This is a genomic window from Streptomyces sp. NPDC046887 (assembly GCF_040644755.1).
GTDB lineage: Bacteria > Actinomycetota > Actinomycetes > Streptomycetales > Streptomycetaceae > Streptomyces > Streptomyces lichenis.
Map to the genome: position 1 here is coordinate 1 of NZ_JBEYXH010000037.1, position 55,118 is coordinate 55,118.

The 55,118-nt window shown below is 73.1% G+C and carries 53 protein-coding genes and 4 pseudogenes (1 of these 57 running past the window's edge); 24 read left to right on the plus strand and 33 right to left on the minus strand.

Going from position 1 to position 55,118, the window contains the following annotated elements; genetic code table 11:
* Positions 1–120 precede the first annotated feature (120 nt).
* From ABZ945_RS26590 to ABZ945_RS26620, 7 genes and pseudogenes are all read right to left on the minus strand, one after another.
* Positions 121–1,833 (minus strand): annotated as a pseudogene (locus ABZ945_RS26590) (DoxX family protein); the annotation flags it as partial.
* 103 nt (positions 1,834–1,936) lie between these two features.
* Positions 1,937–2,887 carry a 23S rRNA (guanosine(2251)-2'-O)-methyltransferase RlmB gene (gene rlmB, locus ABZ945_RS26595; protein WP_248636373.1) on the minus strand — a complete coding sequence of 317 codons (951 nt, stop codon included), beginning with the start codon at positions 2,885–2,887 and terminating at the stop codon, positions 1,937–1,939.
* Positions 2,888–3,036: 149 nt separating this feature from the next.
* A complete protein-coding gene (gene cysS, locus ABZ945_RS26600) occupies positions 3,037–4,446 on the minus strand; it encodes a cysteine--tRNA ligase (RefSeq protein ID WP_361274334.1) in 1,410 nt (469 codons plus the stop codon).
* A gap of 171 nt (positions 4,447–4,617) precedes the next feature.
* Entirely contained in the window at positions 4,618–5,025 is a 408-nt protein-coding gene (locus ABZ945_RS26605; RefSeq protein WP_361274484.1) for a PPOX class F420-dependent oxidoreductase, read from the minus strand.
* Positions 5,026–5,176: 151 nt separating this feature from the next.
* Positions 5,177–5,677, minus strand: coding sequence for a 2-C-methyl-D-erythritol 2,4-cyclodiphosphate synthase (ispF, locus tag ABZ945_RS26610; RefSeq protein ID WP_361274336.1), 501 nt, complete (start codon positions 5,675–5,677; stop codon positions 5,177–5,179).
* Positions 5,667–6,404, minus strand: coding sequence for a 2-C-methyl-D-erythritol 4-phosphate cytidylyltransferase (gene ispD / locus ABZ945_RS26615; protein ID WP_361274338.1), 738 nt, complete (start codon positions 6,402–6,404; stop codon positions 5,667–5,669). The genes ispF and ispD overlap by 11 nt, the downstream gene beginning before the upstream one ends.
* A gap of 469 nt (positions 6,405–6,873) precedes the next feature.
* Positions 6,874–7,356: a CarD family transcriptional regulator gene (locus ABZ945_RS26620; RefSeq protein ID WP_003953493.1), complete on the minus strand. Its 483-nt coding sequence runs from the start codon at positions 7,354–7,356 to the stop codon at positions 6,874–6,876.
* 738 nt (positions 7,357–8,094) lie between these two features.
* On the opposite strand from ABZ945_RS26620, the gene ABZ945_RS26625 reads away from it, so the two are divergent.
* Positions 8,095–8,808: a DUF461 domain-containing protein gene (locus tag ABZ945_RS26625; protein WP_361274340.1), complete on the plus strand. Its 714-nt coding sequence runs from the start codon at positions 8,095–8,097 to the stop codon at positions 8,806–8,808.
* Positions 8,809–9,023: 215 nt separating this feature from the next.
* Here the strand turns inward: ABZ945_RS26625 and ABZ945_RS26630 are convergent, their stop codons facing one another.
* Both ABZ945_RS26630 and ABZ945_RS26635 read right to left on the minus strand, forming a co-directional pair.
* Entirely contained in the window at positions 9,024–9,704 is a 681-nt protein-coding gene (locus ABZ945_RS26630) for a response regulator transcription factor (RefSeq protein WP_018847140.1), read from the minus strand.
* Positions 9,701–11,062 (minus strand): ATP-binding protein, encoded by a 1,362-nt coding sequence (locus tag ABZ945_RS26635; RefSeq protein WP_361274343.1) that lies wholly within the window; start codon positions 11,060–11,062, stop codon positions 9,701–9,703. The genes ABZ945_RS26630 and ABZ945_RS26635 overlap by 4 nt, the downstream gene beginning before the upstream one ends.
* A gap of 236 nt (positions 11,063–11,298) precedes the next feature.
* Between ABZ945_RS26635 and phoU the strand changes: the two genes are divergently transcribed.
* Both phoU and ABZ945_RS26645 read left to right on the plus strand, forming a co-directional pair.
* The gene (gene phoU, locus ABZ945_RS26640; RefSeq protein WP_361274346.1) at positions 11,299–12,015 is read left to right on the plus strand and encodes a phosphate signaling complex protein PhoU; all 717 of its coding nucleotides are present in this window, start codon (positions 11,299–11,301) and stop codon (positions 12,013–12,015) included.
* Positions 12,016–12,175: 160 nt separating this feature from the next.
* On the plus strand, positions 12,176–12,325 hold the full coding sequence (locus tag ABZ945_RS26645) for a hypothetical protein (protein WP_248636365.1): 150 nt from the start codon (positions 12,176–12,178) through the stop codon (positions 12,323–12,325).
* Between the two features lie 120 nt (positions 12,326–12,445).
* Here the strand turns inward: ABZ945_RS26645 and ABZ945_RS26650 are convergent, their stop codons facing one another.
* Positions 12,446–12,853: a hypothetical protein gene (locus tag ABZ945_RS26650; protein WP_361274349.1), complete on the minus strand. Its 408-nt coding sequence runs from the start codon at positions 12,851–12,853 to the stop codon at positions 12,446–12,448.
* A 629-nt stretch (positions 12,854–13,482) separates the two neighbouring features.
* Here ABZ945_RS26650 and ABZ945_RS26655 point away from each other — a divergent pair.
* On the plus strand, positions 13,483–14,445 hold the full coding sequence (locus tag ABZ945_RS26655) for a YihY/virulence factor BrkB family protein (RefSeq protein WP_361274351.1): 963 nt from the start codon (positions 13,483–13,485) through the stop codon (positions 14,443–14,445).
* 197 nt (positions 14,446–14,642) lie between these two features.
* On the opposite strand, the gene ABZ945_RS26660 is transcribed toward ABZ945_RS26655, so the two are convergent.
* The gene (locus ABZ945_RS26660) at positions 14,643–15,404 is read right to left on the minus strand and encodes a phosphoglyceromutase (protein ID WP_248636362.1); all 762 of its coding nucleotides are present in this window, start codon (positions 15,402–15,404) and stop codon (positions 14,643–14,645) included.
* Positions 15,405–15,634: 230 nt separating this feature from the next.
* On the opposite strand from ABZ945_RS26660, the gene ABZ945_RS26665 reads away from it, so the two are divergent.
* From ABZ945_RS26665 to ABZ945_RS26675, 3 genes are all read left to right on the plus strand, one after another.
* Positions 15,635–17,020, plus strand: coding sequence for an MFS transporter (locus ABZ945_RS26665; RefSeq protein WP_361274354.1), 1,386 nt, complete (start codon positions 15,635–15,637; stop codon positions 17,018–17,020).
* 177 nt (positions 17,021–17,197) lie between these two features.
* Positions 17,198–18,364, plus strand: a complete 1,167-nt coding sequence (locus tag ABZ945_RS26670) for a C40 family peptidase (RefSeq protein WP_361274356.1) — start codon at positions 17,198–17,200, stop codon at positions 18,362–18,364.
* A gap of 692 nt (positions 18,365–19,056) precedes the next feature.
* Complete coding sequence (locus ABZ945_RS26675) at positions 19,057–20,319, plus strand: SpoIIE family protein phosphatase (RefSeq protein ID WP_361274359.1); 1,263 nt, start codon at positions 19,057–19,059, stop codon at positions 20,317–20,319.
* Positions 20,320–20,360: 41 nt separating this feature from the next.
* Here the strand turns inward: ABZ945_RS26675 and ABZ945_RS26680 are convergent, their stop codons facing one another.
* The 5 genes from ABZ945_RS26680 to ABZ945_RS26700 form a co-directional block, all read right to left on the minus strand.
* On the minus strand, positions 20,361–20,705 hold the full coding sequence (locus tag ABZ945_RS26680) for a DUF2516 family protein (protein ID WP_248636427.1): 345 nt from the start codon (positions 20,703–20,705) through the stop codon (positions 20,361–20,363).
* Positions 20,706–20,858: 153 nt separating this feature from the next.
* Positions 20,859–21,458: a hypothetical protein gene (locus ABZ945_RS26685; RefSeq protein WP_361274361.1), complete on the minus strand. Its 600-nt coding sequence runs from the start codon at positions 21,456–21,458 to the stop codon at positions 20,859–20,861.
* Positions 21,459–21,561: 103 nt separating this feature from the next.
* Positions 21,562–21,990, minus strand: coding sequence for a helix-turn-helix transcriptional regulator (locus tag ABZ945_RS26690; RefSeq protein WP_361274363.1), 429 nt, complete (start codon positions 21,988–21,990; stop codon positions 21,562–21,564).
* A 317-nt stretch (positions 21,991–22,307) separates the two neighbouring features.
* Entirely contained in the window at positions 22,308–22,649 is a 342-nt protein-coding gene (locus ABZ945_RS26695) for a hypothetical protein (protein WP_361274366.1), read from the minus strand.
* Between the two features lie 101 nt (positions 22,650–22,750).
* Positions 22,751–23,599: a hypothetical protein gene (locus ABZ945_RS26700; RefSeq protein ID WP_361274369.1), complete on the minus strand. Its 849-nt coding sequence runs from the start codon at positions 23,597–23,599 to the stop codon at positions 22,751–22,753.
* A gap of 220 nt (positions 23,600–23,819) precedes the next feature.
* Here ABZ945_RS26700 and ABZ945_RS26705 point away from each other — a divergent pair, with 220 nt between their 5' ends.
* The 5 genes and pseudogenes from ABZ945_RS26705 to ABZ945_RS26725 all read left to right on the plus strand — a co-directional run bounded on the left by ABZ945_RS26705 (position 23,820) and on the right by ABZ945_RS26725 (position 28,093).
* Complete coding sequence (locus ABZ945_RS26705; protein WP_361274372.1) at positions 23,820–24,131, plus strand: hypothetical protein; 312 nt, start codon at positions 23,820–23,822, stop codon at positions 24,129–24,131.
* 45 nt (positions 24,132–24,176) lie between these two features.
* A pseudogene (locus ABZ945_RS26710) lies at positions 24,177–24,479 on the plus strand (ATP-binding protein); the annotation flags it as partial.
* Between the two features lie 272 nt (positions 24,480–24,751).
* Complete coding sequence (locus tag ABZ945_RS26715) at positions 24,752–25,927, plus strand: glycosyltransferase (protein WP_361274375.1); 1,176 nt, start codon at positions 24,752–24,754, stop codon at positions 25,925–25,927.
* On the plus strand, positions 25,924–26,841 hold the full coding sequence (locus ABZ945_RS26720) for a GNAT family N-acetyltransferase (protein WP_361274378.1): 918 nt from the start codon (positions 25,924–25,926) through the stop codon (positions 26,839–26,841). Before ABZ945_RS26715 ends, ABZ945_RS26720 begins: the two co-directional genes overlap by 4 nt.
* An 88-nt stretch (positions 26,842–26,929) precedes the next feature.
* Positions 26,930–28,093, plus strand: a complete 1,164-nt coding sequence (locus tag ABZ945_RS26725; protein WP_361274381.1) for a MerR family transcriptional regulator — start codon at positions 26,930–26,932, stop codon at positions 28,091–28,093.
* Between the two features lie 45 nt (positions 28,094–28,138).
* Here the strand turns inward: ABZ945_RS26725 and ABZ945_RS26730 are convergent, their stop codons facing one another.
* From ABZ945_RS26730 to ABZ945_RS26740, 3 genes are all read right to left on the minus strand, one after another.
* Positions 28,139–29,389, minus strand: coding sequence for a GNAT family N-acetyltransferase (locus ABZ945_RS26730; RefSeq protein WP_361274384.1), 1,251 nt, complete (start codon positions 29,387–29,389; stop codon positions 28,139–28,141).
* Between the two features lie 68 nt (positions 29,390–29,457).
* Complete coding sequence (locus ABZ945_RS26735) at positions 29,458–30,435, minus strand: asparaginase (protein WP_361274387.1); 978 nt, start codon at positions 30,433–30,435, stop codon at positions 29,458–29,460.
* Positions 30,436–30,474: 39 nt separating this feature from the next.
* Positions 30,475–30,972: an ABC transporter substrate-binding protein gene (locus ABZ945_RS26740; RefSeq protein ID WP_361274389.1), complete on the minus strand. Its 498-nt coding sequence runs from the start codon at positions 30,970–30,972 to the stop codon at positions 30,475–30,477.
* 473 nt (positions 30,973–31,445) lie between these two features.
* Between ABZ945_RS26740 and dtd the strand changes: the two genes are divergently transcribed.
* The gene (dtd, locus tag ABZ945_RS26745) at positions 31,446–31,871 is read left to right on the plus strand and encodes a D-aminoacyl-tRNA deacylase (RefSeq protein ID WP_361274392.1); all 426 of its coding nucleotides are present in this window, start codon (positions 31,446–31,448) and stop codon (positions 31,869–31,871) included.
* Between the two features lie 55 nt (positions 31,872–31,926).
* Here dtd and ABZ945_RS26750 read toward each other — a convergent pair whose 3' ends face one another.
* From ABZ945_RS26750 to ABZ945_RS26760, 3 genes are all read right to left on the minus strand, one after another.
* Entirely contained in the window at positions 31,927–32,907 is a 981-nt protein-coding gene (locus tag ABZ945_RS26750) for a folate-binding protein (RefSeq protein ID WP_361274395.1), read from the minus strand.
* 9 nt (positions 32,908–32,916) lie between these two features.
* Positions 32,917–33,441, minus strand: coding sequence for a transcriptional repressor (locus ABZ945_RS26755; protein ID WP_361274398.1), 525 nt, complete (start codon positions 33,439–33,441; stop codon positions 32,917–32,919).
* Between the two features lie 107 nt (positions 33,442–33,548).
* Positions 33,549–34,121: an FABP family protein gene (locus ABZ945_RS26760; protein ID WP_248636345.1), complete on the minus strand. Its 573-nt coding sequence runs from the start codon at positions 34,119–34,121 to the stop codon at positions 33,549–33,551.
* A 327-nt stretch (positions 34,122–34,448) separates the two neighbouring features.
* On the opposite strand from ABZ945_RS26760, the gene ABZ945_RS26765 reads away from it, so the two are divergent.
* A complete protein-coding gene (locus ABZ945_RS26765; RefSeq protein ID WP_361274402.1) occupies positions 34,449–34,811 on the plus strand; it encodes a DsrE family protein in 363 nt (120 codons plus the stop codon).
* Positions 34,812–34,850: 39 nt separating this feature from the next.
* Here ABZ945_RS26765 and ABZ945_RS26770 read toward each other — a convergent pair whose 3' ends face one another.
* From ABZ945_RS26770 to ABZ945_RS26805, 8 genes and pseudogenes are all read right to left on the minus strand, one after another.
* The gene (locus ABZ945_RS26770; protein ID WP_361274405.1) at positions 34,851–35,126 is read right to left on the minus strand and encodes a DUF3099 domain-containing protein; all 276 of its coding nucleotides are present in this window, start codon (positions 35,124–35,126) and stop codon (positions 34,851–34,853) included.
* A 166-nt stretch (positions 35,127–35,292) separates the two neighbouring features.
* Positions 35,293–35,580, minus strand: a complete 288-nt coding sequence (locus tag ABZ945_RS26775; RefSeq protein WP_105870484.1) for a DUF1416 domain-containing protein — start codon at positions 35,578–35,580, stop codon at positions 35,293–35,295.
* Positions 35,581–35,632: 52 nt separating this feature from the next.
* Entirely contained in the window at positions 35,633–36,478 is an 846-nt protein-coding gene (locus ABZ945_RS26780) for a sulfurtransferase (RefSeq protein WP_361274408.1), read from the minus strand.
* A 412-nt stretch (positions 36,479–36,890) separates the two neighbouring features.
* On the minus strand, positions 36,891–36,974 hold the full coding sequence (locus ABZ945_RS26785) for a putative leader peptide (protein ID WP_361274487.1): 84 nt from the start codon (positions 36,972–36,974) through the stop codon (positions 36,891–36,893).
* Positions 36,975–37,182: 208 nt separating this feature from the next.
* Positions 37,183–37,875: a DUF2993 domain-containing protein gene (locus tag ABZ945_RS26790; RefSeq protein ID WP_361274410.1), complete on the minus strand. Its 693-nt coding sequence runs from the start codon at positions 37,873–37,875 to the stop codon at positions 37,183–37,185.
* 146 nt (positions 37,876–38,021) lie between these two features.
* Positions 38,022–39,755, minus strand: a complete 1,734-nt coding sequence (locus tag ABZ945_RS26795) for a hypothetical protein (RefSeq protein ID WP_361274413.1) — start codon at positions 39,753–39,755, stop codon at positions 38,022–38,024.
* 10 nt (positions 39,756–39,765) lie between these two features.
* Entirely contained in the window at positions 39,766–40,020 is a 255-nt protein-coding gene (locus tag ABZ945_RS26800; protein ID WP_361274415.1) for a MoaD/ThiS family protein, read from the minus strand.
* Between the two features lie 71 nt (positions 40,021–40,091).
* Positions 40,092–40,923 (minus strand): annotated as a pseudogene (locus tag ABZ945_RS26805) (alpha/beta fold hydrolase).
* 277 nt (positions 40,924–41,200) lie between these two features.
* Here ABZ945_RS26805 and ABZ945_RS26810 point away from each other — a divergent pair.
* From ABZ945_RS26810 to ABZ945_RS26830, 5 genes are all read left to right on the plus strand, one after another.
* A complete protein-coding gene (locus ABZ945_RS26810; RefSeq protein WP_361274417.1) occupies positions 41,201–42,034 on the plus strand; it encodes a response regulator transcription factor in 834 nt (277 codons plus the stop codon).
* Positions 42,035–42,069: 35 nt separating this feature from the next.
* On the plus strand, positions 42,070–43,098 hold the full coding sequence (locus tag ABZ945_RS26815) for a LacI family DNA-binding transcriptional regulator (RefSeq protein ID WP_361274420.1): 1,029 nt from the start codon (positions 42,070–42,072) through the stop codon (positions 43,096–43,098).
* Between the two features lie 108 nt (positions 43,099–43,206).
* Positions 43,207–44,217 (plus strand): trypsin-like peptidase domain-containing protein, encoded by a 1,011-nt coding sequence (locus tag ABZ945_RS26820; protein WP_361274423.1) that lies wholly within the window; start codon positions 43,207–43,209, stop codon positions 44,215–44,217.
* Between the two features lie 121 nt (positions 44,218–44,338).
* The gene (locus ABZ945_RS26825) at positions 44,339–45,055 is read left to right on the plus strand and encodes a response regulator transcription factor (RefSeq protein ID WP_361274427.1); all 717 of its coding nucleotides are present in this window, start codon (positions 44,339–44,341) and stop codon (positions 45,053–45,055) included.
* Between the two features lie 40 nt (positions 45,056–45,095).
* Positions 45,096–46,514: a HAMP domain-containing sensor histidine kinase gene (locus ABZ945_RS26830; RefSeq protein WP_361274429.1), complete on the plus strand. Its 1,419-nt coding sequence runs from the start codon at positions 45,096–45,098 to the stop codon at positions 46,512–46,514.
* Between the two features lie 10 nt (positions 46,515–46,524).
* Here ABZ945_RS26830 and ABZ945_RS26835 read toward each other — a convergent pair whose 3' ends face one another.
* The 3 genes from ABZ945_RS26835 to ABZ945_RS26845 form a co-directional block, all read right to left on the minus strand.
* Entirely contained in the window at positions 46,525–47,466 is a 942-nt protein-coding gene (locus ABZ945_RS26835; protein ID WP_361274432.1) for a phosphatidylinositol-specific phospholipase C, read from the minus strand.
* Positions 47,467–47,877: 411 nt separating this feature from the next.
* Complete coding sequence (locus ABZ945_RS26840) at positions 47,878–48,324, minus strand: helix-turn-helix domain-containing protein (protein ID WP_361274434.1); 447 nt, start codon at positions 48,322–48,324, stop codon at positions 47,878–47,880.
* 131 nt (positions 48,325–48,455) lie between these two features.
* Positions 48,456–50,267, minus strand: coding sequence for a bifunctional metallophosphatase/5'-nucleotidase (locus tag ABZ945_RS26845; protein WP_361274437.1), 1,812 nt, complete (start codon positions 50,265–50,267; stop codon positions 48,456–48,458).
* Positions 50,268–50,522: 255 nt separating this feature from the next.
* Between ABZ945_RS26845 and mshD the strand changes: the two genes are divergently transcribed.
* The 5 genes and pseudogenes from mshD to ABZ945_RS26870 all read left to right on the plus strand — a co-directional run.
* Complete coding sequence (mshD, locus tag ABZ945_RS26850; protein WP_361274440.1) at positions 50,523–51,461, plus strand: mycothiol synthase; 939 nt, start codon at positions 50,523–50,525, stop codon at positions 51,459–51,461.
* Between the two features lie 110 nt (positions 51,462–51,571).
* The gene (locus ABZ945_RS26855) at positions 51,572–51,994 is read left to right on the plus strand and encodes a GntR family transcriptional regulator (RefSeq protein ID WP_361274490.1); all 423 of its coding nucleotides are present in this window, start codon (positions 51,572–51,574) and stop codon (positions 51,992–51,994) included.
* Positions 51,991–52,929, plus strand: a pseudogene (locus ABZ945_RS26860) (ABC transporter ATP-binding protein). Before ABZ945_RS26855 ends, ABZ945_RS26860 begins: the two are co-directional and overlap by 4 nt.
* Complete coding sequence (locus tag ABZ945_RS26865; protein ID WP_361274442.1) at positions 52,926–53,927, plus strand: ABC transporter permease; 1,002 nt, start codon at positions 52,926–52,928, stop codon at positions 53,925–53,927. The pseudogene ABZ945_RS26860 and the gene ABZ945_RS26865 overlap by 4 nt, the downstream one beginning before the upstream one ends.
* Positions 53,928–54,223: 296 nt before the next feature.
* Positions 54,224–55,118: the 5' end (the start) of an RNA degradosome polyphosphate kinase gene (locus ABZ945_RS26870; protein WP_361274444.1), read on the plus strand. The gene runs 1,337 nt beyond the window's last position; only the first 895 of its 2,232 coding nucleotides appear in the window; it begins with the start codon at positions 54,224–54,226; the stop codon falls past the right edge of the window.

A 55,118-nucleotide genomic window follows, 5' to 3' on the forward strand; every position in this document is an offset into this window, starting at 1 on the left:
CGGAGCGCAGATAGCGGTCGAGGACACGCACCCCGAAGTGCAGGGCCTGGACCGGGACGCGCTCGTCCACGCCGTGGAACAGGGCCTGGTAGTCGTGGAGCCGCCGCTGGTGGAGGAGCCACCGGTGGAGGAGGAGCCGCCGTCGGTGCCGCCGCCGGTGGAGGAGGTGTTCTCCTCGCTGCCGCCGCTGCCGCCGGAGGAGCCGCCGTCGTAGGAGGGGGCCTCGTCGCTGCCGCCGCTGGAGCTGGGGCCGGCGCTGGAGGACGGGGGCGGGACCGGCTCGGACTGCTCGGGGGCCTCCTGGCCGGTGCCCTGGGTGGCGGTCGGCTGCTCGTCCACGCCCTGCTCGGCCTCGGGGGCGGCCTCCTCGGTCGGGGTGGCGGTGCGGTCCTCGGCCGAGGTGCCCGCGGGGCCGGCGGTGGAGGCGGACGGCTCGGGGCTGCGGGTGGCCGACTCGGGGGAGGTGGAGGAGGAGCGCTGCTGCTGGCGCTCGCGGGGCAGCACCTGGCCGGGCAGGTGGTTGATCGGGTCGCCGTCCGGGCCGGGCACGGTGACCATCTGGGTGGAGCGGACCGCGCCGCCGAGCACCGAGCCGACCAGCAGGGTGAGCCCGACGACCACGGCGGCGATGATCCCGCCCCGGCGCAGCACCCGGCGGCGCAGGTCGTGCAGGTCGGAGCGCGGGCCGAGGGTGCGCCAGGCCTCGCCGGCCAGCCGCCCGTCCAGCGAGTACACCGGGGCGCCCGCGATCAGCAGCGGCGACCAGGCGGCCAGGAAGATGAAGTCGGGGGCCTCGTAGACCGGCACCGACTTCCAGCTGACGGTCAGGATCAACGCGGCCGAGAGCAGGGCGCCGAAGACCGCGGCGACCCGCTGCCAGAGGCCGAGCACGGTGAGCACACCCACGATCACCTGCGCGAACGCCACGGTCAGCCCCGCGCCGACCGGGTGGGCCAGGGCGAAGTCCCGTAGCGGCTCGGCGAGCGGCCAGGGGTGCAGCGAGGTCAGCCAGGTGACCATGGAGCCGCGCTCGCCGCCGTCGAAGTAGACGGGGTCGCAGAGCTTGCCCATCCCGGCGTAGATGGAGATGAAGCCGAGGAAGACCCGGAGGGGGAGCAGGACCACCCCGAGGTTCATCCGGCGGCCGGGGTAGTAGGCGTGGCGGTGGGAGCCGGCCGGGAAGGCGCCGGTGGCGGGGCCGTCGAGGTCGGCGTCCTCGCGGACGCCGGCGGCGCGGTCGTCGTAGCCGTACCGGTCGTCGCCGTAACCGGAGGAAGCGCCGTAGCCGGAGGGATCGCCGGGGAAGGCGGTGGTCTCGGCGGGGCGCTCGTCGTAGGCGCCGACCGCCCGCCGCATCGGGGGCAGGATCGGCCCGTCGTCCGGGCTGCGGCGGGGGGCCACCACCGGGTTGGGCATGGTGTCGCCGGTGAGGTCCACCCGGGGGATCAGCTGGGTGGAGCCGGCGTCGACGGTGCTCACGGTGGAGACGGCTCCGGATTCCCGAAGAGCGCCGGCCGGGACGGCGGCGGTCCGGCGGACGGCCTGGAGGAGGCCGGTGGCGCCCGGGTCGCCGGGTGAGGACTTGCCGCTCCACACCACCGGCGCACGCCGGCGGGCGGGCGCCCCGGCCCGGGGCACGGGCTTGGCGCCCGCGCCGAAGGCGGGCACACGGGTGGTGTTCGCCGTGTACCGGGGCTGCTGCGCCGGGGCGAGCCTCACACGGAAGCTGGCGTGGTTCACGATGACCTGCGCGGGATCGCAATCCACCTTGACCATGCTCAGCGCAGGCTGGTCGTCGAACCCGGGCCGGGGCGTTCTGGTGTCCACACTCATCTAACCGAGTGATGCGGCGATAGGACACTGCTTGACGGCCGCGGAATGTCCGAGACCCGTCAAGATCATGTACGCCCGGCCGGGCTACGGGACGGGGGTGCCGTCAGACGCGGCGGCGGGCCGCCTCGTACAGCACCACACCGGCCGCGACACCGGCGTTGAGCGACTCGGCGCCGCCCGGCATCGGGATGCGGACCCGGATGTCGCAGGTCTCGCCGACCAGCCGGGACAGGCCCTTGCCCTCGCTGCCGACCACGATGACCACCGGGCCGCCCAGCGCCTCCAGGTCGCCGACCTCGGCCTCGCCGTCCGCGGCCAGGCCCACCACGGTCAGCCCGGCCTTCTGGTACGCCTCCAGGGCCCGGGTCAGATTGGTGGCGCGGGCCACCGGGGTGCGGGCGGCGGTGCCGGCGGAGGTCTTCCAGGCGCCCGCGGTCATCCCGGCGGCGCGCCGCTCGGGGACGACCACGCCATGGCCGCCGAAGGCCGACACGGAGCGGACGACGGCGCCGAGGTTGCGCGGGTCGGTGACCCCGTCCAGGGCGACGATCAGCGGGTCCTCGCCCTCGTCGAAGGCGGCCGCGGCCAGGTCCTCGGGGTGCGCGTACTCGTAGGCCGGGACGCTCAGCACCAGGCCCTGGTGGTTCAGCCCGTTGGTCATCCGGTCCAGCTCGGCGCGCGGGGCCTCCATCAGGTTGATGCCGCCGCGGTCCGCCGCGAGCTTGAGCGCGTCGCGCACCCGCTCGTCGTTGTCGATGAACTGCTGCACATAGAGGGTGGAGGCGGGCACGCCGTCGCGCAGCGCCTCGAAGACCGGGTTGCGGCCGACGACCATCTCGGACTGGCCCTTGCCGCCGCGCCGGACGACCGGGCGGCGCTGGGCCTGCTTGGCCTTGGCGTTGGCGGCGCGGTTCTTCACGTGGCCCTTGCGCGCGGAGGCGGGCGGCGTGGGGCCCTTGCCCTCCAGGCCCCGGCGACGCTGGCCACCGCTGCCGACCTGCGCGCCCTTCTTGTTGGACGTGCGGCGGTTCCTGCGCTGGCTGTTCCCGGCCATGACTTACCTGCTTCGTGACGTGGTGTGGCGTGTGGGGTACGCGAACGGGGTGCGGGCCCCGCGCGCGTACGGGTGCGGCGACGCGTGGGGACGCGGTGCCGCGTACGGACAAGTGTGCCGCGCCGCCGGGGCGGGCGGCGGCTGAGAAGTCAGCAGGCGGCGCCGCCAAGGGTCCAGCGGGGGCCTTCCGGGCTGTCCTCGATGGTCAGCCCGGACTGGCCGAGCTGGTCGCGCAGCGCGTCGGCGGTGGCCCAGTCCTTGCGGGCGCGGGCGGCCTCCCGCTGGTCCAGCACCATCCGGACCAGGGTGTCGACCACCCCGTGCAGATCCTCGCCGGCGCCCCCGGACTCGCCGGCCCAGTGCGGGTCGAGCGGGTCCAGGCCGAGCACCCCGAGCATGGCGCGCACCTCGGCGAGGCGGGCGGCGGCGCCCTCCTTGTCGTCGGCGGACAGCGCGCTGTTGCCCTGGCGGACGGTGGTGTGGATGACGGCGAGCGCCTGCGGCACGCCGAAGTCGTCGTCCATCGCCTCGGCGAAGGCGGGCGGCACCTCGGCGGCCGGCTCGATCACCCGGCCGGCCTTCTCCACCACCCGCTGGACGAAGCCCTCGATCCGGGCGAACGCCGACTCGGCCTCGGCCAGCGCCTCCGGGCTGTACTCGATCATGGAGCGGTAGTGCGGGGTGCCCAGGTAGTAGCGGAGCACGATGGGCCGCCACTGCTTGACCATCTCGGAGACCAGGACCGAGTTGCCGAGCGACTTGGACATCTTCTCGCCGCTCATGGTGACCCAGGCGTTGTGCACCCAGTACCGGGCGAACTCGTCCCCGAACGCCTTGGCCTGCGCGATCTCGTTCTCGTGGTGCGGGAAGATCAGGTCGAGCCCGCCGCCGTGGATGTCGAAGACGGGGCCCAGGTACTTGTGGGCCATCGCCGAGCACTCCAGGTGCCAGCCGGGGCGGCCGCGGCCCCAGGGGGTCTCCCAGGACGGCTCGCCGGGCTTGGCGGCCTTCCACAGGGCGAAGTCCCGCAGGTCGCGCTTGCCGGTCTCGCCGTCGGCGGAGGGCTGGCGCAGGTCGTCCAGGTCCTGCCGGGACAGCTCCAGATAGCCGGGGAAGGAGCGGACGTCGAAGTAGACGTTGCCCTCGGCCTCGTAGGCGTGGCCGCGCTCGATCAGCCCGCGCATCATCTCGACCATCTCGGTCATATGGCCGGTGGCGCGCGGCTCGTAGCTGGGCGGCAGGCAGCCGAGCGCGTCGTAGCCGTTGTTGAACGCGCGCTCGTTCTCGTAGCCGATGGCCCACCACGGGCGGCCCTGGTCGGCCGACTTCGTGATGATCTTGTCGTCGATGTCGGTGACGTTGCGGATGAAGGTGACGTCATAGCCGCGGTACGCGAACCAGCGGCGCATGATGTCGAAGTTCAGCCCCGAGCGGATGTGCCCGATGTGCGGTGCGGCCTGCACGGTGGCACCGCAGAGGTAGATCGAGACACAGCCCGGCGTGAGCGGGGCGAAGTCGCGGATCTGCCGGGCGCTGGTGTCGTACAGGCGAATAGTCACCCTCCCAGGGTAGTGGGCCCCCGGCAGTGCCCCGCCCCGCTTCCGCGGATCCGTGGTAACGGGTACGCGACGGGGGGCGGGGGGCCGAGGGCGCGGGGCCGGCGGCCCGGGCACCGGGCGAGAGGCGGGGGCCGAGGGTGCGACGGCCGGCGGCCCGGGGAGGGACAGGGGTCAGATCGAGCCGACGATCTTCTCCGGGGTGACGCGGACGGTCACCCGCTGGGCGTCCTCGGCGGAGGCGGGGTTGAACTCCGCGTACGGCTTCCCGGTGTACTTCAGCGACAGCTCGTCGATCAGCGCGTCGGCACCCTCGGTCTCCAGCTCGGCGGTGCCGCGGATCTCGGCGTAGCTGTAGGGCGCGTCGAAGGGCTGGAGCAGCACGGTGACCCGGGGGTCGCGGCGGAGGTTCTTCTCCTTGCGGCGGCCCGCGGTGGTGGAGATCAGCACCTGCTCGCCGTCGCGCTTGACCCACACCGGGGAGACCTGCGGACGGCCGTCCGGCTGGATGGTGGCGATGTTGACGAAGACGGCGCTGTCGAGCAGGGCCTTGAGGTGTTCGCTGAGCGAGGCGTGGGCCATCCGGGCTCCCCATCGGTTCACGGGCGCACGGTCGCGCCCGGCGGCCGGGTGCTCCATGGCGGGGCGGGGAAACACCCCCGCACCCGAACGGCCCCCACGGTCGCGACGACGGTCCCGACGGCGGGGGTTACGACGGTCCCGACGGCGGGGGTCAAGGAGCGCGGTACACCAGGGCGGTGGCGATGGCGGCCAGCCCCTCGGCGCGGCCGGTGAGGCCGAGTCCGTCGGTGGTGGTGCCGGAGACGGACACCGGGGCGCCCGCCGCCGCGCCGAGCGCCTTCTGCGCCTCCTCGCGCCGCTTGCCGACCTTGGGGCGGACCCCGATGACCTGCACGGCGATGTTGCCGATCTCGAAGCCCTCGGCGCGCACGATCCGGGCCGCCTCGGCGAGCAGGGTGGTGCCGGAGGCGCCGGACCACTCGGGGCGGGAGGTGCCGAAGTGGGCGCCGAGGTCGCCGACCCCGGCCGCGGAGAACAGCGCGTCGCAGGCGGCGTGCGCGGCCACGTCACCGTCGGAGTGGCCGGCCAGGCCGTACTCCTCGTCCTCCCAGCGCAGCCCGGCGCACCACAGCTCGCGGCCGCGTTCGAAGGCGTGGACGTCGGTGCCGACGCCGACCAGCGGGAAGACCGGGTTCCAGGGGTCAGAAGCCATCGTTGGCCCTCCTGCGGGCGAGTACGGCCTCGGCGAGTACGAGGTCCAGTGGACGAGTCACCTTGAACGCCTCCTCGTGCCCGGGCACCACCACCACGGGCTCGCCCAGCTGCTCGACCATGCTCGCGTCGTCGGTGACGTTGGCGGTGATCTCGACGTGCGCCCGGACCAGGGTGTCCCGGTCGAAGCCCTGCGGGGTCTGCACGGCGCGCAGCGCGGCCCGGTCGGGGGTGGCGAGCACCGGCTCCGGTTCGCCGTGGGCGCGCGGGGCGACCTGCTTGACGGTGTCGGCCAGCGGCACGGCGGGGACGACGGCGACCGCCCCGTCCCGTACCGCCTCGACCACGGCGTCCACGGTCTCCACCGGCACCAGCGGGCGGGCGGCGTCGTGCACCAGCACCGCGGAGACGCCCTCCGGCAGGGCCTCCAGGCCGAGCCGGACGGACTCCTGCCGGGTCTGGCCGCCGGGCACCACCAGGTAGTCGGTGCGCTCGGGCAGGGCGTGCGCGTCCAGCAGGTTCTTGACCTCGCCGGCGCCGTCCGGCGGGGCGACCACGACGACCAGCGAGACGGCCCGGGAGGCGGCCATGGCGCGGACGGCGTGGATGAGGATCGGGGTGCCGTTCAGCGCGCGCAGCGCCTTCGGGGCGCCCGGTCCCAGGCGTACCCCGCGGCCGGCCGCGGGGATGACCACGGCGGTGCGGACGGGCGTGCTTGCGTCAGTCATCGGATGCGCTCCGGCAGGTTTGTCGGCTCGGGAGTCGTGGGTATGGCCATGGGTGCGCCCTTGCCCGCAGGGTATCCGCGGAGTGAGGGAGCATCGGCGCGACGCCTCGACCGGCCCCTTCCGTGACGACCGGTGGAGCGCACCGCGCCGACCTCCCCGGGGTCCCGGGCTTCCGGGATCCCTGGAGCTCTCGGGAGTTTCCTCGGGGACTTCCGGGGGCTGACATGCCGCAGCGCCCGGCGACACGCTCCGGGCCACACGGGATGTGTGGCGGACGGCGGGTCAGCGGGCACCGCGGCATCACTGCTTCGGAGTCCTGGTCTGACGGGTGGTGCGTCAGGGTCCCGCTTACGACGGGCGCCGGCGGCGTCCGTTGCCTGTGAGGTCCGCCGGTGCGGGCGGGACGTTCATGGGCGACGAGCGGGGTGTGTCAGGGAACTCACAGGCCGTACGGGGTGCGTACCGGCTTTCAGGAGGCGAGGACCTCGTCGAGCAGCGCCTCGGCCTTGTCCTCGTTGGTGTTCTCGGCGAGCGCCAGCTCGCTCACCAGGATCTGGCGCGCCTTGGCCAGCATCCGCTTCTCGCCGGCGGACAGTCCGCGCTCACGCTCGCGGCGCCACAGGTCGCGGACGACCTCGGCGACCTTGATGACGTCGCCGGAGGCGAGCTTCTCCAGGTTCGCCTTGTAGCGGCGGGACCAGTTCGTGGGCTCCTCCGCGTACGGTGCGCGCAGCACCTCGAAGACCCGGTCCAGTCCGTCCTGACCGACCACATCGCGCACACCGACGAACTCCGCGTTGTCCGCGGGTACGCGCACCGTCAGGTCGCCCTGGGCGACCTTGAGCACCAAGTAGGTCTTGTCCACGCCTTTGATCTGACGAGTTTCGATAGCCTCGATCAGCGCGGCCCCGTGATGGGGATAGACCACGGTGTCGCCAACCTTGAACGTCATGTGACAGGTACCCCTTCCGTGGCTATCCAGGGTAACACGGATTCGGGTTCTTCTGAATGACGTTTTCGCAGGTCAGGGCATATCTCGGGGCTTGACAACAGCGACCGGGACGTGCTGCGACCGGCATGCGGAAGGGGGTATTCGCAGGTCGGAGCGGCTCTGCGGGCACAGGGAAACGCGTACGTTACACCCTTCGACGGATGGTTCGAAGGGGCCTTACGTCCGGTTTGCCGGGTTCCCCGGAGTGGACTTCCCGTACTCCGTTCGGCCTCCGCGCACCCGCCCGCACATCCGCCGGCACGGCGTCCCGGTGATTCTCGAAATGCCGCGTCCGATCAGCGGCGGACGGCCTCGGCAGGCTTTTCACCGGGGAAATCCCACTCATCGACAGAATTGATCAAGGACGGTCGGGGCCGCTTGTCCGAGGGTTGTCCGGCGGTTGTCGGGCGCTTGTCCGGCCGGTTGTCGGCGGCTTATGTGAACGCGGTACGAAGTCGGAGTGACGCGGCTCACCGCCGGCCGCGCGGACGGGGGCCGCACGGACGCCGCGCGGGGCACCGGACACCGGTGGCGGGGGGTCGGTGGGGCCTCGGGGCGGGTCGGATGCGGGTCGGTGACACGGGGTCGGTAACCTGAGCCCGCCGAACCGGCTGCCGTCGCCCCGTGCGATCCGTGCGACCGGCCCGGCAGTTGCCGTCCGTGCCCCGTAGTCCGTACGTCATAGGAGTTGCCGCCGCCGTGAGCCGCAGCCTTCGACGCGGCGCCCTCGCCGCCACCGCCATCGTGTTCTCGATCGCCTCGCTTTCCGCCTGCGGTGCGGGCAACGACGCGCAGACGCTGGGGGTCCGGCCGGACAACGCCGCGGCCACCGTCGGGGACATCCAGATCCAGAACGTCGCGGTCGTCACCCAGCCCGAGCGTGAGGCGGTGGGCCCCGCGGTCGTCACCGCGAAGATCTTCAACAACGGCTCCACGCCGCAGACCCTGGACCAGATCGCGCTGCCGGGCGCCGACGCGCCGGTGAAGCTGACCGCCGCGCGGGGCGGCGGCAAGATCACCGTTCCGGCGGGCGGCTCGGTGCTGCTCGGCGGCGAGGGCAACGCCTCCGCGGTGATCGCCCAGGGCCGTGAGGCGGCTCAGGACGGCAACGTCCAGGACATCGTCTTCTCGCTGAGCGAGACCGGCGAGGTGAAGATGAAGGCGTTCGTCACCCCGGCGCACAGCTACTTCACCGGCTTCGGCCCCTCGGAGATGCCGAAGGCCCCCTCCACGCAGCCGTCCGGCCCGGCCACCTCGCCGTCCCCGACGGCCTCCACCACCCGCGGCCCCGCCGTGGGCCAGGAGGGCACCGAGGGCGAGGGCCGGGAGGACGGTGCCCCGGGGCCGGAGGTCTCGGACTCGGCCTCCGCCTCGGTGGACGCCCAAGAGGGCCAGGCCGACGGCCAGGAGTGACGGCCGGCGGCCGGCGGTGACGGCCGGGAGCGACGGCCGGGAGCGGCCGTAGCGGCTCGGCGTGCTGAGAGCCGTGATGGCCGGAAACGAGGAGGGGCGCCCCACCGGCTGGTGGGGCGCCCCTCCTCGTACCGTCACCGCGCCGAGCGGCCCGGCAGCGTCACCGTGTGACGGCGGCACGGCCCGGCACCCGGGCGGTGCTTACGGCCTACGGCCTACGGCTCGAACTTGTAGCCCAGTCCGCGGACGGTGACCAGGTAGCGCGGGGCGCCCGGGTCGGGCTCGATCTTGGCGCGCAGCCGCTTCACATGGACGTCGAGGGTCTTGGTGTCGCCGACGTAGTCCGCGCCCCAGACCCGGTCGATCAGCTGCATCCGGGTCAGTACCCGGCCCGCGTTGCGCAGCAGCATCTCCAGCAGGTCGAACTCCTTCAGCGGCAGGTCGACCTTGCCGCCGGAGACGGTGACCACATGGCGGTCCACGTCCATCCGGACCGGCCCGGCCTCCAGCGCGGCGGGGGTGACCTCCTCCGGCTCGCCCCGGCGGCGCAGCACCGCGCGGATGCGGGCGACCAGCTCGCGGGAGGAGAACGGCTTGGTGACGTAGTCGTCGGCGCCTATCTCCAGCCCGACGACCTTGTCGATCTCGCTGTCCTTGGCGGTGACCATGATGACCGGCACGTTGGAGCGGCCGCGCAGCTGGCGGCAGACCTCGGTGCCGGGCAGGCCGGGGAGCATGAGGTCGAGCAGCACGAGGTCGGCGCCGTTGCGCTCGAACTCGTCCAGTCCTTCGGGCCCGGTGGTCGCGACCGCGACCTCGAAGCCCTCCTTGCGGAGCATGTAGGACAGGGCGTCGCTGAAGGATTCCTCATCCTCGACGACAAGCACTCGGGTCACGGAAGGACCTCCGGGGCGATGAGCGGTTCATGGGTACGGGGAAGGGTGGGGCGGCGCTGCTGGTGCCGGGCGTTCGGCCCGGCGGGCCGGTCGGCGGCCGCCTCGGACGTCCGCTCGGCGGGCCCGCCACCGGACGGGGCGGCGCCGAGCCGGCCGGCGCCCAGACCGGTGTCGAGGTCCGCGTCCTGGTCGGGGCGGGCGGTGCCGGCCTCGGGGAGGCGGAGGGTGAAGGTGGAGCCCTGGCCCTCGGTGCTCCAGACGGAGACCTCGCCGCCGTGCGAGGCGGCCACGTGCTTGACGATGGCCAGGCCCAGGCCCGTACCGCCGGTGGCCCGGGAGCGGGCGGGGTCGACCCGGTAGAAGCGCTCGAAGATGCGCTCCTTGTCCTTGTCGGGGATGCCGATGCCCTGGTCGGTGACGGCGATCTCTATCGCGTCGCCACCGGGGGCGGCGATCCGGCGGGCGGCGATGCCGACGCGGGTGTGGGCCGGGGAGTAGTTGACCGCGTTCTCCACCAGGTTGCCGAGGGCGGCGGCGAGCTGGCCGCGGTTGCCCCAGACCTTCAGGCCCGAGGCGCCGCCGGCGGCCATGGTGATCTGCTTGGTGGAGGCGGTGTGCCGGGAGCGGTCGACGGCCTCGGCGACCAGCTCGTCCACCCGGACCGGCTCGGCGTCCTCCAGCGGGTCGTCGTTCTGCACGCGGGAGAGGTCGATGAGCTCCTGTACGAGGTTGGTGAGCCGGGTCGCCTCGATCTGCATCCGGCCGGAGAAGCGGGTGACCGCCTCGGGGTCGTCGGAGGCGTCCATCACCGCCTCGGAGAGCAGCGAGAGCGCGCCGACCGGGGTCTTGAGCTCATGGCTGACATTGGCCACGAAGTCCCGGCGGACCGCCTCGATCCGGCGCGCCTCGGTGAGGTCCTCGACCAGCAGCAGGACCAGCCGGGAGCCGAGCGGGGCGACCCGCGCGGAGACCGCCAGCGCCCCGCCGAGGCCGGTGCCGCGCCGGGGCAGCTCCAGCTCCACCTGCCGTATCTCGCCGTCCCGCCGGGTGTCCCGGGCCAGGTGCAGCATGGGCTCGATGGCCAGCTTGCCGCCGCGGACCAGTCCCAGCGCGTACGCCGCGGAGCTGGCCTTGACCACCGAGTCGCTCTCGTCGAGGACCACGGCGGAGGAGCGGAGCACCGACAGCACGGTGTCCACGCCCGGCGGCAGCACCGCGTCGGTGTGCGGGGAGGCGCGGACCCGGGGGCTGGGTCTCCGCTGCTCGCGTTCGCTCCAGCGGAACGCCAGCATGGCGATGACACCGGTACACGCCCCGGCGATCGCGGCCACTGCGGCGACCGCCGCGTTCACGTCCATGGCTCCCAGGTTAGGCGGGCCCTCGGACATGCTCCCAGCCGTCGAGGGGCCACCCCGGACAGTCGTCGCCCAGAGTTCACCGAGGGGCAAGTGCCGGTTCACTTGGGCGGACGGCACCCGACGCCTTCGGACCGGACCGTGGCGGTTACGGGGGCCGAGAGCGGCCACCCGGACCCCGGACGCAGTACGGACGCGGTACGAGCACCCTGCCGCGCGCAGTGAGAGAGGGACAACCCATGCGGGACGCGTACCACGAGGAACTGGACTCGATCGGCGACGGACTGGTCGAGATGGCCCGGCTGGTCGGCTCGGCCGTCGGCCGGGCGACCACGGCGATGCTCGACGCGGACCTGAAGCTCGCGGAGGCGGTGATCGAGGGCGACCGCCGGGTCGACACCCTCCAGCACGACCTGGAGGCGCGCGCCATCGCCCTGCTCGCCCGCCAGCAGCCGGTCGCCACCGACCTGCGCATCGTGGTGACCTCGCTGCGGATGAGCGCCGACCTGGAGCGGGCCGGCGACCTGGCCGAGCATGTGGCGAAGCTGGCCCGGATGCGCTTCCCCGACACGGCCGTTCCCCGCGACCTCCAGGCCACCATCCTGGAGATGGGTCAGCTGGCCCAGCGGCTGATGGCCAAGGCCGGCGAGGTGATCATCACCAAGGACGTGGACCTGGCGATCCAGCTGGAGCACGACGACGACGAGATGGACCGGCTGCACCGCACGCTGTTCCGGCACCTGATGGACGACCGCTGGAAGCACGGCATCGAGACCGCGGTCGACGTGACCCTGCTGGGCCGCTACTACGAGCGGTTCGCCGACCACGCGGTGTCGGTGGCCAAGCGGGTGGTCTACCTGGTGACCGGCGAGCACGCCGACGAGCTCCAGCAGCAGGACGGGGCGGCGGAGACCCGGCCGGAGGCCCGTACGGAGACGGCCGCCGAGGAGGTCTAGCGGACGGGGGGCGGGTGCCCTCGGGCGATCGGCCCGGGGGCGCGTGCGGCGGGCGGCGGGGGCGGTCGCAACCCCGTGCGCCGTTGATGCGCCCTGGCCCCCGGTCGTCCAATGGGGTGAGGCTGCGCACGCCGACGTACGCCTTCGAGGAGGGAACCCCATGGCCGACGCACCCATGACCGACCCCCGTCAGGACACCCCCGCCGATGTGATCCCCCTGCCCCTCCTCGGTGCCTGCGGCTGCGGCTCGGGCTGCGGCTGCGGCTGCCAGTCGGGCGCGCCCTGCCAGTGCGGCGGCTGCTGCGGCTGACCTCCGGACCGGCCGGGGTGGGACGGCGGGACCGGCGCCCGGCAGGGGAAACGCCCGGCTGGGCGTCCCCGGCCGGGCGTTCTGGTGTCCTCTACCCTCAGCCCAGCGGCCGAATGGGCGTCACAGGACGTCGACGAGCACCTTGCTGATGTCGATCGGGATCGACAGCTTGTTGACGTAGGTGTCGACGGTGACCAGGGCCAGGTCGACCTTCTGGAGGATGACGGAGGTGCCCGCCTTGACGTCGGCGACGTCCTCCAGCGACGTCTCCAGGATGTTCAGCTGGTTGCCGCTGAGCACGTTGATGTCCGAGATGTCGATGTCGACGTTCTTCACCACGTTGCCGATGCCGGTGATGGTGCCCACGCAGTTGACGATGTGGGCGGACCCGCTGCCGGAGTTGGAGCAGGTGTAGGGGTGGGACGTGGTGGCGGGCGCCGGTGCGGCCGCGGACGCCGGCAGGACGGCTCCGGTCAGCACCAGGGTGCCGGCGGCACCGATGGCGGCAAGCACGGACCTCGTACGCATGGGGACTCCGTTCGGAATGGGCCTTCGGCCCGATGGACGGATGAGCGGATGAGCGGATGAGCGGTGTGGTGCGTGACGCTGATGCGCTGAAGTGCTGTCGTGCTGTCGTGCTGTCGTGCTGCGGTGCTGCGGTGCGGGGACGACACTGCCGGTGCCCGCGCCGGCGCTGCCAGTAGCCTTCCGGTCCCCTCCCCCGTACCGCCTTCCGGCGCGAAGCCGCCCCTGCGGCCCCACCGGCGGCTGGTCCGTACCGAGGCGGACCCCGCCCAGCCCGTGCGCCCGGCCGTGGTCCGCATCGCGCGGGCGGGGCGTTGCCGGCGGCATGGGACCTATGGCATCTGCCGAGCAGAAGTGACCGGCGGTCGGCCAACGTCACGGTGACGGTATTCCGCCCCCCAGCCGCCCCTCGGGCACCAGCACGCGCACCGGCCGGCGGGCGCGCGGTCGTGAGCAGGGGCGGCACCATTGCTGCCGTACGGCAACAGTTCACGTCCCGGGATGTCCATGGCATATCGAGCCGCCGTACGGATGACCGGTAGCCGTCGCGCGTGCGCCCCGCGGTCGCGGGAAGGCAACACAACGGCGAGGCGCCCGGGAGGCAGGGCGGGAGACAGAGGGGGAGGCGCGCGGTGGGGACCGTGGTGCACGTTCCGCAGACCCGGGACATGATCGGTGAGGAGCTCTCCGGGGACGAGGCGTTCACCGCGCTGCGCCGCTACGGCGGCCGCCGGCTGCTGCTCGACTCCTTCGCCCGGTTCCGCTACGCCGACGGCTTCTCGTTCGCGCGCTCCCTGGCGTACCAGGTGGTGCTGGGCATCGTCCCGTTCACCATCGCGCTGGTCGGCGTCGCCGCCAGCCTGCACACCGGCAGCGCGGGCCGGGTGGTGGAGCTGACCCTGGAGGGCATCGTCCCGGGCGCCAGCGCCGAGGTCGTCCAGGAGGCGCTGGAGGGCACCCGCCAGGCGGGCGCGGACACGGCCGCCGCCGTCGCGATGTGGCTCGGCCTCGGCTTCGCGCTGCTCAACCTCGCCTCCGCGATGGGGCAGGTGGAGCGCGGCTGCAACCGGATCTACGGGATCGAGCGCGACCGCCCGTTCCTCCGCAAGTACCTGCGCGCGCTCGCCCTGGCCGTGGGCGCCGGGCTGCCGCTGGGCGGCGGGTTCCTGATCCTGGTCGCGGGCCGGGAGACGGGCGAGGCGGTGGTGCGGGCGCTCCACTGGCCGCCCGGGCTGCTCGACTGGTGGGGCCCGCTGCACCTACCCGCCGGGGTGCTGCTGGCGGCGGTGGCCTCCGCGGTGATCTTCCGCTGGGCCCCGCGGCGCGACCAACCGGGCTACACCTGGCTGGTGTTCGGCTCGGCCGTGCATCTGCTGCTGTGGATCGGCGCCACCTGGCTGCTGGGCCTGTATGTGAACTTCAGCGGCTCCTTCGGCGCCGTCTACGGCCCGCTCACGGCCTTCGTCGCACTGCTGCTGTGGGCCAATGTGACCGGGGTCGCGCTCTTCCTCGGCATCGCCTTCGCCGCCCAACTGGAGGCCGCCCGCGCCGGCGTCACCCAGACCGTCCACCCCGACCCGGGCCCGGGCGCCTGAGGGGCGCGGGCCCGAGGGGGTGCGGGGCCCGCCCCTCCCCCGTACGCCAGAAAGCCCCGTACGCGGGAAGGCCCCGTACGCGGGAAGGCCCCGTACGCCAGAAAGCCCCGTACGCCAGGAAGCCCCGTACGCGAGAAGGCCCCCCGCCCGCCGGGAGACCGGCGGGCAAGAGGCCCTCCCAGCGCGCTCCGGGACCGCTACTTCTTCTTGCCCTGGTTCTTGACCGCCTCGATGGCCGCCTTGGCCGCGTCCGGGTCGAGGTAGGTGCCGCCCTTCACCACGGGCTTGAAGTCGGCGTCCAGCTCGTAGGCGAGCGGGATGCCGGTGGGGATGTTGAGCCCGGCGATGTCCTCGTCCGAGATGCCGTCCAGGTGCTTGACCAGGGCGCGCAGGCTGTTGCCGTGGGCGGCGACCAGCACCGTGCGGCCGGTGAGCAGGTCCGGGACGATGGCGTCGTACCAGTACGGCAGCATCCGGACGACGACGTCCTGCAGGCACTCGGTGCGCGGCCGCAGCTCCGGGGGGATGGTCTGGTAGCGGGCGTCATGGGCCTGCGAGAACTCGGCGTCGTCGGCGAGGGCCGGCGGCGGGGTGTCGTACGAGCGGCGCCACAGCATGAACTGCTCCTCGCCGAACTCGGCGAGCGTCTGCGCCTTGTCCTTGCCCTGGAGCGCGCCGTAGTGCCGCTCGTTCAGCCGCCAGGAGCGGTGGACCGGGATCCAGTGGCGGTCGGCGGCCTCCAGCGACAGCTGGGCGGTGCGGATGGCCCGCTTCTGCAGGGAGGTGTGGACGACGTCGGGGAGCAGGCCGGCGTCCTTCAGCAGCTCACCGCCGCGTACCGCCTCCTTCTCGCCCTTGTCGGTGAGGTTGACGTCCACCCAGCCGGTGAACAGGTTCTTCGCGTTCCACTCGCTCTCGCCGTGGCGGAGCAGGATCAGCTTGTACGGTGCGTCGGCCATGCGTACGAGGTTAATCGACGCCCCTGACGGTCCGCGGCGGACGGTCGGCCGGCGGCCGCCTGACGATCGTCCGGCGGCCGGTTGAGGGTCGGCGGCCGGTTGACGGTCAGCGGACGGTTGACGGTCGGCGGCCGGTTGACGGTCGGCGTCAATTCGCTGGCCTCCCGCTCCCCCCTCCTCGTAACGTCCGAGTACCGGGTAGGGCGCTTACAGGGTTACGGGGGCGGGACATGTCGGTCGCAGCGGTGGGACGGGCCGCACGGGAGAGCGTGGCGGGTATGCCACGGGCGTTCTGGTGGCTGTGGACCAGCACCCTGATCAACCGGCTGGGCGCCTTCGTCGCCACCTTCATGGCGCTGTACCTGACGCTGGAGCGGGGCTACTCCGCCTCGTACGCGGGGCTGGTCGCGTCCCTGCACGGGCTCGGCGGGGTCATCTCCTCGCTGGTCGCCGGCGTGCTGACCGACCGGCTCGGGCGGCGGCCCACCCTGCTGGCCGCCCAGCTGGCCACCGCGGGCTCCGTCGCCCTGCTCGGCTTCATGGAGCACCCGGTGGCCATCGCCGCGGTCGGTTTCCTGGTCGGCGCGGCCTCGAACGCCTCCCGGCCCGCCGTGCAGGCGATGATGGCGGACATCGTGCCGCCCGAGGACCGGGTGCGGGCGTTCTCCCTGAACTACTGGGCGATCAACATGGGCTTCGCGGTCTCCTCCGCCGCGGCCGGGTTCATCGCCGAGCACAGCTATCTGGCCGGCTTCCTCGGCGAGGCGGCGCTCACCCTGGTCTGCGCGGTGCTGGTCTTCGTCAAGCTCCCCGAGACCCGGCCGGACGCGCGGGAGACGTCGACCGGAGGCGAGGGCACGGGGGTGCGGAAGGGGGCACGGGCCCGGGACGGTGTCCGGCTGCGGGACGTGGTGGCCGACGGGCGGTTCATGGGCGTCGTCGGGCTGTCGTTCCTGATCTCGCTGATCTTCCAGCAGGGGTATGTGGGACTGCCCGTCGCCATGGGGGCGGACGGCTTCGACGCGGCGGACTTCGGCCTGGCCATGGCGATGAACGGGCTGCTGATCGTGGTCCTCCAGATCCCGGTCACCCGCTGGCTGGTGCGCCGCGATCCGCGCCGGCTGCTGATCGTCTCCTCGATCCTGGCCGGGTACGGCTTCGGGCTCACCGCCTTCGCCGACTCGGTGGCCGTCTACGCGCTGACCGTCTGCGTGTGGACCCTCGCCGAGATCGTGAACGCCCCGACCCAGACCAGCCTGGTGGTCCAGCTCTCCCCGGTGCACGGCCGCGGCCGCTACCAAGGCGTCTACAGCATGTCCTGGTCGGTCGCCGCCCTGGTCGCCCCGCTCGTCTCCGGCGCGGTGATCGACCACTACGGCGCCGGCTGGCTGTGGGCGGGCTGCGCGGTGATCGGCACCCTGGCCGGCGCCGGGTACTGGCTGCTGATGCGCGGCCTGCCCGCCGCGCTGGGCGAGGCGCCGGGCGGCGGCCCGGATGCGGCGGTCGACGGAGCCGCGCCCCCGGCGGCGCCCTCGGCCGAAAGGGCCCCGGCCCCGGCCCCGGAGGGAAAGGTCCCGGCCCCGGCTCCTGCCCCGGCCTCCACCCCGGCCGAGTGACCGCACCCACCACCGGGACGGGTGAACGCCTCCGAGGCGGTTGTCCACAGGAATCCCCAGGAATCCACAGGCACCCGCAGGGATCCACAGGGGTGTTGGAATCCCCCGTCCCATGGCACGATCTCGTGTGCCGCTAAGTTACTGGCGGTTAATCAGGAGGGGCTGGAGGGGGACGTCGTGGACCGACGCCGTGGTGACGCTCGGCCGGGTGAGGGGCGCGGGCGCCGGAGCACCGCCGCCGCGATCACCGTCATCTGCGCGCTGACCGTGCTCGTACTGCCCGCCCAGGCGGCCTACGCGGCCCCGGGCGCCCCCGTGGCCCCCGACCCCACCTCCGCCTCCGCCCCCGCTTCCGGGGAGGGCCGCTCCCTGGAGCAAGTCCGCCAGGAGATAGAGGACTTGTACGGGCAGGCCGCCTCCGCCACCGACGCGTACAACCTCGCGGAGGAGCAGGCGGAGAAGCAGTCCACGGAGATTGTGCGGCTGTCCCGGGCCATCGTGGACGGCCAGCTCCGCATCGACGACCTCCAGCGGCGCGCGGGTGCCGCGGCCCGGGCGCAGTACCGCGCCGGAGGGATGCCCGACCAGGCCCGGCTGGTGCTCACCGACGACCCGGACCTCTTTCTCGACGGGGTCGGCCGGCTGCGCCAGGGCCAGAAGGCCACCAAGGACCTGCTGACCGAACTGAAGCAGAAGCAGGGCGACTTGGAGCAGTACACCAAGGACGCCAGCGCGCACTGGACCCGGCTGGAGAACGCCCGGGCCCGGCAGGCGGAGCGGAAGAAGGAGATCGAGGCCAAGATCGACGCGGCCGAGAAGCTGGAGTCGCGGCTGGAGGCCGACGAGCGCGAGCGGCTGCTGGAGCTGGAGCGGCAGGAGCAGGCCAGGGCCCAGCGGGCGTGGCTGGAGTCCGGCGCCCTGAAGTCGGCGGACAAGCCGGCCGAGGCGGGGACGGGAGCGGAGGCGAGCACGGCCGGCGGTAAGGCGGTGGCCTTCGCGACGGCCCAGATCGGCAAGCCGTACGTCTGGGGGGCGGAGGGCCCGGACTCCTACGACTGCTCGGGGCTCACCTCGCAGGCCTGGGCGGCGGCCGGCACGGTCATCCCCCGCACCTCCCAGGAGCAGTGGCGGCTGCTGCCGCGCGTCGACGTCGCGGACCTGCGTCCCGGAGACCTGATCATCTACCACGCGGACGCCAGCCATGTCGGGATGTACATAGGCGACGGCCAGATCGTGCACGCCCCCCGCCCCGGGCGGCAGGTGACGATCGCGGGCGCGGGCTCGATGCGGATCCTCGGAGTCGTCCGCCCCGACGCGGCCGCCTCCGCCTCCGCCTCCGAGTAGACACGCCGGTCGGCCGGCCGCCTGACTCCTGGAAGCGAGGCCGGGGCAGGCCTGGCCCGGGAACGCGGGCCGGGCAAGGCGACCTTAGGTGCGCCAGGCGCGGCAGGGCACGCCCCAGCCCGGCAAGGCGTGCCTGCCTGCCGCCGGGAGTCCCCGGGGAGCACGGGTCTGATCCGGGCGGCCTCCGGAGCGCGGGCCCGAGCATGACCTCCCCGGAGAGCTCGGGTCCAGCAGGACGGCCCCGCGAATGCGGGCCCGGGCCGAGTCGTCCGGGCGGGGCGGCCCCCGGAGCCGTCGGCCCGGCGGGGCGCGACCCGCCGGGCCGGGCCCGGCAGGGGACACTGCGGGCCTGCCCGGGCACCGCAGGCGGGCCGGGCCCAGATGGGCGCGCTTCGGGCGGGGCCTGGCACCGCGGACGGCCGGGCCCGGCAAGGCACCCGGTTGCCCCGGGCGCGGAAAGGCGCCCAATGCCCCGGGAATCGTCCCCACCGCGTCCGGCATGTGACCGGGCCAACACCACCCGCGTGATGTTCGTCATGAGGCGGTGCCAACTACCTCCCACTGCGCGGCATATGCCAACAGCCATCCCGTGATCGCCATTCCGTTGGGCCACCGCGTACCGCTATGGTCCCGTCGGCGGTGTGTCGTCCGACGCGCCGCCGTGCCCTCGGGGGGAGGGAAGGAACCAAGCCATGCCCGTACCCGTACCGCGGCAGAGGGTGGACCCATCGGACCGCGCCGCCGGCGCGGAGCACACAGGCGGCACCGACCTCACCCTGCTGGTGATCGAGGACGACCCGGCGGGCACCTTCACCGCACCGGAACTGACCGACGCCTCCGGCAACCGCGTCCGTATCCGGACCGCCCGCAACCTCACCGAGGCCGAGCGGCTGCTCACCGACGACGTGCACTGCGTGCTCGTCGACCTCGCCCTGCCCTCCTCCACCCCGGCCGGGTCAGTCGACGCCGACCGGCTCACCGCGCTCCGCCACGTGCTGCGCCTCGCGCCCCGGCACGCCGTACTGGCGCTGACCTCCGCCGGGGACGCGGAGCTGGCCGCGGAGGCGGTGCGCACCGGGGCCCAGGACCATCTGCTGCGCGAGGAGCTGGACGGGCCGCTGCTCAGCCGCGCCATCCGGTACGCGGTCGAGCGCAAGCGGGCCGACTCCGTACAGGTGAAGCTGGCCGAGTCGCGGCTGCGGGCCCAGGAGAACGCCCGGCTGGAGCGCGGACTGCTGCCCACCCCGCTGCTCCAGGGCTCCGACCTGCGGTTCGCCGCCCGCTACCGCCCGGGCCGGTCCCGGGCGCTGCTCGGCGGCGACTTCTATGACACCGTGCGCACCCCCGACGGCACGGTGCACGCGATGATCGGCGACGTCAGCGGGCACGGGCCGGACGAGGCCGCCCTCGGGGTGGAGCTGCGGATCGCCTGGCGGGCGCTGACCTTCGCGGGGCTGTGCGGGGACGAGCTGCTCTCCACGCTCCAGAAGGTGCTGGAGCACGAGCGGGAGAGCGAGGAGATCTTCGCGACCCTGTGCACCGTGGACATCGCCCCGGACGGGCGGCGGGCCGGGCTCTGCCTGGCCGGGCACCCCTCGCCGCTGATCGCCCGGCGCGGCGCCCCCACCGGGCTGCTGCCGTACGAGGACTCCGGCCCCGCCCTCGGGGTGCTGCCGCGCGCCCGCTGGCCGCGCAAGCAGGTGGAGCTGGGCGGCTCCTGGAGCCTGATGATGTACACCGACGGGCTGATCGAGGGCCGCACCGCCGGGCCCGGGTCGCCCCGGCTGGGCCAGGAGGGCATGGTCGAGATGGTCTCCCGCCAGTTCGCCCAGGGCCTGGACGGCGAGGAACTGCTGGAGTCGGCGGTCGCCGAGGTCCGGCAGCTGAACGGCGGGGAGCTGACGGACGACGTCGCCGTCCTGCTGCTCTCCCGCCACCGCCGCGACCGCCGCTGACGGACACCCCCGCCGACCGCCCATCGGCTACCGGCTACCGGCTACCGGCCGCCGTTGTACGGCCCGTACGGACCGTCGCTGCTGGAGCCGCCGCGGCGGCCGCCCCGCTTGCCGCCGCCGGACACCTGCCGGAGGGCGGGGCGCACGTCGACCATGAAGACGATCGACGCGATCAGCCCGGCGATCTGCAGGAACAGCATCGGCACCAGCAGGTTCACCGCGACCGTGATGCCCAGGATGACCAGCCAGAAGGTCTTGCTCTGCTTGTCCGCCGCCCGGTACGCGTCCTCGCGGGCCGTCACCGCGAGCAGGAAGGCGGCCACGGCGAGCAGGGTCATGGCGAGATACAGCAGCGAGATGAACGTGCCGAACCCCTGGAGCAACATGGTGAGCACCGCCTAGTCAGTCGTGGAACCCCGTCGTACCGTCGTTTCCCCTCGCGGCCAAGGTACTCGTACAACGCGGCCGCGCCGCCGAACGTGCCCGGGCCCGCGCAGCCGGGGTGCTCCCCCGGGTGCGCGGGCCGGACGGGCTCACGGCTACTCGCTACCGCCGGCCGGCTTCTTCGCGGCCGGCTTGCGCGCGGCAGGCGTCTTCTTGGCGGCGGCCCGCTTGGGCGCGGCCGCCGGGGTCTCCACGGTCGCGGCCGGGGCCTCCTCCGGCCCCTGGGTGGCGGACGGCGCAGGCGCTGGCTTCGGGGCCGGCTCCGGCTCGACCACCACGGCGATCTCGGTCAGCTCGTCGGCGGCCTCGCCGCGCCAGGTGCGCACGGCCTGTTCACCGTGCTCGGCGACCCGCTCGTAGGCCTCGCGCGCCTTGACCGCGTACTCGGCGGCCACGCCCACGCTCCGCAGGGCCAGGCCCTGGGCGGTCTCGCCGAACTTCCTGAAGTCGGTGTCGATGCTGCCGAACGCCTCGGTCACCCGGGCCTGCACGGTGGCCTGGGCCTCCTTGGCCTGGGTGCTGACCCGCTCCTGCACGGCCTTGGGGTCGGTCCGGCGTACCGCGTCGATCCGCGCCGGCGCCTCGGTGGCGATCTGCTCGATCAGCCCGGGGACCTTGCGCGCCTGCCGCACGGCGAGGTCCGCCGTACCGGCGGCGAAGTAGAAGGGGGTACGCAGTTCTTCGATGATGGCCACGGTGGTGATCCTCCGGATCGCACAGTCGGGAGAGTCGGAAATCTGGGAACTGGTCAGGGACCGGGCAGGGGCGGAGCCCGCCACCCGAGGCTCGGGCGGCTGCTCAGGTACGGGCCCCAGGCCCCGTACCGGCCGCACCGCCGATACCCGCGTCCTCGCCGGCATCGTGGACGACCAAGGCCGCATCGAGGCCGTTCTCCTTGCGGAACGAGTCGTAGATCTGCAGCAGCACCTGCTTCTGCCGCTCGTTGATCGAGGGGTCGGCGAGGATGACCGCACGCGTCTCCAGCTCCTCGCGCTCCCGCTCGTCCAGGATCCCGGCCCGCACATACAGCGTCTCCGCGGAGATCCGCAGCGCCTTGGCGACCTGCTGGAGCACCTCGGCACTCGGCTTGCGCAGCCCGCGCTCGATCTGGCTCAGATACGGGTTGGACACCCCGGCCGCCTCCGCGAGCTGCCGCAGCGAGAGCTGCGCGCTTCGGCGCTGCTCCCTGAGGTAGTCACCGAGGTTGCCGACGTTGAGCGATGCCATGCCACCGATGGTGCCCCCACTCGCTAACTTTTGCAAGCAACCGCTTGCAAAAGGCTGTCACCCGGTCGCCAAGCCGTCTGTGTCTCGCAGCGATAGTTGACATATCTCAGCAGTGGTTGGCACCGCCTGGCTGGCGGACGTCCAGGCGGCCTCGCGATACCTCTCGCCGGTTGACGCTTCACGAACTCGTCGTCGGACGACATCAGGACGTCAGTGGCTGGCGACGTGGGATGTGAGTGGTCAGCGACAGTTGCGGAAGTAGTGCAGGGCCCGGCCCGAGTGTGGACGGACCCTGCAGGAGGTGAAACGTTGATGCGTCAGGAAGCTCGGCGTACCACCGAGTAGCGGGTTCGCACCCAGGTGATCCACGGCATCAGGACTTCGCTCACTCCCCACATGACTGAGTACCCGTACGCGAAGGTCGGGTGGAGATCGATCCAACCGAGGAACGTGGCCGGCGGCAGCGCAATGGCCACGCCACGCCCGGTGGAGGCCACGCACTGGACGATCGACATGGAGGTGGGCTTTCCGCCGCTGGCGGGGGGAACGGGCACGCGATCGGTCAGCGCTTGGTCCCGGAGAGCAGCGGGGTCGGGCGGGGCCGGCTCGTCAGGTACGGACGTCAGGCCGGGGGTGTGGGACGTGAGCTGCTGGTTCATGATGGGTTCCGTCTTCCTTGGTCGTGATCTGGCCGGATCGGATTTGGGGGACATGGGCCGGGGCCGCGTTGCAACGCGGCCCCGCCGCCGTTTACGGGGACTCAGCCCTCCTGGCTCTGCTCCTCAGAGGAGTCCCGGGGCGTGGACACAGGCAGCCCTCGGTGGCCGAACGGGTCTTTGAGTGCGTAGAGGGGCCGAGAGGCCCGCCCCGAGGGAACGGCGAGGGTCTCGTACACCTGCGATCCGACCCGTTCCAGGACCTCGTGGTGGATCAAGTCCTTGATCCCCTTCGCGACAGTCCGCTCGGCAAGGCCGTACCACTCACCGACTTTGGCCTGGGCCAGCGAGAACTTCGGCTTCCGCTGCGCCAGGGAGATCAGGTACACGGCCTTGCCCGGCAGGGACAGGGTCGTGTGCAGGTTCTGCTCCCAGTACTCGAAGGGCAGCTGGAAGTACGCCTCGTTGGCGACCGGCGGGTGGTAAGGGCCGGAGCCGTCCTCGAGGAGCTTGGTAACCGTGGTCCGACGGCCCGCGCCCCTGGCGGTTGAGATGACGTTGAGTTCCCTCAGCCCCTTCCAGGCACGGGAGACTGCAGATGCCCCGGACTTCTCGTCGAAGATGCCCACTGTCCTGGCCCAGGTCGATGACCAGTCGGTCACCGAGTAGTCGCCGGCGCCGGTAACTGCGGCCATAAGCAGGTAGAGGTCGAGAGCACGCTCCTGCCTGCTGGCGACGAGGGAGCGCATGACGCCGGGCTGGGTGTTGGGGGTCTTGCCCGTCTGGAGGAAGTCCCTCCTGATCGGCACCGTACGGTTCGCCCGCTTCGAGCGGGCGAGGAGGAGCTCAATGGTGCGCTCCTGGGTCAGGTGACCCAGGTTCTCGCCGACCTCGTCCGTGTCGATCCCAGCCTTCTCGGCTGCCTGGTTTCTCTCGCTCTCGGTGGTGGTCATACGGAGAGGGTGACACACTTGCTGCCACCTTGTGCACGCAATCAACCCCTGGTCAGCTTCGCTGACTTGACGCGCCGTAGTGCGCTTAAGAAAACTACGTGTGACTGCTATTTAAGGCACCTTCTTAGGACGCACATTCAAATTACCTATGCCCGGGTTGTTGGCCTCATAGAAGGTGAGCCGCCAGCTGAGCAGCCGCTTCCTCCGCGGGTGAAAAATCTTGAGTGTCTTCCGGCGAGCAGCCGCGCTCTGGGTACTGCCCAGAGGGGTCTGTCCTAAGGTTCTCGTCCTCACCGAGGCCTCGATCGCGGCGGAGGCATGGAAGACGCCGGTCGCGTACGTGGACATCCCGGAGGACACGTACTGCGCCGAGGCGGCGGCGACCGGCCTGGATCCCTGGTGGCTCTACGCCTTCTCGTCCATGTTTGCCTCGGTGCGCGAACAGCGCTGGGACCGGGTCGGACACGACTACACCCAGCTGACCGGCCGCTCCCCTCTCGCCCTCCGCGACGTGCTGTCGGCATACAGGTGAGAGGACCGGTCGCCGCCAGCGTGGGCCGCATGATCGTATGGATGCGGCACCCTGGTGATGCCGATGACCTTCCTGGTGGAGGAGTACTGGCGGGAGATCAGCGCGGGTCTCGCCGAACATGCGGTTCCGGTACGGCACTTCGTCCTCCACGCCGATCAGGACACCCTCCGCGGGCGCATCGCCGGGGACACCGTCCTCGGCCCCGACTCCCCGTTCCGTCTGCGGCACCTTGAGCCCTACGCCGAGGCGGCCCGCACCTGGCTGCACGGGGAGGCCGAGGTCATCGACACCACGCACCTCACACCCGTCCAGGCCGCCCTGCGGATCGCGGAGGCCGTCAAGGGGTGAGGGCACATTCCCCCGAGAGGAGCTCGAAGCCCTGAGGCGGGTGTGGCGGACGCACCGTCCGGTCGGGGGGCGTAGGGCCGAGGCCATCGACACCACGCACCCGCGTTCCATTCCGGCGTTCCAGCCGAGGCGTAGGAGCGCTGGTCGGGGGTGGTGCGGGCGTTCCGGTGTCCCGGACCGGCCGTTGGCCGTGGCGGTTGGGACGGATCGGGCCGCAGGCTGCCGGCCAAGCCCGGGTGTCGACCCGGTGGACCGAGCGTGGAGTGGCCCCGATGACCTTACGGATAGCGATCACCGCCGAACCGATTCCCTCCCATGTGTCCGCGCTGGACTACGTCATCTGCCCGGCCCTGGAGCAGGGCCACCGGGTCACGCTGCACGCCCCGTCCATGTTCCGCCGCGAGGCCCGGCTGCGGGGGGTGGGGTTCGGTCGGGCCGGTGCGGAGTGGACGTGCGATCCCGTCGTCCAGCGGGCGGCGAGCGAGGTGTGGCAGCGGCACGGGAACGCCGCGTTCAATCGGTATGTCTTCGGCGACCTCTGGCCCGGGCAGGCCGAGGCGAAGGCTCGGGACCTGCTCGGCGCGTGGGCCAGGGAGCGCCCCGATCTGGTGATCGCCGAATGCGGCGACCTCGGGGCGCAGCTCGCGGCCAGGGTGCTGGGGCTGCCGCTGCTCGCAGCGGACAACGGCCTCGGCCCGGTGCTCCTGGACCTCTGGGACGCCCATGTCGCGCCCGCGCTGCTCCCCCTCTACAAGCGGTACGAGCTGGACCCGCCCGCGCTCCCGCCGATGCTCGGCCCGGCGCCGGTGCACTGGTTCTACGAGGGGAGGGAGATTCCGCCGCCGCCCTCGGTACGGGCGGTCCGGCGCACCCTCGCCCCCTTCCGTACCGCCCTCGCGGAGGGTCTGGTTCCGGCCCTCTCCCTCCGCCCTTCGCGCCCGCTCGTCTATGTGAGCCTCGGCACCCTGACCACCGCGATGTCCGGCCTGCGGAGGGTCGTCGGGGACGCGTACCGGGAGATCATGGCGGCGCTGCGGGCGATCGACTGCGACGCGATCGTGTCCGCGGGGGACCTCGCGGGCCGGCTGCCGAGCGGGAGCCCGCACCTCAGGGTCGTCCCGCACGCCCCGCAGCCCGCGCTGCTGCGCCGGGCCGACCTGTTCGTGACGCATGGCGGCCGGGCGTCCCTGCTCGACGCGGTGCAGGGCGCGACCCCCGTCCTGGGCATGGGCGTTCTCGGCGACCAGCCCGGCAACACCGCCGCGTTCGCCCGCCGCGGTCTGGGCCGGGCGCTGGACATCACGGCGGGACGCGAGGCGATCGCCGGCGCCCTGACGGACCTGCTGGACACCCCGCGCTACGGCGCCGCGATGGGCGCGGCCGGCGCCGAGCTGGCTCAGCTGCCGCCGCTGGATTTCCAGGAGATACGGGGCATGCTGGGCGGATGACGAGGGTGAGCGGGACCGGTGGATGGTGGCGTGACTGGCAGCTCACGGAGGATGTCGATGACTTCCTTGCCGCGGCCGGTGACTTCCTGCGTTCGCGGCCCGGCCGGCATGTGATGCCGTTGACCTGGACCGCGCGGCTGCGAGCGCGCGGCGCGGGCGCGTTCGGCACCGGACCCGCGGTGTTCGGCCGGCTGGAGGAGAAGGGTGAGGTCCGCGCCGTCTTCTTCCGCCTGCCCTCCCGCGGGCTGGGCCTCACCCCGCTCACCCCCGAGCAGGCCGACACCCTCGCCGCCCACCTGGCCGCCCTCGGCCACTCCCTCCCCTCCGTCAGCGCGGACCGCGACAGCGCCAGCGCCTTCGCCGAGGCCTGGCAGCGGCACACCGGGGTGACGCCGAGACTCCGGGACCTCCGGCTGCGGCTGTACCGCCTCGGCACGCTCACCCCGCCGGACCCGCTGCCGGCCGGCCGCGGCCGCGTCCTGGGCGAGGAGGACCTGGACCAGGCCGTGTACTGGTGCGGCGAGTTCGCCCAGGCGGTCGGGGAGTCCGTCTCCCTCAGCGCCGAGTCATGGGCGGACTCCCGTTACGCCGACAAGCGCTACACGCTCTGGGAGACCCCGGACGGCACCCCCGTCTCCCTCGCGGGCATGAACCCGCTGATCGGCGGCCAGATCCAGGTGGACGTCGTCTACACCCCGGCCCGGCTGCGCGGCCACGGCTACGCGGGCGCGGTGACCGCGGAGGTGAGCCGGGCCGCGCTGGCCGCGGGCGCACGGGAGGTCGTGCTGTTCGCCGATCTGTCCAACCCCACCAGCAACGCCCTCTACCAGCGCCTCGGTTATCGGGCACTCGCCGACTGGGCGGTGTACGACTTCCCGGAGACCGCCGGCGACCCGCGTACGAGCCGGGGTTGACCTTGCCCTTGGGGCAGGCCCCAGCATCGGTCAGGCCGGGCACCCGACGCCCGGCCCGAGGAATCCGAGGAAGGTGAGGACGGGAGCCATGCGGTTGCTGACCATCGGAGCGTTCGCCAGAGCGTCCCGGCTGTCCCCGAAGGCCCTGCGCCTCTACGACGAACTCGGCCTGCTGACCCCCGCCCGGGTCGACCCGCTGACCGGATACCGCCACTACGCGCCCGAGCAGTTGGAGCACGCACGGCTGGTCGCCTGGCTGCGCCGCCTGGGCATGCCGCTCGCCCGCATCCGGCTGATAGGCACGCTGGACGCGGACACGGCCGCCCAGGAGATCCGGGCGTTCTGGGCAGGGGTCGAGGCGGAGACCGCCGAACGGCGGCACCTGGCCGCCTTCCTCGTCGACCATCTGAGCCGAAGGGGCCCCGACATGACCGCGATCACCACACCACCGCTGGAGATCCGCTACGCCGCCCTGTCCCACCAGGGCCTGGTCCGCGGCAGCAACCAGGACACCGCCTACGCCGGCTCCCGGCTGCTCGCGGTCGCCGACGGCTTCGGCGGGGCGGGCGCACCCGCCGGCTCCGCCGCGATCGAGGCACTCAAGCGGCTGGAGGGCGGCGCGGGGGAGGGGGACGAGGGCGGGGTGGCGGTCGGCAGTCTGCTGGGGGCTCTGGAGGACGCGGTCGAGCAGGCCGGACGGGCCGTACGGAGCATCACCGCCGAGGACGGGGACGGGGAGGACGCCGGTACGACGCTCACCGCGCTGCTCTGGACCGGGTCGCGGCTGGCCCTCGCCCACGTCGGCGACTCCCGCGCGTATCTGCTGCGCGACGGCGAGCTGTTCCAGATCACCCATGACCACACCCTGGTCCAGTCGATGGTGGACGAGGGACGGCTCAGCCCGGAGGAGGCCGGTTCCCATCCGCAGCGGTCCCTGCTGACCAGGGCCCTGGGTCTGAACGCCGAGGCCGGCAACGGGGGTGCCGGGACGGCCCCGGCGGACGTACGGCTGCACGACACACAGGCCGGCGACCGCTGGCTGCTCTGCTCCGACGGGCTGTCCGCCGTCGTCCCGGCCGAGGAGCTGCGCCGGGTGGTCGCCTCGGCCGACGGCCCCGAGCAGGCGGTGCACCGGCTCGTCGAACTGGCCAACCGGTACGGCGGCCCCGACAACGTCAGCTGCGCCGTGGCCGACCTGCGCGAGCCGGCGGCTGCGACGGCTTCGCCCGCTCCCACCCCTTCGGGCACGTAATTCGCTAACTCCCCGTGGCCGGAAGCCGGCGGTTCCGGGACCCCGTCAGAAGACGTCCGGGCACCACGGCCGGCGGGAGGTGCGCAGCAGGGCGTCGGCGCGGGCCGCGGCGCCGGGGGCGCTCTCCTCGACCCGGCCCAGCGCGGCCAGCCGTACCGCCGACTCGTCACCCAGGTAGAGGGTGCTCAGCTCCTCGATGCCGAGGGTCAGTTCGGCGGACGCGGTGGTCGGCGCGCAGCTCGCACCCTCCGGGCCGGCCTCCAGCCGGAACCGCCCGCCGGAGAGCCCCGACCCGTCGCGCACCTCCAGGACGAGGGCACCCTCGGCGGCGTAGGTCCGCGCCTCCAGGGCCCGTACCACGTCCATGATCCGCAGCCAGAGGAAGTCGGCGTGGGTGGTGACCCTGGCCGCGCGCGGGTCGGGCAGCAGCAGCGGCAGCAGGTCGTCGGGGGCGCGGTGGCCGGTCTTGACCAGGGTGATCCAGTCGACGGAGCAGAGGAAGAGCCAGAGCGCGCGCTCGGCGGCGGGCGTCGCGGCGACCTGCTGGCGGACGGTCGCCGTGTTCAGCGGCTGCTTGCCGTCCTCCCAGTGGTCGTCGGCGGTGTACGCGAGATAGCCGTCCGGCTCGCCGGAGGCCGAGCGGTACACCGCGAAGAACGGCTCCTTCCACGGCTCGTCCGGGATCTGGTGCATCCCGGTGCTCCGCTCCCACCAGCGCGCGGAGCGGCTGACCATGCCGTGCCGTACCGCCCGGACCCGCTCGAAGAGGTCCGGGCCCAGCTTGCGCAGCTCCTCGGGGGTGACCAGGTCGATCCGGCCGCCGTCGCCCGGGCCGGACCAGCGCGGATCCAGCCCGGCGCGACGGAGGTCGACGGTCCACTCGGTCGACCAGGCGGCCGGCCCGAACCCGTACCGCCCGTAGATCGGGTACTCGGCGGCGATCAGGGTGGACAGGACGTCACCGCGCTCCCGGGCCGCCGCGAGGTCGGCCGCCATCATCCGGCTGAGCAGCCCGCGCCGCCGGTGGGTGGGTGAGACGGTGACATTGGTGATCGCGTCGGCCGGGACGAGGGCGCCACCCGGTACGGAGACGTCCTGGTCGTGCGAGCGGAAGGTGGCCACACAGCGCTCGTCCTCGAAGGCCCCCTGGGTGCGGGTGGCATCGATGTTCGCGCCCCGCACCCTGACCTCCTCCTCGCTCGCCGACGGCGGAAACAGGAACCCGACGCGCATGGCCCGTATCCAGTCGGCCACGTCGGCGTCGGTCTCGGTGAGGGTGCGGAGGTGGAGGCTCATGGCGGCACAGGCTAAATCCGCGTACCCGCACCCCGCATCCGATTTCCTCCCGGAACGCTCAGCCCGGCTCAGAACGCGGCGCGGACCTCGCCCACCCGGCGGCCGCCGCCGAGCAGTGGGGTGTCCGCGATCCGCTCCAGTACGGGATCGGAGACACCGAGCAGCTCCAGGGCGCGCGCCAGCACCGGGCCCAGCGCCCGGGTGGAGCCGTCGTCGATCTTGAAGGCGAGCGCCCGGCCGTCCGCCAGCGCCACCGCCTGCACCGCCTCCGCGCCCATCTTGGACAGGGTGCCCGGGACGGCCCGCATCAGCCAGGTGTCCGGGCGCCGGGTGCCCGCCACGTACTCCGGGTGCGCCCGCATCGCGTCGGCGACCCGGCGCTGCGGGGTGCCCGGCTCCGCCAGGACGTAGGAGCGGAACGCCCGGGCGAGCCCCAGCAGGCTGATCGCCATCAGCGGCGCCCCGCAGCCGTCCGTGCCGACCGAGGCCACCGGCTCCCCGGCGGCGGCCTCCACCTCGTCGTGGACCAGGCGCTGGAGCGGGTGCGCCGGGTCCAGATAGCTGCCGGGGTCCCAGCCGTTGAGGGCGCAGGCGGCGAGCATCGCGGTGTGCTTGCCCGAGCAGTTCATGGCCAGCCGGGCCCGGCGGTGCCCGGCGGCGAGGTACGCCTCCGCCTCGACCGGGTCCAGCGGCAGGTCGGGCGGGGTCTGGAGGTCGGCCTCGGTCAGCCCGTGCTCGGCGAGCATGGTGCGGACCAGGTCCAGGTGAATCGTTTCGCCCGAGTGGCTGGCCGCGGCCAGCGCCAGCCGCTCACCGGAGAGCTCCAGCCCGGCCCGCAGCAGCGCCGCCGCCTGCATCGGCTTGTTGGAGGAGCGCGGGTAGACCGGCGCCGCCGGGTCGCCGACCGAGTCCAGCACGCTCCCGTCGGCGGCCAGCAGCACCAGCGATCCCCGGTGGTGGCCCTCGGTGAAGCCCGAGCGGACCACCTCGGCGAGGACCGGCGGCGCGGCGGCGGCCGGGGGTGCGGCGGGGGCGGAGGAGGTCATGGAACGGCGGCCTTCCGGGAGGGACCCGCCGCCGCTGCCTCAGCGCAGCAGGTCGTCTACTTGAGCTTCGCCCTCACGGTACCTGCGGGCGATCTCGGCGCTGCAACCGTCCGCCGTCCGCTGGAGCTGCTGGCGGCGGCGCGAGACCTGCTGCTCGTAGGCCGCCAGCCGCCCCAGCCCGTCATGCAGCTCCTGGTCCGTCCGGGCGGCCAGGTCGGACAGCCCGACCTCGGCCAGCACCTCGGCCGCGAACCGGCGGTACTCCTCCCCGCGCGGGGTGGAGAGCGTCACATGCCGGGCCGAGGAGCGGTGCCGGGAGGGGGCGTCCGCGAGGATCTCGGACAACCGGTCCACCACCGGCGGCTGCGCCCCGCCGCGCCGCGCCAGCTCGGCCCGGAGGATGTCGATCCGGCCCTGGAGCAGCCGGCGGACATAGCTGAGGTCGGCCTCGTCGGCGCCGGAGTCCCGGCGCAGCGCCCGCAGTTCCGGCAGCCGCAGCGCGGACAGGTCGTGCGGCGGCTGCTCGGCGGCGGGCAAGCCGCCCGGTTGGCCGTCACCGGGGAGTGCGGCGGGCAAACCGCCGGATGGGCCGCCATCGGGGAGTACAGCGGGCAGGCCGCCCGGTTGGCCCTCACCGGGGAGCACGGCGGGCGTCCCCTCACCGGGGAGTACGGCGGCGGCCGTGCCCTCGGCGCCCGGGGCACCCGGGCCCGGCTGACCGGCCGGCGCCCCGGTCCGCTGGGCGGGCGGGCGGTCCGCCGGTCCACCACCTCGCCTGCCGGTGGCACATGTCATCGGTACGGGATGCGGCGACTGCCCGGCGCCGGAAGTGCTCATGTGGAATCCGTCCCCTCGACCGGTGCGTAAGGCACCGCCTGAGAGGCATGGTGCCAGTTGTGCCACCGCCGGTGCAGGCGGCTGCACCCGTTCGGACGCGTACGAATCACGCCGGGGTTCGCTTCGGGAGCGGGACGGAGGGACTCCGGGAGCGGGGCGATAGGTTGGTCGCCATGCGTGCGGTGGTGCAGAGGGTGGACGGCGCGAGCGTCGTGGTGGCGGGCGAGACGGTGGGCGAGATCACCGGCGAGGGGCTGTGCGTCCTGGTCGGGGTCACCCATGACGACACCCCCGAGAAGGCGGAGCGGCTGGCCCGGAAGCTGTGGTCGCTGCGGATCCTCGACGGCGAGAAGTCCTGCTCCGACGTGGACGCCCCGCTGCTGGTGGTCTCCCAGTTCACGCTGTACGGGGACGCCCGCAAGGGCCGCCGCCCCACCTGGAACGCCGCCGCTCCCGGCCCGGTCGCCGAACCGCTGGTCGACGAGGTGGTCGCCCGGCTGCGGGAGCAGGGGGCGACGGTGGCGACCGGCCGGTTCGGCGCCGACATGCGGCTCTCGCTCACCAACCACGGCCCGTTCACGGTGCTCGTGGAGGTGTGAGTACGCACCCGGGTGGCCCCGCGATCGCCCCGGGATCGCCCCGGGGCCGTACGGGCTACGGCTCGACCACCGTCTCCTGGGCGGCGGCCGTGGTGCCGGCCAGCAGCGGGGCGTCCACCGGGACGTTCCGCTTCACCAGGGCGAGCGCGATCGGGCCCAGCTCGTGGTGGCGGGCCGAGCTGGTGATGAAGCCCAGCTGGCGGCCCTCCTCCCCGTCCGAGGCCAGCCGCACCGGGGTGCCGTGGCCCGGCAGATGCACCTCGCTGCCGTCCAGGTGCAGGAAGACCAGCCGGCGCGGGGGCCGGCCCAGGTTGTTGACCCGGGCCACCGTCTCCTGGCCCCGGTAGCAGCCCTTCTGGAGGTGGACGGCGCTCTCCAGCCAGCCCAGCTCGTGCGGGATGGTCCGGTGGTCGGTCTCGAAGCCGAGGCGGGGCCGGTGCGACTCGACCCGCAGCGCCTCGTACGCCAAGACGCCGGCCGCCGGGCCGTGCCGCTCCGCGAAGGCCGCCAGCTCACCGCGCGGCAGGAAGACGTCCCGGCCGTGCGGGGTCTCGCGGACCACGGCGCCGGGCGGCACCTCGGCGATGGAGCCCGCGGGCAGGTAGACCACGGCGAAGTCCTCGGTGCGGTCGGCGACCTCCACCCGGTAGAAGAACTTCATCGACTCCAGGTAGCCGATCAGCGCCTCCTGGGTGCCGGGCTCCACATGCGCCCAGACCGTCTCGCCGTCGTCCACCAGGTACAGGGCGTGCTCGATGTGCCCGTTGGCGGAGAGCACCAGCGCCTCGGTGGCCTGCCCGGGCGGCAGCTCGCTGACGTGCTGGGTGAGCAGCAGGTGCAGCCAGGTGAGCCGGTCCGCGCCGCTGACCGCGACGACCCCCCGGTGGCTCAGGTCGACCAGGCCCCGGCCGTCGGCCAGGGCGCGCTGTTCCCGGAACAGGTCGCCGTAGTGCGCGGCGACCCCTTCGTCCGCGCCCTCGGCGGGCACGGCGCCGGGCAAGGAGAGCAGGGGACTGGTCGGTGACTGTCGCAGCATGCGATCAGCCTACGACTCCCCCGTACGGGCGTCGCCCGTGTCACCCCGCGGCTTCCTCCCGTCCGCGGCGGCGGCCGCCTTTCCGGGGACAGGCCGACCGGCGGCGGCCGCCTCGGCCTTCCCCGTGCAGTCGGCGCAGCGGCCGAAGATCGCGAAGTGCTTGAGGTCGGTGTCGAAGCCGAAGGTCTCGCGCAGCTTGGCGGTGAACTCGGCGGCCACCTCCACGTCCGCCTCGATCACCTCGGTGCAGTCCCGGCACACCAGGTGCAGATGGTGGTGCCGGTCCGCCAGATGGTAGGTCGGCGCGCCGTGGCCCAGATGGGCATGGCTGACCAGGCCCAGCTCCTCCAGCAGCTCCAGGGTCCGGTAGACGGTGGAGATGTTGACCCCGGAGGCGGTCTTGCGCACCTCGGTGAGGATGTCGTCGGGCGTCGCGTGCCCCAGCACGTCCACGGCCTCCAGGACGAGCTGGCGCTGGGGAGTCAGCCGGTAGCCGCGCTGCCGCAGGTCGCTTTTCCAGTCGGTGCTCACCACGCGTCCAGTGTAGGAGCCCCGGCCCGTCCGGCTCAGGGCTCCGATGCCGCGCAGCGGCCGTTCCACACAAGCGAGCGTCCGGCCCGCGCCCCCTGGGGCGCATGGCCCTACTTGAAGAAGGCGATTCCGTCGTCCGGGAGGTCGCCGAGGTCCTTGGCCCACGCCTCGACCTGCTGCGGGGTGACGACCTTCTTCAGCTGCGCGGACATGTACGGGCGCAGCGGGACCTCCGGGGTGGCCTTCTCGCCGACCCACATCAGGTCACCCTTCACATAGCCGTAGAGCCGCTTGCCACCGCTGTACGGCCCGGAGGCGGCGGTCCGCGCGACCGCGTCCGTCACCAGGTCGATCTGCGGCTTCTTGTCGGCGATCTCGCCGTACCAGACCTCGACGACACCGGAGTCGCGCACCATCACGACCTCGACCTTGCGGTCCTTGTCCACGCGCCAGAAGCCGCTCTCGGTCTCCAGCGGGCGGACCTTGTTGCCCTCGGAGTCGAGCACCCAGGTGTGCGACACGTACTCGATGAAGTCCCGGCCGTCATGGCTGAAGGTGGCCGACTGGCCGAAGTTGCACTTCTCGGCGCCGGGGAAGTCCGAGACGCCCGCGCCCTCCCAGGTGCCGAGGAGGAACGCGAGGGGGACGAGTTCCGGGTTCAGGTCGGACGGGATCTCGATCATGGGCTGCTCTGCCGGTCTCTCGGGGCGCGGGGGGCGTTCGGGAAGGTGGTTCTACGAGGTCGGGGGGCGCTCAGCGCTGGCCCTGGTACAGCTTCTTCACGGTCAGGACGGCGAAGGCGAGCACGCCCACGCAGACCAGGACCAGCAGGGCGGAGAAGAAGGTCTCAAGCACGGGTGCTCCTCGGTGAGCGGGGCTGACGGCGGCGCCGGGGTGGTACGGCGGGTACGCGGACCGCCTCCCAGCCTAATGGGTGGCACCCCGCCGCTCCTCGCGAGGTACGGGGCGCGGCCCGGGCGGGCCGTACCCCGCGCCGTACAGTTCCCGGTATGGCGAAGAAGCTCGTGATCAAGGTGACCGCGGGGGCCGACGCCCCCGAGCGCTGCTCGCAGGCGTTCACGGTGGCGGCGGTGGCCGTCGCCAGCGGGGTGGAGGTGTCCCTCTGGCTGACCGGTGAGTCCTCGTGGTTCGCCCTGCCGGGCCGGGCGGCCGAGTTCGAGCTGCCGCACGCGGCGCCGCTGCCGGACCTGGTCGACTCTGTCCTGGCCGGGGGCCGGATCACCCTGTGCACCCAGTGCGCGGCCCGCCGCGAGATCACCGAGCGGGATGTGCTTCAGGGGGTGCGGATCGCCGGGGCGCAGGTCTTCGTCAGCGAGGCGACGGCCGACGGCGCCCAGGCCCTCGTCTATTGATCCACGGGGAACTGATCCCGGGGATCTGATCTACGGGGATCAGGGGCTGGGTCGGCGGGGGCGGCGCCGCCCGTCCAGCTCGTCCCACCACTCGTCGGACTTCTCGTCCCCTGAAGGCATCTCGTCCCACCAGCGGTCCTCGGGGCCCCGCCGGTTGGCGACCATGGCCGCGATGGGCGGTATGACCATGGCGACCACGCACATGGCGATGGCGGCCGGCACCGACCAGAGCCGCACCACGGCCCAGGCCCCCACGAAGAGGACCAGGCAGACCGCCATCATCCCGAAGTAGAGATGCCGACGCCGTGCGTACATACGTCCAGGGTACGAGCCGCCGCCGGCGTTCGGGCAGACGCTGAACGGGGCGGACCGGCCTCCGGGCAGACCGAAGGGCCGTGCCCCGGCCCGGTAAGCGTCCAACCCCCAGGAGGCACGGCCCTTCGACCGTCGTGCGGGCCTTGCGGCCGCTGTATGGCAGTGCTCAGACCGCGATGGCGACCTCGGCGAGTCCGCCCTGCTGGGCGACGACCGTGCGGTCGGCCGTGCCACCCGGCACCAGCGCGCGGACCGTCCAGGTGCCCTCGGCCGCGTAGAAGCGGAACTGCCCGGTCGCGGAGGTCGGGACCTCGGCGGTGAACTCGCCGGTCGAGTCCAGCAGGCGCACGTAACCGGTGACGGGCTCGCCGTCGCGGGTCACCTGGCCCTGGATGGTGGTCTCACCGGGCTTGATCGTCGAAGCGTCGGGGCCGCCGGCCTGTGCTCCACACATAAGGGGTACTCCTAGGTAAAACGGGGGGAGGGAGGGGTCGGGGGGCTGCTGCCTACTTTGCGGCGCCGAGCTCGATCGGCACGCCGACCAGGGAGCCGTACTCGGTCCACGAGCCGTCATAGTTCTTGACGTTCTCCTGGCCGAGCAGCTCGTGCAGCACGAACCAGGTCAGGGCCGAGCGCTCACCGATGCGGCAGTAGGCGATGGTGTCCTTCGCCAGATCGACCTGCTCGTCGGCGTAGAGCGACGTCAGCTCGTCGTCCGACTTGAAGGTGCCGTCGTCGTTGGCGTTCTTGGACCACGGGATGTTGCGGGCGCTGGGCACATGGCCGGGGCGCTGCGACTGCTCCTGCGGAAGGTGCGCCGGGGCGAGCAGCTTGCCGCTGAACTCGTCGGGGGAGCGCACGTCGACCAGGTTCTTGGCGCCGATCGCGGCCACCACGTCGTCGCGGAAGGCGCGGATGGAGGTGTCCTGGGCCCGGGCCTTGTACTCGGTGGCCGGGCGGCTCGGCACCTGGGAGCCGTCGACCAGGTCGCGGGAGTCCAGCTCCCACTTCTTGCGGCCGCCGTCGAGCAGCTTGACGCTGTCGTGGCCGTACAGCTTGAAGTACCAGTAGGCGTACGCCGCGAACCAGTTGTTGTTGCCGCCGTAGAGGACGACCGTGTCGTCGTTGGCGATGCCCTTGGCGGACAGGAGCTTCTCGAAGCCCTCCTGGTCCACGAAGTCGCGGCGGACCGGGTCCTGGAGGTCCTGCTTCCAGTCGATCCGGACGGCGTTCTTGATGTGGTTCTTGTCGTACGCCGAGGTGTCCTCGTCGACCTCGACGATGACGACCTTCGGGTCGTCGATCCGGGCCTCGACCCAGTCGGCGTCTACCAGGACGTCGCTGCGGCTCATGCTGTTCTCCTCCGGGGCAGTGGGCGGCGGGATGGTGCGGGTGGTGCGGGGTGTGGCCGTTCGTATCGGAGCCGGTCCGGCCCTGGCGGTTCCTCGCGGTGCGGCGGGTTGGCGTTCTGCCGCGCCGGTGCGGATACCCGGTGCCGGGGCGGCGGGCCCGGTCTCGGATCGTGCGGTGCGATCGCGGACGCTCGCGCGCCTCGACCGCTCACCTTGTCCTGATCGTCGGGCCTCGCTCGCCTCTTCCTCGCCTCTGCGCGTCTCGTGTCGCGGCCGTGCGGGTCCGTCTGGCGGCTCGTACGGCACTGCTGCGGGTACGGGATCGTGGCTGGTGCGGCTCGGGCACGGTCCAGGTCCGGCCGGGGCGTCGGAACGCGCGGGGACCTCGGGGCTGCGGAAGACCGGGCTCCGCTCAGAGGGAGCGACAGAGCATGGCGGCGACGCGGCACAGGTCTACTGCCCGCCGCTTCGTGAGATCCGCCTGTCGCTGCTTCATGCGTCCGATCGTAGGGACGGACCGGCGGCCGTGTCACCGGCGTGTCGAATCCTGAGACGAGAACGCCCGAATGGCGGGACGGCGACAGCGAAGGCCCGCTCCGGGGCCACCGCGGAGCACCCGATTCGCCCGGCTCCGCCTACGGAACGGACGGCTCCGTCTCACCATGTGGGGCAGGCGGGGAGCAGACGAGGCAGACAGGCGGCGGTCAGCCGGCCAGGGCGACGTCCTTGCCGGTCAGCGAGATCCGCAGGCCGTCCGCGGTCGCCTCGGCCTTCTGGAGGCTCAGCCCGGTGGGCAGCCCGCTGATGGTGCGGTCGAAGTCGGTGCGCTCGCGGATCCGGCCCTCCACCCCGGGTAGGGAGCCGCCGGGCACCTTGTCGGCGCGCACCCGCAGGGTGTTCCCGTCCACCACGCTCACCGTGGACAGCACGCTCTCACTGATCTTGCCGAGCACCGGCACCTCGATGGAGCCGGTGAGCTTCACCTTGCCGTTGTCGCCATAGGCGAGGGTGACGTCCTCCTGGGCGGCGGCGGCGAGGTCGGCGTAGCTGATCCGGGCGGTGCCGGTGGCGGTGGCCGCGATGGCCCGGTCGAAGTTGCCCTCGATCCGCACATCGCGCAGGGAGGCGTCCATCTCGGTGATCCGGACCGCCCGGCCGCCCGCCGAGGCCTCCGCCCCGGACAGGCCGATGTCGACCTGCTCCAGCTCCCGGCCGACCACCTGGGTGAGGAACGGGAAGCCCTTGATGGACACCTCTGGGGTGGACGACAGGCCCCGGCTGGCCTTGACCCGGTCCGCCACCTCGGACTCCGCGTAGTTCACCGCCAGCCGGTCCGCGAGGACGAACAGCCCCCCGAGGACCACGGCGGTGATCAGAAGTATCCGCAGTGCACGCATCGTTCGGTGTCCCCCACCCTGGCCGTCGTCGGTCCGTCCTTGCCGACCCCCGTCGTCACGTCATGATCGACGTTCGAGGGGGCCGTTCGGTTCCTGTTCCCGCCCCCGGCCCGCGCAGACCCCGGCCGCCGGACCAGTGCCCGCCGTCACACCAGGGCCCGCCCCAGCAGGTACACCGCGGGCGCGGCGGCCGCCAGCGGCAGCGCCACCCCGGCGGTCATATGGACGAAGCGGGACGGGTAGTCGTAGCTCGCCACCCGGTGGCCGATCAGCGCGCACACCCCGGCGCCCGCCCCGAGCAGCGCGGCCCGCAGCGGCTCCGCCCCGGTGAGCAGTCCCGCGGCCGCCCCGGCACCGGCCGCCGCGAGCAGCCCGGCCACCAGGGAGAGGGGGCCGGGCAGCGGCAGCGCGCGTACCGGTACGGCGGCCGCGACCGCCAGTGCCCCGATCACCACGGCGTCCTGGACGGCCGCCAGATGGCCCGCCGCCAGCACCGCCAGCGCGGACGAGACGACCGTGGCCATCAGCCCGTACTGCCGTTCGTCCGAACCGGCGTGGCTGCGCAGCTGGAGGACCAGCACCAGCAGCACCCACACTCCGAGGGTGCCGATGATCGCCGCCGGTGCGTGCTGCCGGCCGGTCGCCAGCAGCGCGGCGTCGGCGGTGACCCCGCCCGCGAAGGCCAGGGCGATGCCCTGCCGGGCCGGCCACATGCCGTTGAGCCGGAACCAGCCGGCCGCGGTGACCGCCTGGAGCAGGACGAGCGGCAGCAGCAGCCCGTACGGCCCGAGGGCGGCGCCCCCGGCGAGCAGACAGCCCAGCACGGCGGTGAGCGCCGCCGGCTGCATGCCCGGCTCGATGATCGGCGACCGGCCCTCGGCCCGCGCCCGCTGGGCGTCGGTCAGCCGGACCTCACCGGAGGTGGTCGGCGCCCCGTAGGCCGGTCCGGCAGGCCCGGCCGGGGCGGGAACCGCGGCGGCGGGCCCCGGTACGCCCTGGCCGGTCACCGGCTCGGCCGCCCCGGGGGCGGGTTCGTCGTCGGTGATCGGACGCAGCATCGCGGTGGGCCGGTCGTACGGCACCTCGGGCGGCAGCGGAGCCCCGGCACCCGTCTCCGGGGCGGCCGGCGGATGGCCGGGCCGTTCCGCCGGTCGGCTCTGCTCATCCCGGATCGGCCGCAGGATCGCGGTCTGGTCCACGGGAGCGGGGGCGGGGGTGGGAGCGGGGGCAGAGGGTGGAGCGGTCTGCCGGAGGGAGGGCTGGACATGGGTGTCCCAGGTCTGGCCCTCCCAGGTCTGGTCACCGTAGGACTGCTGAGCGCCGTAGGGCCCATGGCCCCCGGATGACCGCTGGGCACCGTACGGCTGCTGGGCATCGGCCGGCTGCTGCGCGCCGTAGGGGGACTGCGTGCCGTAGGGGGGCTGCGTGCCGTACGGGGGCTGGGTGCCGCCACTCTGCACCGGTGCGCCGCCGTAGGACGGGGCGCTCTCGTACGGCTGCGTCTCGTACTGCTGGTACCCCGGCTGGGCGCCGCTCGCGTAGGGGTTCGGTTCGGCGGGGCGGGACCCGTCCGCGTAGGCGGAACCGGGCTGCCCGTACCGGGCCTGGGGGTTCTGGGGAGCCTGCGGGGTCTGCGGGGCGTAGGGCCCGGGCTCATACGGAGATGGCTGCCCCTGCGGGTACGGCTGCCCGCTGCCGTACGGCTCCTCGGTCCCGTACGCCTGCCCGTCCGCGTACGACTGCCCGTTCTCGTACGACTGCCCGTTCCCGTCCGCGTACGGCTCCTGGCTCTCGTACCGCTGCCCGTCCCCGTACACCTCCCCGGTCCCGCTCCCGTTTCCGTACTGCTCGCTCGGATACTGCTGCTCGCTGCTGCTCATGCTGCGCGGCTCACCCTCCTGCGAACGGCGGGAGCACCTCGACCGTGCCGCCCTCGGCGAGGACGACCGTGTCGTGGCCACGGGTGCCGACGGGGTCGCCGTCGACCAGGAAGGAACACCGCTGGAGCACCCGCACCAGCTCGCCGGGGTGCCGATCGCGGGCGGCGGCCAGCGCCTCGGCCAGGTTGTCCGCTGCGTACGGCTCCTCGGCGGTGCCGGCGGCGGCCTTGGCCGCGGCCCAGTAGCGGATGGTGCCCGCTGCCATAGCGACGCTCCTTTCGTCGGCATCCATGATGGGCCATGGCACCGACAACCCCGGCGCGCGCCTCCCGCCCCCTACTCCTCAGCCCCCGCCAGCCACTCCCCCACCCGGGCCAGCAGCGGCTCGTCGGCCGCGTCCTCGGCGTGGCCCATGCCGGGCTCCAGCCACAGCTCGGCGGGGCCGGCGGCGGCCAGCATCCGGGGATGGTCGAGCGGGAAGTACGGGTCCGCGGTGCCGTGCACCACCAGCAGCGGGACCGGAGCGATCAGCGGCACCGCCTCGACCGGGGAGAGCGGCACCGGGTCCCAGTCCCGGCCGTGGATGCGGGTGCGCAGCCCGTACCGCCCCACCAGCCGCCCGGCCGGCCGAGTGACCACCCAGTGCAGCCGGCGCATCGGCGCCGTGCCCCGGTAGTACCAGCGCGCCCGGCGCACTCACCGAGACCACCGCGTCGGTTCGCGCCCCCGGGTCCTCCCGGTAGAGCGCGGCGTGTCGCAGCACCACCGAGCCGCCCATCGAGAAGCCGACCGTGGCCACCCGCCGGTAGCCCAGCTGCCGGGCCCAGCCGACCGCGGCCGCCAGGTCGAGCACCTCCCGGTCGCCGACCGTCGAACGGCCACCCGAACGGCCGTGGCCGCGGAAGGAGAAGGTGACCACGGCCGCCCGGCGGCGGAGCACCGCGGCCGCCCGGAGCACCGCGGGCCGCTCCACCGAGCCGGTGAAGCCGTGCGCGAGGACGATGGCGGTGTCACCGTGGAGAGAAGCCCTGGTGGGAGGCGTGTGGACGGCCTCGATCGGCACGCCGTCGGATGTCCGCAGGGTTGCGCGGAGAAGACCGCCGGGCCGACCGCGGGTGACCGGCCGATCATCCACAGTGTGAAACGCCCTCTCCGGCTCGGAACTCATATGAGCTATTGTGCTGCGGAGAGGACTCGGGCGAAGCAGCCCCCGGGTCCTTTTGTGTTTTCCGACCGTTGTTACGGGCGGATGAACAAAAGCTCACGGGGCGGACTCTCAGGGCGCGAGGGTCCCGCACCACCGTACGAAGCAGTTCCGCGCAACTCCCCCGCGGGCGACAGGCCGCGGGAGGTGCCCCAGCAAGGGACCGAGGAGGAACCGACGTGATGGGCCGCCGAACCGTGCACGACGAACAGACGACCGCCCCGATGACGGGGGAGGCGCGATGAGTTCCCTGCTCCTGCTGACCAACGCCCTGCAGCCCTCCACCGAGGTGCTGCCCGCCCTCGGACTGCTGCTGCACAACGTACGGGTGGCGCCGGCCGAGGGACCGGCCCTGGTGGACACCCCCGGCGCCGATGTGATCCTCGTCGACGGGCGGCGCGACCTGCCGCAGGTACGTTCCCTCTGCCAGCTGCTGCGCTCCACCGGACCCGGCTGCCCGCTGATCCTGGTGGTCACCGAGGGCGGGCTGGCCGCCGTCACCGCCGACTGGGGCGTGGACGACGTACTGCTGGACACCGCGGGCCCGGCCGAGGTCGAGGCGCGGCTGCGGCTGGCCATGGGCCGCCAGCAGATCACCGCCGACGACTCCCCGATGGAGATCCGCAACGGCGACCTGTCGGTGGACGAGGCCACCTACAGCGCCAAGCTGAAGGGCCGGGTGCTGGACCTGACCTTCAAGGAGTTCGAGCTGCTCAAGTACCTGGCGCAGCACCCCGGCCGGGTCTTCACCCGCGCCCAGCTGCTCCAGGAGGTGTGGGGCTACGACTACTTCGGCGGTACGCGGACGGTGGACGTCCATGTCCGGCGGCTGCGCGCCAAGCTGGGCCCCGAGCACGAGTCGCTGATCGGCACCGTACGGAACGTGGGCTACCGGTTCGTCACCCCGGAGAAGGTGGAGCGGGCGGCCGAGGAGGCCCGCGCCAAGGAGGCCGAGAAGTCCCGCGGCCGGGACCCCCGGGGCGCCGAGGACCGCGGGCCGCGGGAATCCGACGACCGGGCGTCGACGTCGGCCGAGCCGATCCACTCGGCGGCCGGACGGCCTGCGAAGACCTAGTTCCCCCCGCGTTCTCTCCGCGTAGACTGCCGCGCGTGGCCAAGGTGACGCGGGACGATGTGGCGCGACTGGCGGGTACTTCCACCGCGGTCGTCAGCTATGTCATCAACAATGGACCCCGGCCGGTCGCCCCGGCCACGCGCGAGCGCGTACTCGCCGCGATCAAGCAGCTGGGCTACCGGCCCGACCGGGTGGCGCAGGCCATGGCCTCGCGGCGGACCGACCTCATAGGCATGATCGTGCCCGACGCGCGGCAGCCGTTCTTCGCGGAGATGGCGCACGCGGTCGAACGGGCCGCCGCCGACCGCGGCAAGATGGTGCTGGTCGGCAACTCCGACTACCGCGACGAGCGCGAGGTCCACTATCTGCGGGCCTTCCTCGGCATGCGGGTGGCCGGGCTGATCCTGGTCAGCCAGGGTCCCAGCCAGCGCGCCGCGCAGGAGATCGAGGCCTGGGACGCCCGGGTGGTGCTGCTCCACGAGCGCCCCGAGGCGATCGACGACGTGGCCGTGGTCACCGACGACATCGGCGGCGCCCAGCTCGCCGTACGCCATCTGCTGGAGCACGGCTACCCGTACGTCGCCTGCCTCGGCGGCGTGGAGGAGACGCCCAAGATCGGCGACCCGGTGACCGACCACGCCGAGGGCTGGCGCCGGGCCATGACCGAGGCGGGCCACTCGGTGGAGGGACGGTTCTTCCGGGCCCCGTTCAACCGCTATGACGCCTACCAGGCCGCGCTGAAGATCCTGGCCGGCCCCGACCGGCCGCCGGCCATCTTCTGCTCCACCGACGACCAGGCCATCGGTGTGCTGCGGGCCGCCCGCGAGCTGCGGCTCGACGTACCCGGGGACCTGGCGGTGGCCGGGTTCGACGACGTCAAGGAGGCCGGGCTCACCGACCCGCCGCTCACCACCGTCTCCTCCGACCGCCCGGCGATGGCCCGGGCCGCGGTGGACCTGGTGCTGGACGACGGCCTGCGGGTGGCCGGCTCCCAGCGCGAGCGGGTACGGCAGTTCCCGTCCGCCCTGGTGGTCCGCAGATCCTGCGGCTGCACCGGCGACTGACGACGACCGCCTCACCCGTGCTGTCCTTATATCGGGCATACAGCACTCTGCCGGGACTTTCAGGGTGGTCTCAGACGGCTCTCATCCACCGGGCCGACAGTCGTGGTCATGACGGACCACTACCGCAGCAGCGGCGACGAAGGCGGCACCACCCCGTACCCGTACCACCCGCCCCGCCCGGAGTACGCCCCGGCGTTCGGTACCCCGGCTCCGGCGTCGGCTCCTGGGGAGCACCGGCGGGCCAAGCGCCCCGTGGCGCTGCTCGCCGCCGTGGCCATCGCCGCCGCCGCGATCGGCGGGGGCGCGGCGACCCTGGTGCAGCAGCTGAACCCGGCGGACCAGGCCGCAGGCAGCAGCTCCGCGGCGACCGGCAGCAATGTCTCCCAGTCCAGCAAGGGCACCGTCGCCGGGGTGGCCCAGGCGGTCTCGCCGAGCACCGTGGAGATCAGCGCGGCCTCCGGCTCCGGGCAGTCCACCGGCTCCGGTGTGATCATCACCTCGGACGGTGAGATCGTCACCAACAACCACGTCATCTCCGGCGCCTCCGAGATCAAGGTCCGGCTGAACGACGGCAAGACGTACACCGCCGAGGTGGTGGGCACCGACGCCGACAAGGACCTGGCGCTGATCAAGCTCCGCGGCGCCTCCGGGCTGAAGGCGGCCGCCCTCGGCGACTCCGACCAGGTCAAGGTGGGCGACCAGGTGGTGGCCATCGGCTCGCCCGAGGGGCTGACCGGCACGGTGACCAGCGGCATCGTCTCGGCGCTCGACCGGGATGTGACCGTCGCCAAGGACGAGGACACGGCCGGTCAAGGTGGCGGTGAGGGTGAGCAGGGCTGGCCGTTCGAGTTCGGCGGCCAGCGGTTCAACGGGGACACCGGCTCGTCGAAGACCACCTACCAGGCCATCCAGACCGACGCCCCGATCAACCCGGGCAACTCCGGCGGTGCGCTGATCGACATGGAGGGCCGGATCATCGGCATCAACTCCGCCATGTACGCGCCGAGCGGCGGTTCCGGTGCGGGCGGAAGCTCCGGCAGCGTGGGCCTCGGCTTCGCCATCCCGGTCAACACCCTCAAGGCCACCCTGGACCAGCTCCGCGACGGCGGTGGCGCATAACCGGCGGGCGCGTGACCGGCGCCGTCGCACGGCCGTCGTCCACAGGCGGACGTCCGGTCGGAGCACGGCCGCTGTCCACAGGCGGACGTCCGCTGCCGGACCGGCGTGCAAGGCTGATTCCATGAACACCACCGGGGAGCGCATCCTGATCGTCGACGACGAGCCCGCCGTCCGCGAAGCCCTCCAGCGCAGCCTGGCCTTCGAGGGGTACGGGACCGAGGTCGCCGTCGACGGTGCCGACGCGCTGGCCAAGATCGCCGCGTACGGGCCCGACCTCGTCGTCCTGGACATCCAGATGCCCGGCGTGGACGGGCTGACCGCGGCCCGCCGGGTGCGCGCCGCCGGATCGACGGTGCCGATCCTGATGCTGACCGCCCGGGACACCGTCGGCGACCGGGTCACCGGGCTGGACGCGGGCGCCGACGACTACCTGGTCAAGCCGTTCGAGCTGGACGAGTTGTTCGCCCGCATCCGGGCCCTGCTGCGGCGCAGCTCCTACGCGGTGGGCGCCGGGGCCCCCGAGGAGGACGGCGGGGTGCTGGCCTTCGCCGACCTGCGGATGGACCCGGCCACCCGCGAGGTGACCCGCGGCGGGCGGCCCGTGGAGCTGACCCGTACCGAGTTCACCCTGCTGGAGATGTTCCTCGCCCACCCCCGCCAGGTCCTCACCCGGGAGCAGATCCTCAAGGCCGTGTGGGGCTTCGACTTCGAGCCGAGCTCCAACTCCCTCGATGTGTACGTGATGTATCTGCGCCGCAAGACCGAGGCGGGCGGCGAACCCCGGCTCGTGCACACCGTGCGCGGCGTCGGCTACGTCCTGCGCGGGGGCCCGGAGTGAGGGCCGCTTGTCTCGCCGGGAGCACCGAGGAGGGGCGCAGGTGAGACGACCCCTGGCGCGGTTCCGCTCCCTCCCCCTCCGCTCCCGGCTGGCGCTGCTCACCGCCGTCGCGGTGGCCGTGGCGGTGGCGGCCGTCTCGGTGGCCTGCTGGCTGCTGACCCGGGCGCAGTTGCGGGACGAGATGGACAGCGCCCTGGAGAACCTGTCCGTACCCCTGGGCGGGCAGCGGGAGGCGGCGCTGAACTGCCGGCGCACCGCCCAGCCCGCGCCGGCGGACGCCGGTCCGTCCTACGTCAACTGGCAGCTGGTCGTGCCGGACGGCGGCCGCTGTGTGGGCGCCGGCTCGGCCGCGGTCGCCGTCCAGCGGGCCGATGTGGAGGTGGCCCAGGGCGGTGCGGCCAGCGCCCTGCACGACGGGCGGACCGACTCGGGGCAGACGGTACGGATCTTCACCGAGCGCGACGCGAACACCGGCTACACGGTGTCCATGTCCCGCCCGCTCGGCGAGATCGACGGCGCCCTGAACCGGCTCGCCCTGGTGCTGACCGCGCTCGCCGGGCTCGGGGTGCTCGGCGCGGGCGCGGCCGGGCTGTGGGTGGCGCGCACCGGCCTCAAGCCGGTGGACCGGCTGACCGGAGCCGTCGAGCATGTGGCGCGCACCGAGGACCTCACCGTCCGTATCCCGGTCGAGGGCGAGGACGAGATCGCCCGGCTGTCCCGCTCCTTCAACGCGATGACCACCGCGCTGGCCTCCTCCCGGGACCGGCAGTCGCAGCTGATCGCCGACGCCGGGCACGAGCTGCGCACTCCCCTCACCTCCCTGCGCACCAATATCGAGCTGCTGGCCCGCAGCGAGGACACCGGCCGCCCGCTGCCCCCCGCCGACCGCCGCGACCTCCTGACCTCCGTCAAGGCCCAGATGACCGAGCTGGCCTCCCTCATCGGCGACCTCCAGGAGCTGTCCCGCCCCGACGCGGTCGGCCAGGGGCCCCTGGAGGTGGTCCCGCTGCACGAGATCCTCGCCACCGCCCTGGACCGCGTCCGCCTCCGCGCCGGCCCCGACCTCACCCTCACCGCAACCGACCCCGAGCCCTGGTACGTACGGGCCGAGCCGGCCGCCCTGGAACGCGCCCTGGTGAACGTCCTGGACAACGCGGTGAAGTTCTCCCCGCCCCACGGCACCGTGGAGGTCGCCCTCACCCGCGGCGAGCTGACGGTACGGGACCACGGCCCGGGCATCCCGCCCGAGGAGCTGCCGCATGTCTTCGAACGGTTCTGGCGCTCCCCCTCCGCCCGCAGCCTCCCCGGCTCGGGCCTCGGCCTCTCCATCGTGGCCCGCACCGTCCAGCGTTCCGGCGGCACCGTCGAGTTGGCCCCCGCCGACGGCGGCGGCACCCGCGCCCTCATCCGCCTCCCCGGCGCCGCCACGCCCCCGCCCCGCCACCACCCGAGCCTCTGACCCCCTCCCCTCAGTTGTGCCGGATCAAGGACTCCACCAGCCCCACCCGGGTGTGGGGGAAGTCCATCGGCACGATGCCGAGGCCCCGGAGGTCCCGCCCCCCGGAGCCGTCGAGGAAGGAGTGGACCCGCGGGTTGAGCCGGTCGGCGTTCCAGCGCGGTGGGAGCAGGGCGGCGGTGGAGACGTAGTTGATGTACAGCCTGCCGGGCTGGGACGCCGCCTTGAGGAAGTGCGACTCGATCTTGGGGTACTTGGCGAACGGCTCCGCCATGTAGTCGTCCTGGATGTCGAACAGCGCTCCGTCGCCGTAGCGGACCCCCGGCAGGCCGCCGTTGTCGGCGAGCAGCACCACCCGCCCGCGTGCCTCCCCGAGCAGCGGCAGCCCGTCGCCGATGCGGAAGAGCGGCCGCCAGCCCTTGGCGTCGAGGTAGCGGTCGAAGACCTGGCGGAAGACCGCGTCGCTCTCCTCCGAGTACTCCTGCTTGACACGCATCAGCACGGTCTCGCCCGGATGGGCGCCGAGGAAGTCGCGGCAGGCGATCAGCACATCACCGAACATCTGGTTCTGGTAGTACGCCCCGTGATGGATGGCGAAGGAGTCGCCGGTGACCCGGCACCGGATGTCCAGGAACCGGATCCCGGCGGTCAGTTGCTGCCCGACGCCGGTGTTCTGGCAGGCCACCCAGAGCCCGCCGGCCGGGGCGGCGGAGTTATGGGTGCCGGGGATGGTGAGCCGGTGCAGCGGTGTGGCGTCGGGCAGGGCGCCCATCCAGTCGGCGGTGCCCGCCCTGGTTCGCGCCGCGGCCGGTGCGGTGCCGAGCAATGCGGCGGCGGAGAACGCGGCCGCCCCCGCCAGGAAGCCCCGCCGGCCCACCCCTCGCGACGAGGACGGGGCGGGGGCGAGCACGGGGGCGGGGGCGTCCAGCGCGGTCGTGTCCAGGCGTGGAGTCATGCGCGGAGTATGGCGTGAGCACGACAGGAACGACAGAGGGTCGGAACGGCAACGAGCAGGGCGGCTGAGCAATGCGCCGCCCGACCGGGACCGACCGGCGGCACCCCCTCTTCCGGCCTGGCACGGCCGGTCGGGCGGCGGGGGCTGCCGAGGCTGTCGGCCGGAGGGCCCACTCGCCGGGAGCACCATGTCTCGCCGGGCGGCATGGCGCCATCCCGTCCGGGACGGCCCCTTCGCCGTCTCGGGGCCCCGCCTCTCCGAGATGTTCCGGCGCAGTTCCTCCAGGATGCCGTCGGACCAGAGCGGCTCGTAGGCGTCGGCCTCGGCCAGCGACAGAAGGGTGTCTCGAAGGTAGTTGGGGAAGAGGACACAAGTGTCCAGAATGACGCGCTGCACGATGCTCCTGGAGGGTCAGTCGTCGTACAGCCCGGACTCCTCGGTGAGGCGCACCAGTTCGTCCAGACCCTGTCGACTTCTGCCGCGCCGTCGCTCCCGGTAGGCGAGCACGTCGGACAGCAGCACCCGGCGGTGGCGGCCGGGACGCGAGTACGGGATCTCCCCCCTGTCGAGGATCTTGACGAAGGTGGGCCGGCTGACACCGAGCATGTCGGCCGCCTCCTGCGTGGTCAGTGTCGTGTGCGTGGGTGCGACGGTGACCGCCTTGCCCTCGGACAGGGCCCGCACCACCACGGTCAGCGCCTCGTACACCTCGGCGGGCAGGGTGTGGACCGTGCCGCACGGGCCTCTCAGCAGGGCGGGCTCACTCGCGGCAGGGGTCTGGTCGAGAAAGGCGCGCAGCGCGGCGATCTCCGCACGGTGCTCGGGAAGCAGCGTGGTGTCCTCGGTGGTGCTGTACATGTACGCCTCCTCGTCCACTGACCCCAGGGTCGCATAATTCGAAAGAAACGCAACACCGATCCGGTACAAGCGAAGGGCGGCGCATCGGGGGATGCGCCGCCCTTCGCGGGGGTGAGGTCAAGCGGGCCGGGTTACTGGACGACCTTGATGCGGTCGGTGGCGGGGGGCGCGAGGGGGGTGGTGGCCGTGGAGTTGGCGGCCAGGTAGGCGTTGAAGACGTCCAGGTCGGAGGCGCCGACCAGCTTGTTCTTGCCCTGGGCGAGGGCGGGGAAGCCGTCGCCGCCGCCGGCCAGGAACTCGTTCATGGCGACGCGGTAGGTCTTGGCCGGGTCGATGGCCTGGCCGTTCAGCTTGACCGAGTCGGCCGCGATCCGGGCGGCGCCGGACTTGGTGGTGTCCAGGGTGTAGGTCAGGCCCTTGGAGACCTGGAGGATCTTCGGGGAGGCCTCGTTGGAGCCGCTGACCTGCTGCTGGAGCGCGGCGATCAGCTGGGCGCCGGTCAGGTCGACCACGTTCATCATGTTGGTGAACGGCTGCACGGTGAACGCCTCGCCGTAGGTGACGACGCCGTCGCCCTCACCCGCGGACGCCTTGAAGACGAGGTCGGAGCGGATGCCGCCCGGGTTCATCAGGGCGAGCTGGGCGCCGCCCTTGTCGGCCGGGGCGAGGCCCGCGAGCTGGGCGTCCGCGATCAGGTTGCCGAGCGGCTTCTCGTACGCGGTGGAGCCCCGCCCGTTGATGTCGGCGGAGATCCAGCCCTGCGGCTTGTTGGCGATCGGCGCGGCGAGCGCGTTCCACCGCTGGATGAGGGAGGTCATGTCGGGGGCCTTGGGCACGTCCCGGGTGACGATCCGGTTGGCCGACTTCACCGCGGTGCGGACGATGTCCTTGGTGCGGCGGTCGTAGGTCAGCGTGGTGTCGGTGTACAGCTTGCCGTACGACGACGCCGAGGTGACCATGCGCGGCTTGCCGGACGGGTCCGGGATGCTGCACACGTACGCCTGGTGGGTGTGGCCGGTGACCAGCGCGTCCACCTGCGGCGAGACCTTCTTGGCGATGTCGGTGATCGGGCCGGAGATGCCGTCGCCCGCGCCGGGGCTGTCGCAGTCGTAGTCCACCGACTGGGAGGCCGGGGCGCCGCCCTCGTGCACCAGGGCCACGATCGACTTGACGCCCTTGCGCTCCAGCACCTTGGCGTACTTGTTGATGGTCTCGACCTCGTCGCCGAACTTCAGGCCCTTGACGCCCTCGGCGGTGACGATGTTCGGGGTGCCCTCCAGGGTCACACCGATGAAGCCGATCTTGACGCCCTTGTGCTTCCAGACGAAGTACGGGTCCAGGAGGGGCTTGCCGGTCTTCTCGCTTGTCACGTTGGCGGCGAGGTAGGGGAAGTCGGCGCCCTTGAAGCGCTTGCCCTTCTCGTAGCACCCGCCGGTGGGGTGGCAGCCGCCGTTCTGGATGCGGGCCAGCTCCTTGGCGCCCTCGTCGAACTCGTGGTTGCCCACCGAGGTGACGTCCAGCTTCAGCTTGTTGAGCGCCTCGACGGTCGGCTCGTCGTGGAACAGCCCCGACATCAGCGGGGAGGCGCCGATGAGGTCGCCCGCGGCCGCGGTCACCGAGTACCGGTTGCCCTTGCGGGCGGTGCGGAGGTGGCTGGCGAGGTACTCGACGCCGCCCGCGTCCACCTTCTCGGTGGTGCCGTCCGGGCGGGTGCGGGTGACCTGGCCGGAGGAGCCGGCCGGCGCCTCCAGGTTGCCGTGCAGGTCGTTGAAGGAGAGCAGCTGGACGTCGACGGTGCGGCCGTGGCCGTGCCCCTTGCCGCCGCCGTGGCCGCTCTGCGCGCCGGCCGGCATGGCGGCGACCAGGGCGCCCACGGTGGCCAGGCCGGCGGCGCCGGCCAGCAGCCGCCGCGCCGCGCGGTTCTTCTTCGGTGTCGCTGACATCTGTCCCCTCGGTGGTTCAGCGGACGGCCCCCGCCCGGTGCGGCGGTCGGCCGCCAACAGGCGGTCCCCGCACGGCGGTCCGGCGCGCGGGGGCGTGGCGGAGGTGCGGTCCAGCGCGCAGCCTAGAGTCAACGCGCGTAGCGCAACAGGGGTACGCGGGTTACGAGCTGGTTGCCTTCCGGGGAGACGGAGCCTTCGGCCCTGCGTTGTGGTGCGCGCCGGTGATAGGGAGGACGGCCGCCGTAGGCTCGACATATGACGACTGACGCCTCCGCACCGGCTCTCGAACCCGGCCGCCGTATCGACACCCTGGACGCCCTGAGCGAGGAGCAGGCCGCCGGCGTCCTGGAACTGCTCACCGAGGCGGCCGCCTCGGACGGTATGCAGGCCGTCTCCGAGCAGGGGCGGCTCCAGTTGCGCGGCGGGCGCCGGGAGGGCGTCTCCCATCTGCTGCTCAGCGTGCGGGGCGAACTCGCGGGCTACGCGCAGCTGGAGGACACCGACCCGGTGGAGGCGCCGGCCGCCGAGCTGGTGGTGCACCCCCGCCACCGCGGCCGGGGCCATGGCCGGGCGCTCGGCGCGGCGCTGCTGGCCGCCTCGGGCAAGCGGCTGCGGGTGTGGGCGCACGGCGGCAAGCCGGCCGCCCGCCATCTGGCCCAGGTCCTCGGGCTGACCCTCTTCCGCGAACTGCGGCAGATGCGGCGGCCACTGGCCGGCGGTCCGGAGCTGCCCGAGCCGGTGCTGCCGCCGGGGACCGCCTTCCGCACCTTCGTCCCGGGCGAGGATGACGGGGCCTGGCTCGCCGTCAACGCGGCCGCCTTCGCCCACCACCCCGAGCAGGGCTCGCTGAGCCAGCGGGACCTGGACGACCGCAAGGCGGAGCCCTGGTTCGACCCGAAGGGCTTCTTCCTCGCCGTACGCGAGGCCGACGGCTCGATCGCCGGGTTCCACTGGACCAAGGTGCACGCCGAGGAGCAGCTGGGCGAGGTGTACGTGGTGGGGGTGGCGCCGGACGCCCAGGGCGGCGGCCTCGGCAAGGCGCTGACCTCGGTGGGGCTGCGGCATCTGGCGGCCGAGGGGCTGCCGACGGCGATGCTCTACGTGGACGCCGACAACACGGCGGCGGTGCGGGTGTACGAGGGGATGGGGTTCACCACGCACGAGGTGGACCTGATGTACCGGTCGGAGACCTGAGCCGTATCCGAAGAGAAGACACGGGCGGGGCGTCGAGCGATCTTGACGTCCCGCCCTCTCTTGCATCACCATTCCACTACTTGATTAGTGAAAGGCGGGTGCGGTCCACCATGGTCGAGTTCCGGATCGACCGGCGCAGCGGCGTCGCCACCTACCTCCAGATCGTCCAGCAGACCCAGCAGGCCCTCCGCCTGGGCCTGCTGGAGCCCGGCGACCGGCTGCCGACGGCCCGCGAGGTCGTCCAGGCCACCGCCATCAACCCGAACACCGTGCTCAAGGCCTACCGCGAACTGGAGCGGGAGGGGCTGGTGGAGGCCCGCCGGGGCCTGGGCACCTTCGTCCGCGCCACCCTCGGCGGCGCCGCCTCCGCCGCCGGGTCCCCGCTCCACGACGAACTGGCCGACTGGGCGCGGCGCGCCCGCGAGACGGGGCTGGAGCGCGAGGACATGGCGGCGCTCTTCACCTCCGTACTCGACGACACCTACCGGGCCCCGCGGGCCCGGCGGACTCAGCAGGGGGACGAGAACGCATGACCAGCGTCAGCGCACTGGAGGCCCATGGCCTCGCCAAGCGGTTCGGCAGACGGCGGCCACCCGCCCTGGACGACTGCTCCTTCCGCCTGCCGGCCGGCCGGATCTGCGCGGTCGTCGGCCCCAACGGGGCGGGCAAGAGCACCCTGCTCGCCCTCGCCGCCGGGCTGCTGCGGCCCAGCGGCGGAACGCTGCGGGTGCTGGGGGCCGAGCCCGCCGCCGTACGGGAGCGGATGGCGTACGTGGCCCAGGACAAGCCGCTCTACGGGCAGCTCACCGTCGCCCAGACGCTGGCGGCCGGCGCCGAGCTCAACCCGGGCCGCTGGGACGCCGGGGCGGCCGCCGCCGTGGTGGAGGCCGGCCCGCTCGACCCAAAGGCCCGGGTCCGTACCCTCTCCGGCGGCCAGCGCACCCGGCTGGCGCTCGCCCTGGCGCTCGGCAAGCGGCCCGAACTGCTGCTCCTTGACGAGCCGATGGCCGACCTAGACCCTCCCCCATCGCCTTAAGGGCGACGGGGGGACCCCCATGCCCGCCACCAGCTGATGGGCACCCTGATGGCCGACGCCGCCGAGCACGGCACCACCGTCGTGATGTCCTCGCACATCCTCACCGAGCTGGAGGGCGCCTGCGACTACCTGCTGCTGGTGGCCGGCGGCCGGGTCCGGCTCGGCGGCGGTATCGACGACCTGCTGGCCGCGCACCGGCTGCTCACCGGCCCGGTCGCCGACCTCGCCCCGCACACGGTGGTGGAGTCCCGTACCACCGGGCGCCAGCTCACCGCGCTGGTCCGCCAGGACGGCCCGGTCGACGCGGGGTCCTGGGGCACCGCCGAGCCGTCCCTGGAGGAGCTGCTCCTCGCCCACCTCCGCGCGCCCGGGGCCCCGCCGCTGCTCACCCCGAGCGCCACCCCGTCATCGCCGGAAGGAGTGGCCGCGTGAGCGCCGTCGGCCTCGACACCCGTATGTCCCGTCCGCTGCTGTCCGGTCTGCCCCGGCTGGTGCTGCGCCAGCACCGCTGGGCGCTGTGGACGCTGCTGGCCTTCACCGTGCTGGTCGCCGCCGCCCTGGTCACCACCCGGCTCTGGCGGGAGGGCGCCGCGGACGCGTTGAGCGCCGCCGGATGCACCGAAGCCGACACCCGGCCCCGGTGCTTCCAGCCGGGCTCCGACCTCTCGGAGGCCTCCTCCGCGGCCTACGCCGTCCTGGTGTACGCGTCGGTGGCGCTGGTCGCCCTGCCCGGCGTCGTCGCGGCCTTCGCGGCCGGGCCGCTGGTGGCCCGCGAGCTGGAGGCGGGCACCTACAAACTGGCGTGGAGCCAGTCCGTCACGCCGACCCGCTGGCTGGCGGCCAAGCTGGCCGTCCCGCTGGCGGCGTCGGCCACCGCGACCGCCGTGCTCCTGCCGTTCTTCGCCTGGGCCCGCCCCGCCCGGCAGACCGACTTCTCCTACTACACCCGGTGGTGGGACCCCGCCACCTACGCCACCAGCGGTCTGCTGCCCGTCGCCCTGACCGTGCTGGGTCTGGCGGTGGGCACGCTGGCCGGGCTGCTGGCCCGCCGTACCGTCCCGGCGATGGCGGTGGCCGCACTCGCGGTCGGCGCGGTGCTCATCGCCCTGTACCAGGCCCACCCCTGGCTGTGGCCCAGCCGGACGCTGACCGGCCGGGAGGCGCTCGGCCTCGGCTCCGGAGCGGCGTGGCCGGTGCGGGACGGCATGCTCACCGCCTCGGGCGAGCGGATCACCCGGGAGACTTGCTTCACCGCGCCGGAGAGCTACGTCGACTGCATGCGGGCCCGGGGCGGCGTCACGCCCTTCGTCGACTACCACCCGGAGAGCCACTACTGGCCCCTCCAGCTCGTCGAGTCCGGCATCCTGCTCGCCCTCGCCGCGCTCGCGGTCGCCGTCGCCTTCCGGGTGCTGCGCCGACTCCACGGCTGACGCCGTACGAACCGGGCCCCGGGTCCGTGACCGCCACGGGGGTGCGGCCACGGACCCGGGGCCCTTGCCACAAGAGGCCCGGCGGACACACCCCGCCGCACCCAGGCGTCATGTCGCCGTCACCGGACATTCAGACGACCATGCGAGCGTCGGCGAATGCGCACGCCCGCCGCACAGGAGCTTCCCCCCGGGAGGGAGCCATCGGACCCCCGGACCCCTCGGCCGCCCCGGACTCCCCGGACCTCCCGGAGCCGTCCGACGCGCTTGACCTGCCCCGGGCGCGGAAGAATGGTGCCATGAGCCAGCAGCCCGCCGATGTCCAGGTCCCGGCCCCGTCCGCCACCGCCCAGCCCTCCGTCGGCGCGCTCGCCGCGCACCGGCCGCACACCGTCGCCGCCGGTTCCGCACCGGGCCTCTCGCCCGACCTGGACGCCGACCTCGACGCGTACGAGGAGGACGGCGCCGAGCTGCCGCAGGGCCGCTTCCTGGACCGCGAGCGCAGCTGGCTGGCGTTCAACGAGCGGGTGCTGGAGCTGGCCGAGGACCCGGCGACCCCGCTCCTCGAACGGGCGAACTTCCTGGCGATCTTCGCCTCCAACCTGGACGAGTTCTTCATGGTCCGGGTCGCCGGGCTGAAGCGCCGGATCGCCACCGGGGTCGCCACCCGGTCCGCCTCCGGGCTCCAGCCGCGCGAGGTGCTGGACCTGATCTGGACCCGCTCGCGCGAGCTCATGGCCCGGCACGCCGCCTGCTTCCAGCAGGACGTGGCCCCGGCCCTGGCCGACGAGTCCATCCATCTGATCCGCTGGCCCGAGCTGACCGAGAAGGAGCAGGCCCGGCTCTTCACGCTGTTCCGCCAGCAGATCTTCCCGGTGCTCACCCCGCTCGCCGTGGACCCGGCGCACCCCTTCCCGTACATCTCCGGCCTCTCCCTCAACCTGGCCGTCGTCGTGCGCAACCCGGTCAGCGGCCACCGGCACTTCGCCCGGGTGAAGGTGCCGCCGCTGCTCACCCGCTTCCTGGAGGCCTCCCCGCAGCGGTACGTCCCGCTGGAGGACGTCATCGCCGCGCATCTGGAGGAGCTGTTCCCCGGCATGGAGGTGCTGGCGCACCACATGTTCCGGGTGACCAGGAACGAGGACCTGGAGGTCGAGGAAGACGACGCGGAGAACCTCCTCCAGGCCCTGGAGA

Excerpts from the sequence above, each read along its gene's own strand:
- ABZ945_RS26725 (WP_361274381.1), top strand. The coding sequence starts at position 26,930 with ATGCGGTTGCTGACCATCGGAGCGTTCGCCAGAGCGTCCCGGCTGTCC.
- ABZ945_RS26840 (WP_361274434.1), bottom strand. The coding sequence starts at position 48,324 with ATGTACAGCACCACCGAGGACACCACGCTGCTTCCCGAGCACCGTGCG.
- ABZ945_RS26810 (WP_361274417.1), top strand. The coding sequence starts at position 41,201 with ATGAGTTCCCTGCTCCTGCTGACCAACGCCCTGCAGCCCTCCACCGAG.
- ABZ945_RS26780 (WP_361274408.1), bottom strand. The coding sequence starts at position 36,478 with ATGAGCCGCAGCGACGTCCTGGTAGACGCCGACTGGGTCGAGGCCCGG.
- mshD (WP_361274440.1), top strand. The coding sequence starts at position 50,523 with ATGACGACTGACGCCTCCGCACCGGCTCTCGAACCCGGCCGCCGTATC.
- ABZ945_RS26750 (WP_361274395.1), bottom strand. The coding sequence starts at position 32,907 with ATGCTGCGACAGTCACCGACCAGTCCCCTGCTCTCCTTGCCCGGCGCC.
- ABZ945_RS26730 (WP_361274384.1), bottom strand. The coding sequence starts at position 29,389 with ATGAGCCTCCACCTCCGCACCCTCACCGAGACCGACGCCGACGTGGCC.
- ABZ945_RS26675 (WP_361274359.1), top strand. The coding sequence starts at position 19,057 with ATGCCCGTACCCGTACCGCGGCAGAGGGTGGACCCATCGGACCGCGCC.
- ABZ945_RS26760 (WP_248636345.1), bottom strand. The coding sequence starts at position 34,121 with ATGATCGAGATCCCGTCCGACCTGAACCCGGAACTCGTCCCCCTCGCG.
- ABZ945_RS26605 (WP_361274484.1), bottom strand. The coding sequence starts at position 5,025 with ATGGCCCACGCCTCGCTCAGCGAACACCTCAAGGCCCTGCTCGACAGC.
- ABZ945_RS26645 (WP_248636365.1), top strand. The coding sequence starts at position 12,176 with ATGGCCGACGCACCCATGACCGACCCCCGTCAGGACACCCCCGCCGAT.
- ABZ945_RS26825 (WP_361274427.1), top strand. The coding sequence starts at position 44,339 with ATGAACACCACCGGGGAGCGCATCCTGATCGTCGACGACGAGCCCGCC.
- ispF (WP_361274336.1), bottom strand. The coding sequence starts at position 5,677 with ATGGCTTCTGACCCCTGGAACCCGGTCTTCCCGCTGGTCGGCGTCGGC.
- ABZ945_RS26620 (WP_003953493.1), bottom strand. The coding sequence starts at position 7,356 with ATGACGTTCAAGGTTGGCGACACCGTGGTCTATCCCCATCACGGGGCC.
- ABZ945_RS26820 (WP_361274423.1), top strand. The coding sequence starts at position 43,207 with ATGACGGACCACTACCGCAGCAGCGGCGACGAAGGCGGCACCACCCCG.
- ABZ945_RS26700 (WP_361274369.1), bottom strand. The coding sequence starts at position 23,599 with ATGACCACCACCGAGAGCGAGAGAAACCAGGCAGCCGAGAAGGCTGGG.
- ABZ945_RS26785 (WP_361274487.1), bottom strand. The coding sequence starts at position 36,974 with ATGAAGCAGCGACAGGCGGATCTCACGAAGCGGCGGGCAGTAGACCTG.
- ABZ945_RS26835 (WP_361274432.1), bottom strand. The coding sequence starts at position 47,466 with ATGACTCCACGCCTGGACACGACCGCGCTGGACGCCCCCGCCCCCGTG.
- ABZ945_RS26845 (WP_361274437.1), bottom strand. The coding sequence starts at position 50,267 with ATGTCAGCGACACCGAAGAAGAACCGCGCGGCGCGGCGGCTGCTGGCC.
- ABZ945_RS26660 (WP_248636362.1), bottom strand. The coding sequence starts at position 15,404 with ATGGCCGACGCACCGTACAAGCTGATCCTGCTCCGCCACGGCGAGAGC.
- ABZ945_RS26680 (WP_248636427.1), bottom strand. The coding sequence starts at position 20,705 with ATGTTGCTCCAGGGGTTCGGCACGTTCATCTCGCTGCTGTATCTCGCC.
- dtd (WP_361274392.1), top strand. The coding sequence starts at position 31,446 with ATGCGTGCGGTGGTGCAGAGGGTGGACGGCGCGAGCGTCGTGGTGGCG.
- ABZ945_RS26665 (WP_361274354.1), top strand. The coding sequence starts at position 15,635 with ATGTCGGTCGCAGCGGTGGGACGGGCCGCACGGGAGAGCGTGGCGGGT.
- ispD (WP_361274338.1), bottom strand. The coding sequence starts at position 6,404 with ATGACTGACGCAAGCACGCCCGTCCGCACCGCCGTGGTCATCCCCGCG.
- ABZ945_RS26715 (WP_361274375.1), top strand. The coding sequence starts at position 24,752 with ATGACCTTACGGATAGCGATCACCGCCGAACCGATTCCCTCCCATGTG.
- ABZ945_RS26795 (WP_361274413.1), bottom strand. The coding sequence starts at position 39,755 with ATGAGCAGCAGCGAGCAGCAGTATCCGAGCGAGCAGTACGGAAACGGG.
- ABZ945_RS26635 (WP_361274343.1), bottom strand. The coding sequence starts at position 11,062 with ATGGACGTGAACGCGGCGGTCGCCGCAGTGGCCGCGATCGCCGGGGCG.
- ABZ945_RS26770 (WP_361274405.1), bottom strand. The coding sequence starts at position 35,126 with ATGTACGCACGGCGTCGGCATCTCTACTTCGGGATGATGGCGGTCTGC.
- ABZ945_RS26765 (WP_361274402.1), top strand. The coding sequence starts at position 34,449 with ATGGCGAAGAAGCTCGTGATCAAGGTGACCGCGGGGGCCGACGCCCCC.
- ABZ945_RS26855 (WP_361274490.1), top strand. The coding sequence starts at position 51,572 with ATGGTCGAGTTCCGGATCGACCGGCGCAGCGGCGTCGCCACCTACCTC.
- ABZ945_RS26775 (WP_105870484.1), bottom strand. The coding sequence starts at position 35,580 with ATGTGTGGAGCACAGGCCGGCGGCCCCGACGCTTCGACGATCAAGCCC.
- ABZ945_RS26690 (WP_361274363.1), bottom strand. The coding sequence starts at position 21,990 with ATGGCATCGCTCAACGTCGGCAACCTCGGTGACTACCTCAGGGAGCAG.
- ABZ945_RS26790 (WP_361274410.1), bottom strand. The coding sequence starts at position 37,875 with ATGCGTGCACTGCGGATACTTCTGATCACCGCCGTGGTCCTCGGGGGG.
- ABZ945_RS26735 (WP_361274387.1), bottom strand. The coding sequence starts at position 30,435 with ATGACCTCCTCCGCCCCCGCCGCACCCCCGGCCGCCGCCGCGCCGCCG.
- ABZ945_RS26800 (WP_361274415.1), bottom strand. The coding sequence starts at position 40,020 with ATGGCAGCGGGCACCATCCGCTACTGGGCCGCGGCCAAGGCCGCCGCC.
- phoU (WP_361274346.1), top strand. The coding sequence starts at position 11,299 with ATGCGGGACGCGTACCACGAGGAACTGGACTCGATCGGCGACGGACTG.
- rlmB (WP_248636373.1), bottom strand. The coding sequence starts at position 2,887 with ATGGCCGGGAACAGCCAGCGCAGGAACCGCCGCACGTCCAACAAGAAG.
- ABZ945_RS26720 (WP_361274378.1), top strand. The coding sequence starts at position 25,924 with ATGACGAGGGTGAGCGGGACCGGTGGATGGTGGCGTGACTGGCAGCTC.
- ABZ945_RS26695 (WP_361274366.1), bottom strand. The coding sequence starts at position 22,649 with ATGAACCAGCAGCTCACGTCCCACACCCCCGGCCTGACGTCCGTACCT.
- ABZ945_RS26650 (WP_361274349.1), bottom strand. The coding sequence starts at position 12,853 with ATGCGTACGAGGTCCGTGCTTGCCGCCATCGGTGCCGCCGGCACCCTG.